The 57114-nt window shown below is 61.2% G+C and carries 51 protein-coding genes, 1 tRNA gene and 1 other RNA gene (2 of these 53 running past the window's edge); 22 read left to right on the top strand and 31 right to left on the bottom strand.

The genetic code is table 11. From position 1 onward, the window contains the following. From BN1133_RS19630 to BN1133_RS08755, 12 genes are all read right to left on the bottom strand, one after another. Positions 1 to 282: the start of an ABC transporter permease gene (locus tag BN1133_RS19630; RefSeq protein WP_197273660.1), read on the bottom strand. The gene continues 489 nt to the left of window position 1, outside the view; 282 of the gene's 771 nt are visible here — the first part of the coding sequence; its start codon is at positions 280 to 282; the stop codon falls past the left edge of the window. A gap of 8 nt (positions 283 to 290) precedes the next feature. Continuing rightward, on the bottom strand, positions 291 to 836 hold the full coding sequence (gene rfbC / locus BN1133_RS08805; protein WP_050666161.1) for a dTDP-4-dehydrorhamnose 3,5-epimerase: 546 nt from the start codon (positions 834 to 836) through the stop codon (positions 291 to 293). A gap of 59 nt (positions 837 to 895) precedes the next feature. Beyond that, positions 896 to 1774 carry a glucose-1-phosphate thymidylyltransferase RfbA gene (gene rfbA / locus BN1133_RS08800; RefSeq protein WP_050666172.1) on the bottom strand — a complete coding sequence of 293 codons (879 nt, stop codon included), beginning with the start codon at positions 1772 to 1774 and terminating at the stop codon, positions 896 to 898. A 35-nt stretch (positions 1775 to 1809) separates the two neighbouring features. Beyond that, a complete protein-coding gene (locus tag BN1133_RS08795; RefSeq protein ID WP_050666160.1) occupies positions 1810 to 2166 on the bottom strand; it encodes a four helix bundle protein in 357 nt (118 codons plus the stop codon). 69 nt (positions 2167 to 2235) lie between these two features. Then, complete coding sequence (gene rfbD / locus BN1133_RS08790; RefSeq protein WP_050666159.1) at positions 2236 to 3123, bottom strand: dTDP-4-dehydrorhamnose reductase; 888 nt, start codon at positions 3121 to 3123, stop codon at positions 2236 to 2238. Beyond that, on the bottom strand, positions 3123 to 4229 hold the full coding sequence (gene rfbB / locus BN1133_RS08785; RefSeq protein ID WP_050666158.1) for a dTDP-glucose 4,6-dehydratase: 1107 nt from the start codon (positions 4227 to 4229) through the stop codon (positions 3123 to 3125). The genes rfbD and rfbB overlap by 1 nt, the downstream gene beginning before the upstream one ends. Positions 4230 to 4786: 557 nt before the next feature. Continuing rightward, positions 4787 to 7663 (bottom strand): aminomethyl-transferring glycine dehydrogenase, encoded by a 2877-nt coding sequence (gene gcvP / locus BN1133_RS08780; RefSeq protein ID WP_050666157.1) that lies wholly within the window; start codon positions 7661 to 7663, stop codon positions 4787 to 4789. Positions 7664 to 7807: 144 nt separating this feature from the next. Further along, entirely contained in the window at positions 7808 to 8197 is a 390-nt protein-coding gene (gcvH, locus tag BN1133_RS08775) for a glycine cleavage system protein GcvH (protein ID WP_050666156.1), read from the bottom strand. 22 nt (positions 8198 to 8219) lie between these two features. Continuing rightward, complete coding sequence (gene gcvT / locus BN1133_RS08770; RefSeq protein ID WP_050666155.1) at positions 8220 to 9317, bottom strand: glycine cleavage system aminomethyltransferase GcvT; 1098 nt, start codon at positions 9315 to 9317, stop codon at positions 8220 to 8222. Positions 9318 to 9674: 357 nt separating this feature from the next. Beyond that, complete coding sequence (locus BN1133_RS08765; protein WP_050666154.1) at positions 9675 to 10892, bottom strand: FAD-dependent 2-octaprenylphenol hydroxylase; 1218 nt, start codon at positions 10890 to 10892, stop codon at positions 9675 to 9677. Between the two features lie 5 nt (positions 10893 to 10897). Then, on the bottom strand, positions 10898 to 12094 hold the full coding sequence (gene ubiH, locus BN1133_RS08760) for a 2-octaprenyl-6-methoxyphenyl hydroxylase (RefSeq protein ID WP_050666153.1): 1197 nt from the start codon (positions 12092 to 12094) through the stop codon (positions 10898 to 10900). Positions 12095 to 12188: 94 nt separating this feature from the next. Further along, entirely contained in the window at positions 12189 to 12758 is a 570-nt protein-coding gene (locus BN1133_RS08755; RefSeq protein ID WP_050666152.1) for a UPF0149 family protein, read from the bottom strand. Between the two features lie 161 nt (positions 12759 to 12919). On the opposite strand from BN1133_RS08755, the gene zapA reads away from it, so the two are divergent. Together zapA and ssrS are read left to right on the top strand one after the other, a co-directional pair. Beyond that, entirely contained in the window at positions 12920 to 13228 is a 309-nt protein-coding gene (gene zapA / locus BN1133_RS08750; RefSeq protein ID WP_050666151.1) for a cell division protein ZapA, read from the top strand. A 19-nt stretch (positions 13229 to 13247) separates the two neighbouring features. After that, positions 13248 to 13431, top strand: a non-coding RNA gene (gene ssrS / locus BN1133_RS19625) — 6S RNA. A 47-nt stretch (positions 13432 to 13478) separates the two neighbouring features. Here the strand turns inward: ssrS and emrD are convergent. Next, positions 13479 to 14672, bottom strand: coding sequence for a multidrug efflux MFS transporter EmrD (gene emrD, locus BN1133_RS08745; protein WP_050666150.1), 1194 nt, complete (start codon positions 14670 to 14672; stop codon positions 13479 to 13481). 382 nt (positions 14673 to 15054) lie between these two features. Between emrD and suhB the strand changes: the two genes are divergently transcribed. The 3 genes from suhB (at position 15055) to aceA (ending at position 19554) form a co-directional block, all read left to right on the top strand. Next, the gene (gene suhB, locus BN1133_RS08740) at positions 15055 to 15858 is read left to right on the top strand and encodes an inositol-1-monophosphatase (RefSeq protein ID WP_050666149.1); all 804 of its coding nucleotides are present in this window, start codon (positions 15055 to 15057) and stop codon (positions 15856 to 15858) included. Positions 15859 to 16562: 704 nt separating this feature from the next. Further along, positions 16563 to 18170, top strand: coding sequence for a malate synthase A (gene aceB / locus BN1133_RS08735; protein ID WP_050666148.1), 1608 nt, complete (start codon positions 16563 to 16565; stop codon positions 18168 to 18170). Between the two features lie 70 nt (positions 18171 to 18240). Beyond that, the gene (aceA, locus tag BN1133_RS08730) at positions 18241 to 19554 is read left to right on the top strand and encodes an isocitrate lyase (RefSeq protein ID WP_050666147.1); all 1314 of its coding nucleotides are present in this window, start codon (positions 18241 to 18243) and stop codon (positions 19552 to 19554) included. Positions 19555 to 19622: 68 nt separating this feature from the next. On the opposite strand, the gene hda is transcribed toward aceA, so the two are convergent. From hda to upp, 3 genes are all read right to left on the bottom strand, one after another. Continuing rightward, entirely contained in the window at positions 19623 to 20327 is a 705-nt protein-coding gene (gene hda / locus BN1133_RS08725; protein ID WP_050666146.1) for a DnaA inactivator Hda, read from the bottom strand. Positions 20328 to 20415: 88 nt separating this feature from the next. Further along, a complete protein-coding gene (locus BN1133_RS08720) occupies positions 20416 to 21435 on the bottom strand; it encodes a DUF2066 domain-containing protein (protein ID WP_227002208.1) in 1020 nt (339 codons plus the stop codon). 137 nt (positions 21436 to 21572) lie between these two features. Beyond that, positions 21573 to 22199 (bottom strand): uracil phosphoribosyltransferase, encoded by a 627-nt coding sequence (upp, locus tag BN1133_RS08715; RefSeq protein ID WP_050666145.1) that lies wholly within the window; start codon positions 22197 to 22199, stop codon positions 21573 to 21575. Between the two features lie 178 nt (positions 22200 to 22377). Between upp and purM the strand changes: the two genes are divergently transcribed. Then, on the top strand, positions 22378 to 23415 hold the full coding sequence (purM, locus tag BN1133_RS08710; RefSeq protein WP_050666144.1) for a phosphoribosylformylglycinamidine cyclo-ligase: 1038 nt from the start codon (positions 22378 to 22380) through the stop codon (positions 23413 to 23415). Then, a complete protein-coding gene (gene purN / locus BN1133_RS08705; protein WP_050666143.1) occupies positions 23412 to 24050 on the top strand; it encodes a phosphoribosylglycinamide formyltransferase in 639 nt (212 codons plus the stop codon). The genes purM and purN overlap by 4 nt, the downstream gene beginning before the upstream one ends. 72 nt (positions 24051 to 24122) lie before the next feature. On the opposite strand, the gene BN1133_RS08700 is transcribed toward purN, so the two are convergent. Beyond that, positions 24123 to 24902: a class II glutamine amidotransferase gene (locus tag BN1133_RS08700; protein ID WP_050666142.1), complete on the bottom strand. Its 780-nt coding sequence runs from the start codon at positions 24900 to 24902 to the stop codon at positions 24123 to 24125. Positions 24903 to 24921: 19 nt separating this feature from the next. After that, on the bottom strand, positions 24922 to 25500 hold the full coding sequence (gene lpcA / locus BN1133_RS08695; RefSeq protein ID WP_050666141.1) for a D-sedoheptulose 7-phosphate isomerase: 579 nt from the start codon (positions 25498 to 25500) through the stop codon (positions 24922 to 24924). Positions 25501 to 25746: 246 nt separating this feature from the next. Here lpcA and fadE point away from each other — a divergent pair, with 246 nt between their 5' ends. Next, positions 25747 to 28203: an acyl-CoA dehydrogenase FadE gene (gene fadE / locus BN1133_RS08690; RefSeq protein ID WP_050666140.1), complete on the top strand. Its 2457-nt coding sequence runs from the start codon at positions 25747 to 25749 to the stop codon at positions 28201 to 28203. Positions 28204 to 28298: 95 nt separating this feature from the next. Here fadE and BN1133_RS08685 read toward each other — a convergent pair whose 3' ends face one another. Together BN1133_RS08685 and dnaQ are read right to left on the bottom strand one after the other, a co-directional pair. Then, positions 28299 to 29555, bottom strand: coding sequence for a TIGR03503 family protein (locus tag BN1133_RS08685; RefSeq protein ID WP_082177961.1), 1257 nt, complete (start codon positions 29553 to 29555; stop codon positions 28299 to 28301). After that, the gene (dnaQ, locus tag BN1133_RS08680; RefSeq protein WP_050666138.1) at positions 29543 to 30280 is read right to left on the bottom strand and encodes a DNA polymerase III subunit epsilon; all 738 of its coding nucleotides are present in this window, start codon (positions 30278 to 30280) and stop codon (positions 29543 to 29545) included. The genes BN1133_RS08685 and dnaQ overlap by 13 nt, the downstream gene beginning before the upstream one ends. 50 nt (positions 30281 to 30330) lie before the next feature. Here dnaQ and rnhA point away from each other — a divergent pair, with 50 nt between their 5' ends. Then, a complete protein-coding gene (gene rnhA / locus BN1133_RS08675) occupies positions 30331 to 30795 on the top strand; it encodes a ribonuclease HI (protein WP_050666137.1) in 465 nt (154 codons plus the stop codon). Here rnhA and BN1133_RS08670 read toward each other — a convergent pair. Further along, complete coding sequence (locus tag BN1133_RS08670) at positions 30783 to 31517, bottom strand: class I SAM-dependent methyltransferase (RefSeq protein ID WP_050666136.1); 735 nt, start codon at positions 31515 to 31517, stop codon at positions 30783 to 30785. The two genes, rnhA and BN1133_RS08670, sit on opposite strands and share 13 nt — an antisense overlap. A gap of 71 nt (positions 31518 to 31588) precedes the next feature. On the opposite strand from BN1133_RS08670, the gene gloB reads away from it, so the two are divergent. Both gloB and BN1133_RS08660 read left to right on the top strand, forming a co-directional pair. Continuing rightward, positions 31589 to 32353, top strand: coding sequence for a hydroxyacylglutathione hydrolase (gene gloB / locus BN1133_RS08665; protein ID WP_050666135.1), 765 nt, complete (start codon positions 31589 to 31591; stop codon positions 32351 to 32353). 71 nt (positions 32354 to 32424) lie between these two features. Beyond that, the gene (locus BN1133_RS08660; RefSeq protein WP_050666134.1) at positions 32425 to 33954 is read left to right on the top strand and encodes a LysM peptidoglycan-binding domain-containing protein; all 1530 of its coding nucleotides are present in this window, start codon (positions 32425 to 32427) and stop codon (positions 33952 to 33954) included. Between the two features lie 47 nt (positions 33955 to 34001). Here the strand turns inward: BN1133_RS08660 and BN1133_RS08655 are convergent, their stop codons facing one another. Beyond that, positions 34002 to 34853 carry an endonuclease/exonuclease/phosphatase family protein gene (locus BN1133_RS08655; protein WP_050666133.1) on the bottom strand — a complete coding sequence of 284 codons (852 nt, stop codon included), beginning with the start codon at positions 34851 to 34853 and terminating at the stop codon, positions 34002 to 34004. 114 nt (positions 34854 to 34967) lie between these two features. Here BN1133_RS08655 and BN1133_RS08650 point away from each other — a divergent pair, with 114 nt between their 5' ends. Beyond that, on the top strand, positions 34968 to 35192 hold the full coding sequence (locus BN1133_RS08650) for a hypothetical protein (protein ID WP_050666132.1): 225 nt from the start codon (positions 34968 to 34970) through the stop codon (positions 35190 to 35192). Here BN1133_RS08650 and yciA read toward each other — a convergent pair. The 5 genes from yciA to BN1133_RS08625 form a co-directional block, all read right to left on the bottom strand. Next, on the bottom strand, positions 35189 to 35590 hold the full coding sequence (gene yciA / locus BN1133_RS08645; protein ID WP_193556660.1) for an acyl-CoA thioester hydrolase YciA: 402 nt from the start codon (positions 35588 to 35590) through the stop codon (positions 35189 to 35191). The genes BN1133_RS08650 and yciA overlap by 4 nt on opposite strands. Before the next feature lie 68 nt (positions 35591 to 35658). Continuing rightward, positions 35659 to 36432, bottom strand: coding sequence for a Rossmann-fold NAD(P)-binding domain-containing protein (locus BN1133_RS08640; protein ID WP_082177960.1), 774 nt, complete (start codon positions 36430 to 36432; stop codon positions 35659 to 35661). Positions 36433 to 36674: 242 nt separating this feature from the next. Continuing rightward, positions 36675 to 37673: a LacI family DNA-binding transcriptional regulator gene (locus BN1133_RS08635; protein WP_050666130.1), complete on the bottom strand. Its 999-nt coding sequence runs from the start codon at positions 37671 to 37673 to the stop codon at positions 36675 to 36677. A 182-nt stretch (positions 37674 to 37855) separates the two neighbouring features. Then, the gene (locus tag BN1133_RS08630) at positions 37856 to 39751 is read right to left on the bottom strand and encodes a transglycosylase SLT domain-containing protein (RefSeq protein ID WP_050666169.1); all 1896 of its coding nucleotides are present in this window, start codon (positions 39749 to 39751) and stop codon (positions 37856 to 37858) included. A gap of 102 nt (positions 39752 to 39853) precedes the next feature. After that, positions 39854 to 42733 (bottom strand): putative bifunctional diguanylate cyclase/phosphodiesterase, encoded by a 2880-nt coding sequence (locus tag BN1133_RS08625; RefSeq protein ID WP_050666129.1) that lies wholly within the window; start codon positions 42731 to 42733, stop codon positions 39854 to 39856. A gap of 374 nt (positions 42734 to 43107) precedes the next feature. Between BN1133_RS08625 and hpf the strand changes: the two genes are divergently transcribed. Continuing rightward, on the top strand, positions 43108 to 43446 hold the full coding sequence (hpf, locus tag BN1133_RS08620) for a ribosome hibernation-promoting factor, HPF/YfiA family (protein WP_050666128.1): 339 nt from the start codon (positions 43108 to 43110) through the stop codon (positions 43444 to 43446). Positions 43447 to 43492: 46 nt separating this feature from the next. Here hpf and BN1133_RS08615 read toward each other — a convergent pair whose 3' ends face one another. Continuing rightward, positions 43493 to 43993, bottom strand: coding sequence for a VC2046/SO_2500 family protein (locus BN1133_RS08615; RefSeq protein ID WP_050666127.1), 501 nt, complete (start codon positions 43991 to 43993; stop codon positions 43493 to 43495). A gap of 116 nt (positions 43994 to 44109) precedes the next feature. Here BN1133_RS08615 and BN1133_RS08610 point away from each other — a divergent pair. Then, a tRNA-Tyr gene (locus tag BN1133_RS08610) sits at positions 44110 to 44194 on the top strand. A gap of 90 nt (positions 44195 to 44284) precedes the next feature. Here the strand turns inward: BN1133_RS08610 and tamB are convergent. Together tamB and tamA are read right to left on the bottom strand one after the other, a co-directional pair. Continuing rightward, on the bottom strand, positions 44285 to 47992 hold the full coding sequence (gene tamB, locus BN1133_RS08605; protein WP_050666126.1) for an autotransporter assembly complex protein TamB: 3708 nt from the start codon (positions 47990 to 47992) through the stop codon (positions 44285 to 44287). After that, positions 47989 to 49698, bottom strand: a complete 1710-nt coding sequence (gene tamA / locus BN1133_RS08600; protein WP_449500900.1) for an autotransporter assembly complex protein TamA — start codon at positions 49696 to 49698, stop codon at positions 47989 to 47991. The genes tamB and tamA overlap by 4 nt, the downstream gene beginning before the upstream one ends. 314 nt (positions 49699 to 50012) lie before the next feature. Between tamA and BN1133_RS08595 the strand changes: the two genes are divergently transcribed. Next, entirely contained in the window at positions 50013 to 50387 is a 375-nt protein-coding gene (locus BN1133_RS08595) for a hypothetical protein (RefSeq protein ID WP_050666125.1), read from the top strand. A 31-nt stretch (positions 50388 to 50418) separates the two neighbouring features. After that, a complete protein-coding gene (locus BN1133_RS08590) occupies positions 50419 to 50697 on the top strand; it encodes a peptidylprolyl isomerase (protein ID WP_050666124.1) in 279 nt (92 codons plus the stop codon). Between the two features lie 16 nt (positions 50698 to 50713). Here BN1133_RS08590 and BN1133_RS08585 read toward each other — a convergent pair whose 3' ends face one another. Continuing rightward, positions 50714 to 51679 carry a quinone oxidoreductase family protein gene (locus BN1133_RS08585; RefSeq protein ID WP_050666123.1) on the bottom strand — a complete coding sequence of 322 codons (966 nt, stop codon included), beginning with the start codon at positions 51677 to 51679 and terminating at the stop codon, positions 50714 to 50716. Between the two features lie 87 nt (positions 51680 to 51766). On the opposite strand from BN1133_RS08585, the gene BN1133_RS08580 reads away from it, so the two are divergent. The 6 genes in view from BN1133_RS08580 to BN1133_RS08555 are tightly spaced (at most 57 nt apart) and all read left to right on the top strand, a layout consistent with a single transcriptional unit that may run on beyond the window. Further along, positions 51767 to 52105, top strand: coding sequence for a winged helix-turn-helix transcriptional regulator (locus tag BN1133_RS08580; RefSeq protein WP_050666122.1), 339 nt, complete (start codon positions 51767 to 51769; stop codon positions 52103 to 52105). A 57-nt stretch (positions 52106 to 52162) separates the two neighbouring features. Beyond that, the gene (locus tag BN1133_RS08575) at positions 52163 to 52840 is read left to right on the top strand and encodes a DUF1499 domain-containing protein (protein WP_050666167.1); all 678 of its coding nucleotides are present in this window, start codon (positions 52163 to 52165) and stop codon (positions 52838 to 52840) included. Positions 52841 to 52855: 15 nt separating this feature from the next. After that, complete coding sequence (locus BN1133_RS08570; RefSeq protein WP_050666121.1) at positions 52856 to 53422, top strand: carboxymuconolactone decarboxylase family protein; 567 nt, start codon at positions 52856 to 52858, stop codon at positions 53420 to 53422. Further along, positions 53419 to 55572 (top strand): FAD-dependent oxidoreductase, encoded by a 2154-nt coding sequence (locus tag BN1133_RS08565; protein WP_050666120.1) that lies wholly within the window; start codon positions 53419 to 53421, stop codon positions 55570 to 55572. Before BN1133_RS08570 ends, BN1133_RS08565 begins: the two co-directional genes overlap by 4 nt. A 14-nt stretch (positions 55573 to 55586) precedes the next feature. Beyond that, a complete protein-coding gene (locus BN1133_RS08560; protein WP_231686252.1) occupies positions 55587 to 56723 on the top strand; it encodes an ABC transporter substrate-binding protein in 1137 nt (378 codons plus the stop codon). Beyond that, a protein-coding gene (locus BN1133_RS08555) for an ABC transporter permease (protein ID WP_050666118.1) crosses the window boundary here: on the top strand, positions 56713 to 57114 show its beginning. The gene runs 1227 nt beyond the window's last position; only the first 402 of its 1629 coding nucleotides appear in the window; the start codon lies at positions 56713 to 56715; its stop codon lies off the right edge, out of view. Before BN1133_RS08560 ends, BN1133_RS08555 begins: the two co-directional genes overlap by 11 nt.

The following is a 57114-nucleotide window of genomic DNA, read 5'->3' as shown; positions in this document are numbered from 1 at the left end:
AATTAAACTAGCATTGTTATTAATCAAGTCTGATGATTTACCTATCATCTCCGTCATAAAAAAATAAGGGGTTAGACCACAAAACAATGCAACAGTATAGTTAAACTCTAACCCATCGACATCCCACCGCGCCTTAAAAACATATTGAAAAACAGCAGAATATAGTGCTAACAACAAAAGAGGGCTCAACACCATCCATGCCGGCCCCAATACACTCCCTTTATATTTTGTTAGCAATTCCCTGCGACTAAACTCAAGCGAAAGCCTTAATAATTGCATCATCAAAAACCTTATTCAAAGCATTCTGCAAATGAAAAATCAACAGCCATTTTATCTTTTTCTGACAAAACAGGAATAATCCCCCCCCAATTAATCTTGATCTCTGTATCATTCCAGAGGATGCTCCTTTCATGCTTAGGAGAGTAATAGTTTGTCGTTTTATATAAAAACTCAGCCACATCAGTCAAGGTCACAAATCCATGAGCAAACCCTTCCGGGATCCACAGCTGTCGCTTGTTTTCTCCAGAAAGGTGAACGCCGACCCATTGCCCGAAGGTCGGGGAGCTTTTACGGATATCGACCGCCACATCAAACACTTCACCAGCTACACAACGAACCAGTTTTCCTTGGGCATGGGGAGGCAATTGATAGTGCAAGCCACGCAATACGTCTTTTGACGATTTGGAGTGATTATCCTGTACAAAGGCAACCGGATATCCTACCGCCTCTTCAAACAACTTGTGGTTGAAACTCTCAAAGAAAAAACCACGCTCATCACCAAATACTTTTGGCTCAAAGATAAGCACGTCAGGGATTGCTGTCTTGATTACATTCATCTGTCTATCCACATTTGATTCAATTTTTATGGGGGGGCATATTCCCCCCTTATATCACATCAGGCTTTGGCAACCATTCTTAGCAAATATTGGCCATACGCATTCTTTGCCAACGGTGCAGCAAGTTCCCGGACCTGGTCGGCAGTAATGAATTTCTGGCGATAGGCGATCTCTTCCGGACAAGCGACTTTCAACCCCTGACGGGTCTCAATGGTCTGAATAAAGTTGCTCGCTTCAATCATGCTCTCGTGGGTACCGGTATCAAGCCAGGCATAACCACGGCCCATCATGGCTACCGATAGATTGCCTTGTTCCAGGTAGATACGGTTCACATCGGTAATTTCCAGCTCACCTCGGGGCGACGGCTTCAGACTCTTGGCGATCTCCACCACGCTGTTGTCATAGAAATAGAGGCCGGTCACCGCATAGTTGCTCTTGGGCTCCAACGGCTTCTCTTCCAAGGAGATAGCGGTGCCCGCCTTATCAAATTCCACCACCCCATAACGCTCAGGGTCATGCACATGGTAGGCAAAGACGGTCGCGCCACTCTCTTTGGCCGCTGCGGCCGCCAACTGTTTCTGCAGGTCGTGCCCGTAGAAGATGTTGTCCCCCAGCACCAGCGCACAGGGGTCTGAACCGATGAACTCTTCACCCAGAATAAAGGCCTGGGCCAACCCGTCCGGACTTGGCTGTACCTTGTATTGCAGGTTCAGGCCCCATTGGCTGCCATCACCCAGCAACTGTTCGAATCTGGGAGTATCTTGCGGTGTGCTGATGATGAGGATGTCACGAATGCCGGCCAGCATCAGGGTGCTCAGCGGGTAGTAGATCATCGGCTTGTCATAAATGGGCAGTAGTTGCTTGCTCACTGCCATGGTGACTGGATAGAGACGGGTGCCGGAACCACCGGCCAGAATAATGCCTTTTCTTTTCGTGATTCGGGATTCGGGATTCGGGATTTGGGATTCGTTGATCATTTAATACTCTCTCTTAAACGTTTTTGCAGTCCGCCAACCAGTGCGTCGACTCGTTGAACTTGCATAATGACTGGACTGTTTTGATCGCAGTAACCTAGCATGATGGCAATGTCGATCTGGGTATCCAATTCTGATAACGACCCACGACTTATTATCACGAAGTGCAGGTACTCTTTGGTTGAACTGCGAGCGCAGCCTTCTGCAATATTCGATGGAATTGAAACTGCTGCCCGGCGCATTTGGCTGGTTAGCCCAAACATCTCTTCACGAGGAAAACTGGCAGTGATGTCGTAGACCATTTTGACCAGCACCATGGCTTGCTGCCACACATCGAGTTGTTTGTGGGTTTTCATCGCTGGCCGTCCTTGGTCGAAATAGTGATTCGGGATTCGATTTACCAATCACGAGTCACGAATCACAAGTCACTTGCCCAGGATCTCGGTCAACATCCGCTCCACGCCGACGGTCCAGTCCGGCAGCACCAGATCGAAGGTGCGCTGGAATTTGCTGGTATCCAGGCGGGAGTTATGAGGGCGTTTGGCCGGGGTCGGGAAGGCGCTGGTCGGCACGGCATTGAGTTGCGTGACCGCCAGTTCAACACCCGCCTCTCTGGCGTTGGCAAACACCAGCTGGGCGTAGTCAAACCAGGTGGTGGTGCCGGAGGCAATCAGATGATACAGCCCGGCGACCTCGGGTTTGCGCTGCGCCACGCGGAGTGCATGGGCGGTGCAATCGGCCAGCAACTCGGCACCGGTCGGGGCGCCAAACTGGTCATTGATGACCGACATTTCGCTGCGCTCTTTACCAAAACGCAGCATGGTCTTGGCGAAGTTGGCGCCACGGGCGGCATAGACCCAGCTTGTGCGGAAGATAAGATGACGAGCGCAGAGAGCAGCCCCCTGTTCCCCGGCAAGCTTGGTCTCACCATAGACGTTGAGAGGAGCCGTCGCATCGGTTTCAACCCAGGGACGTTCGCCACTGCCATCGAATACATAATCGGTGGAGTAGTGTACCAGCCAAGCTCCCAATGCTTCCGCTTCTTTGGCAATTGCTGCCACGCTGGTTGCGTTAAGCAGCTCGGCAAACTCCCGCTCGCTCTCCGCCTTGTCGACTGCGGTATGAGCGGCTGCATTCACGATGACATGAGGCTTCACCAGGCGAACAGTCTCCGCCACGCCGGCCGGGTTGCTGAAGTCACCGCAATAATCGGTGGAGTCGAAGTCGACGGCGGTGATACGGCCCAGTGGGGCGAGCGAGCGCTGCAGCTCCCAGCCGACCTGACCGTTTTTGCCAAACAGCAGAATATGCATCAGGCACGCTCCCCATCGTTCTTTCCAATCGCAGAATAGTGCTGCTCAATCCAGGATTGATAGGCACCACTCTTGACGTTGCCCACCCACTGCTGGTTATCCAGATACCACTGCACCGTCTTGCGGATCCCGGATTCGAAGGTTTCTTGCGGCTGCCAAGCAAGCTCACTGCTCATCTTGGTCGCATCGATGGCATAACGGCGATCGTGGCCAGGGCGATCCGCCACATAGGTGATTTGCTCACGATAAGAGCCTACCTTTGGCACCATCTCGTCCAGCAGATCGCAGATGGTGTGGACCACCTCCAGATTCTGCTTCTCGTTGTGACCGCCGATGTTGTAGGTCTCTCCGACCACGCCGGTGGTCGCCACCTTGTAGAGCGCACGCGCGTGATCTTCCACATAGAGCCAGTCACGGATCTGATCGCCCTTGCCATAGACAGGCAGCGGCTTGCCATCCAGCGCATTAAGGATGACCAGCGGGATCAGCTTCTCGGGGAAGTGGAACGGGCCGTAGTTGTTGGAGCAGTTGGTGACGATGGTCGGCAGGCCGTAAGTACGGCGCCAGGCGCGCACCAGATGGTCACTGGAGGCCTTGGAGGCAGAATAGGGGCTGCTGGGGGCATAGGGGGTAGTTTCGGTAAAGAGCGGCAGTGCCACACCGGGGCCCACTTCATCCGGATGGGGCAGGTCGCCATATACCTCGTCGGTGGAGATGTGATGGAAGCGGAAAGCTGCCTTGCGTACCTCGTTCAGATCATTCCAGTAGGCGCGAGCGGCCTCCAGCAGCATGTAGGTGCCGACGATGTTGGTCTCGATAAAATCCGCCGGGCCTGTAATGGAGCGATCAACGTGGCTCTCGGCCGCCAGGTGCATCACCGCATCCGGCTGGTGCTGGGCAAATACCCGATCCAGCTCGGCGCGATTGCAGATATCCACCTGCTCGAAGGCATAACGATCGCTTGACGATACATCGGCCAGCGATTCGAGGTTACCCGCATAGGTGAGCTTGTCGAGGTTAACCACCGCATCCTGGGTGTCTCGAATGATATGACGAACCACGGCAGAGCCGATAAAGCCGGCGCCGCCGGTGACCAAAATTTTCATGAGTCTCTTTAACCACGTCAGAAGGGTAATAGAAGCGAACATGCAGAGCAGGAGCTAACAGGCTCCTTGCAAAACGACAGGTTCAGTAACCGAAGGAATAAAGTAGGCAGGAAAGGTGCCGACCAAACGAGCGCGAGGCCCAAGAAAGTGGATGAATATCAGGCAATACATTATCAAAAGACAAGGCTACCGCACGTGGGTTACAGCTCCCAACACGCTGCTTTTAACCAATCTCGTGCTCTGTACGTTATCGCTGTGGTTCATTTATCGCTCCCGATAAGTGCCACTCCGGGCCCGTACCGCAGATAAACCTCATGCGGCCAGGGAAGCCTGAAAACGGCAAAATTTTACCATTAATGAGGCGCCGATACCACTCATCGCCTACCTCAATTGAGTCATTCGACGATTAACTGGCCACCACATCGCCCCGTCTTGGCCGATAAACACCGTTGACTGGATTTGATTAGATTCAGCTGTCACCTCATCTGACCATGTCCACACCGCTCCATAAAAAAGAGGGAGGCACACAGGCCTCCCTCCCCTTGGTATCAATCCGATTACGCCTTATAAGCCTCCAGAGGCACGCAGGCACAGAAGAGATTACGATCCCCATAGACATCGTCGATGCGATTGACGCTCGGCCACAGCTTGGCGGCACGCACGGCCTCTGACGGGAAGACCGCCTCGGCGCGGGTATAGGCACGATGCCACTGCTCGTCCATCACGTCGTCCTGAGTGTGCGGGGCCTTGACCAGGGGGTTGTCCTCCAGGCTCCAGCTCCCCGCCTCCACCTTGGCGATCTCGGCACGGATCGCCGTCATCGCCTCGACGAAACGGTCCAGCTCGCACTTGGACTCGGATTCTGTCGGCTCGACCATCAGGGTGCCCGCCACCGGGAAGCTCATGGTCGGCGCATGGAAGCCATAGTCCATCAGGCGCTTGGCCACGTCCATCTCGCTGATCCCGGAGGCTTCTTTGAGCGGGCGGATATCCAGGATGCACTCGTGGGCCACCCGGCCGCTACGACCGGTATAGAGCACAGGGAAGGCGTCGCCGAGCTTCTTGGCCAGGTAGTTGGCGTTGAGAATCGCCACCTGGGTGGATTTCTTGAGCCCCTCGTCCCCCAGCATGGCGATATACATCCAGCTGATGGGCAGTATGCTGGCCGAGCCAAACGGCGCAGCAGACACGGCACCGTTATCGCGACTGGATTTGTCGGTTTTGATCACGCTGTGGCCAGCCACAAACGGTGCCAGGTGCTGCTTGACACCGATGGGGCCCATGCCGGGACCACCACCGCCGTGGGGGATGGCGAAAGTCTTGTGCAGGTTGAGGTGCGACACGTCGGCGCCGATAAAGCCCGGGGCGGTGAGGCCCACCTGCGCGTTCATGTTGGCGCCGTCCAGATAGACCTGACCACCGTACTGGTGCACGATGTCACACACCTCCTTGATGGTCTCTTCGTACACCCCGTGGGTAGAGGGATAGGTCACCATCAGGCAGGAGAGGCGATCCCCCACCTCGGCCGCCTTGGCGCGCAGATCGGCCAGATCCACGTTGCCCGACTTGTCGCAGTCGGTAACGATCACCTTAAGACCCGCCATCTGGGCCGAGGCCGGGTTGGTACCGTGGGCCGAGGCCGGGATGAGGCACACATCGCGATGCCCTTCGCCGCGGGACTCGTGGTACTTCTTGATGGCGAGCAGACCCGCGTACTCCCCCTGGGCGCCGGAGTTGGGCTGCATGCAGACCGCGTCGTAGCCGGTCACCTTCACCAGCCAATCCTCAAGATCTGCCAGCAGCAGCTGGTATCCCTTGGCCTGCTCGAGGGGGGCAAACGGGTGCAACTTGCCAAACTCGGGCCAGGTCACCGGGATCATCTCGGCGGTGGCGTTGAGCTTCATGGTGCAGGAGCCCAAGGAGATCATGGCGTAGTTGAGCGCCAGATCTTTCGCCTCGAGGCGATGGATGTAGCGCAGCATCTCGGTTTCCGAGTGGTACTTGTTGAACACCTCGTGGGTCAACACGGCATCGGTGCGCAGCAGATCCTGCGGGATGGCGTGATGGACCTGAGCCCCCTTGTCGAGGGCCTCGATGTCCAGGCCGTGGCCTGCCCCAAGGAACAGGGTCAGCAGCTCGGCCACGTCACTGCGGGTAGTGGTCTCACCGAGAGAGACGCCCACGGCGCCATCGAGGTCGCGGCGCAGGTTGATGCCCAATCCTTCAGCCTTGGCAATCAAGGCGGCCTTGTCGGCGGTTTTGATGGTGAGGGTGTCAAACCAGGTGTCGTGGACCAGCGTCATGCCCTTGGCTTGCAGCCCCAGGGCCAGAATGGTGGTCAGGCGATGAACCCGTGAAGCGATGGTTTTGAGCCCCACCGGACCATGGTAAACGGCGTAGAAGCTCGCCATGTTGGCCAGCAGCACCTGAGCGGTACAGATGTTGGAGTTGGCCTTCTCGCGGCGGATGTGCTGCTCGCGGGTCTGCATCGCCATGCGCAGGGCAGCCTTGCCACGGGCATCTCTGGAGACGCCGATGATACGGCCGGGCATCGAGCGTTTGTGGGCGTCGCGGGTGGCAAAAAACGCGGCGTGGGGGCCACCGTAGCCCATGGGCACACCGAAGCGCTGGGCCGAGCCCAGCACCACATCGGCGCCCAGCTCGCCCGGGGATTTGAGCAGCAGGAGCGACAGGATGTCGGCGCTGACACAGGCCAGCCCTTTCTGGGCCTGCACGGCGGCAACAAGCGCACGCAGATCGCGCACCTCTCCGGTGCTGCCCGGATACTGGAGCAGGGCACCAAACACCTCTTCGGCGCAGGCCTGCTCGGCCGGGCCGACTACCACGTCAAAACCGAAGTGAGCCGCACGCTCGCGCACCACATCGATCACCTGCGGGTGCACGTCATCGGCGACGAAGAAGAGGTTGGACTTGGACTTGGCGGTGCGTTTGGCCAGCGCCATGGCTTCGGCGGCGGCGGTGGCTTCATCCAGCAGGGAGGCACTCGCCAGGTCCATGCCGGTCAAGTCCAGAGTCATCTGCTGGAAGTTGAGCAGTGCCTCGAGACGGCCCTGAGCCAGCTCAGGCTGATAGGGGGTGTAGGCGGTGTACCAGCCCGGGTTCTCCAGCACATTGCGCAAGATGACATGGGGCACGTGGGTGTCGTGGTAGCCCATACCGATATAGCTCTTGGCTACCTTGTTCTGGTCGGCATAGCCCTTGAGCCTGGCCAGCGCCTCGACCTCGGTCATGGAGGCACCGATGCCAAGCGGACCCGGCCGGCGAATGGCGGCGGGAACCGTCTGCTCAATCAGATCGTCCAGGCTCTCGGCACCGACCTCGGCCAGGAGGGCACGCAGCTCCTCCTCACCCGGGCCCACATGGCGGCGGATAAAATCACTCTTCTGCTCGAGTTCAAACAGCGATTGGGTCATGTCCCTTCTCTTCCTTGTTATCTCTGCCCCCCACGGCCAAAGACCGGGCAGGCATGCACTCATGTTCAATGTGCCGCAAGGCACGGGCGCTAAATTCCACCGGGATGATACAAAGAGGCCCCGCACTGGCAGGGCCTTCGTTCATCAGGCTTCGTCCACCACGCCCTGATAACCATCGGCGTCCAGCAGATTGGCCAGCTCGCCCTCGTCGTCCAGTTTGATGCGAAACAGCCAGCCGGCGCCGTAGGGGTCGGAGTTGACCAGCTCGGGGCTCCCCTCCAGCTCTTCGTTAACGGCCAGGATCTCGCCGCTCACCGGGGAGTAGATGTCAGAGGCGGCCTTGACCGACTCGGCCACGGCGCAGTCGTCACCGGCGCTCACCTGCTTGCCCACCTCGGGCAGGTCGACGAACACCATGTCGCCCAAGAGCTCCTGGGCGTGCTCTGTGATGCCGACCACGGCCTCACCGTTGGCTTCGACACGGATCCACTCGTGGGAGGTGGCATATTTCAGTTCGCTCGGGATATGGCTCATTTTCAGCTTCCTTTATTCTCAGTCAGACGATCTTCTGGCCGTTGCGCACAAAGGCCGGCTTGGTGACGGCGACGGTCACCAGTTTCTTGCGGATCTCCACCTGGGCGGTGGCACCGATGTCGCGGGGGACACGGGCCAGGGCGATGGAGAGGCCCAGGGTCGGGGAAAAGGTACCGGAGGTGATGACGCCTTCACGCGCCTCATCGGCTTCGGTGGTGAAAGTGACCGGCATGCCGGCACGCAGCACTCCCTTCTCTTCCATCACCAGCCCCACCAGCTTGGGCTGATTGGCGGCAACCTTTTGGGACTCGAGCGCGGCGCGGCCGATAAAGGCGCGATCGCTCGGCTCCCAGGCGATGGTCCAGGCCATGTTGGCGGCGAGCGGAGAGACCGACTCGTCCATGTCCTGGCCATAGAGGTTCATGCCCGCCTCCAGGCGCAGGGTATCGCGTGCGCCCAGGCCGCACGGGGCGACGCCCGCATCCAGCAGGGCCTGCCACAGCTCACACGCCTTCTGCTCGGGCACCACGATTTCGTAGCCCTCTTCGCCGGTGTAGCCGGTGGTGGCGATAAAGAGATCCCCCGCCTGCACGCCGAAGAAGGGCTTCATCCCTACCACGGCAGTGCGCTGGGCGGCGCTCAATACGGTGGCCACCTTGAGCTTGGCCTTGGGCCCTTGCACCGCGATCATGGCAAGCTCGGGGCGCTCGGTGGCGGTGACGCCAAAATCGGCTGCGTGATGGGTGATCCAGGCCAGATCCTTCTCCCGGGTCGCCGAGTTGACCACCAGGCGGTAGAAGGTGTCACCGAGGAAATAGACGATGAGATCGTCGATGACGCCGCCATCGGCGGTCAGCATGCCGGTATAGAGGGCCTTGCCAGGCTGGGTCAGTTTGGCCACGTCATTGGCCAGCAGGTGCTGCAGGAAGGGTTTGACCCGCTCGCCGTGCAAATCGACGATGGTCATGTGGGAGACATCGAACATGCCGGCGTCACCACGCACCGCGTGGTGCTCTTCAATCTGGGAGCCGTAGTTGATGGGCATCTCCCAACCGTGGAAGTCGACCATCTTGGCACCGGCTTCCAGATGTTTGGGATGCAGAACGGTTTTCTGGGTCATCTCACTTTTCCTTGCTCTCTGCCCACAGAAGGCTCGCGGGCGGGATGGCCTCTCGACATCGCGAGTCGGGCCGGGTCCTTGAATGAAGCGGATTATAAGCCATGGCAAGATCCGGTAGAACCGCACCTGACTTAAAAAAAACTAATCCGGCAGTCATAACGACACTCCACTCACCGGAAAAAACATAGTGAGAAAACCAGATCTCCCTAGCTTAATGCAACATAAAACACCAGATTTCACTGCTCCGTCACATTTTGAGTAAAAACGTTTGCGTGCCAGCCAATATAAAAGGCTATCGCCGAGAGTACGCCGATAGCCATATCGCATTACTTAAATTTGGTAAAAATGGTGTTTTTATTAGTTTTTTTCATTCGTAAAGGTAGGGGGTAATGCCTCTACCCCCATGGCGGCAAGGATGAAACGCTCCTTGATGGGGACGGCGAGATCGGTCACCAGCAAGCCAACCCCTCGAACCAGCTTCTTTAACGGGTGACGGCCCGCAAACAGCCGCTTGAGCCCCTCCATGGCGGCCAGCATTTGCGCCGCCTCCGCCTTGCGCGCCCGCTCAAACGGGCGCAGGCTCTCGAGCCGACCGATATCGCCCCCGGCGCGCTGTACCGAGAGGATCTGCTCGGCCAGGGCCGCCACATCGAGCAGCCCCAGATTGACCCCCTGCCCTGCCAGAGGGTGTATGGTGTGGGCGGCATCCCCAATCAGGGCCAACCGCTCACGGGCAAAATCGCGAGCAAAGCGAGCGGTGAGCGGTATGGCACTGCGCGCCCCCAGAACCTGACACAGGCCAAGGCGGCCATCGAAGGCGACGGTAAGACGGCGGTTGAAGTCCGCCTCATCGCACTGGGTCAATGCATCGGCCCGCGCCGGGGGCAGAGACCAGACGATGGAGCAGGTGTGCTCGTCCCAGAGCGGCAGGAAGGCGAGCGGCCCGTCCGGGGTGAAGATCTGGCGCGCGACGCCGCCATGGGGATCTTTGGTTTGCACCGTCGCCACCAGGGCGTGATGGCCATAGTCCCAGCTGGTGAGCGGAATATCGGCCTGACGACGCAACCAGGAGTGGGCCCCGTCGGCGGCCACCACTAACCTGGCAGCGAGAGCGCGACCATCCTCGAGCAGCAGCACGGCGCCACTCTCCCCCACCTGCAGCGACGTGGCCCGGACCGGAGTAACAAGAGTGACCCCCGCCGCGCCCTCCAGCGCCTCGAGCAGCGCCAGCTGGATCACCCTGTTTTCGACGATATGACCAAGCGCCGGCTGGCGCAGAGGCGCCGCATCAAACTGGATACGGCCAAAACTGTCTTGCTCCCACACCTCCATACGGGTGTAGGGCTGCAGGCGGCGTGCCTCAATTCCTTGCCAGGCGCCGATCCGGCGCAGCAACTGCTGGCTGGCCAGGCTCAGGGCACTGACCCGATTGTCGGCCACCGGCCCCAGGGTCTGCTCGGGTACGCCCCCCTCTATGATGGCGATACGCAGGCCGCTCCCCTTGAGGGCGCCTGCCAGAGCCAACCCGACCATGCCGCCGCCGTTGATGATGAGATCGAAAGTTTGCATAGGAATTCCTTTCAGTGCGCGGAGGGGGCAGCACCAAAGCCCAGGGTCTGTGCCACCAGGGGACGCTGCATCATGGACAGATGGCCCATCAGGGAAAGCCCCAGATTACGGCCTGCCACCAGGGGGGCATAGTCGTTGGAAAAGAGCTGGGCGAGTGCGCTGGTGAGCCAGATGGTGTCCTGTTGATCCTGACGACGTCGCCCCCAGTAGCGTCGCAGCATCTCGTGATCGCCGGGCAGCTCGCCCCGGCTCAGCCCCTCTTCGAGGGTCAGCACCAGTTGATCGATGTCGCGCATGCCGAGGTTAAAGCCTTGACCCGCAATGGGGTGTAGCAGATGGGCCGCATTGCCGAGCAGCACGGTGCGCTGTCCGATGGGCCAGGGGGCCTGAGTCATGATCAAGGGATAGAGGTGGCGCGGCCCTGTCTGCTCGATGCGTCCGAGGCGCCAGCCAAAGGCCTGTTGCAGACGAGCCAAAAAGGCCGCATCGGGCAGGTCTGCGAGCTCGGGAGCCTCATGGCGCGGCACGCTCCATACCAGGGAGCTGAGTCCACCAGGCAGTGGCAGCAGGGCCAGCGGTCCCCCCTTGGTGAAGCGCTCGAAGGCACGCCCTTGCGGATGCTCGGACGTCTTGACGGTGGCGATCAGTGCACTTTGCTCAAAGTCGTGACGCGTGACGGGGATCTTCAAGGCATCGCGCACAAACGACTGCCCCCCGTCGGCCGCCACCAGAAGACGGGTGGAGAGGGCCCGCCCATCTTCAAGGGTCATGGAGACCGCCTCGACACCGGGCTGCAGATCCACCGGCGTCACCGGGCAGTAGATATCCACATTGTGAGCCCTGGCCAGGGCCTGTTGCAGGGCACGCCCGGTGGTCGTGAGCTCAATCACCTGACCGAGCGCCGACAGCCGGTAATCTTGTGCCGCCATCCTCACCTGCCCAAGATGACCGGCATCGGAGACGTGGATCCGGGTGATAGGCTCGGCCTGTTCGGCCAGCAGGGGCCAGATCCCGTGCCGGCTCAAGGCATCGACGCTACCGGCCGAGAGGGCGATGGCACGGGCATCGAAGGCGGGGTGGTGGGCCACGTCGGGCTCGGTCGCCTCCAGCAGCGCCACCCGTAACGGAAGACGAGAGAGCGCCAGCGCCAGACAGGCGCCGCTCATGCCGCCGCCAACGATGGCGACATCGTAGTGGTTAACTGACATGCAGGGTTCCACGCGGTGGAGAGTAAAAAGATGGGGGCCATGGTAACACAGCCCCCGCCGCCGGGGTGCGAGCCACCCGGCACTTCTCACCGGATCAATGCAGCGTCGGTGCGCTGGCAGGGGTGGAGGGACGCTTGCCACACTCCTCGAAGGCCATCATGACGCCGAGTTTGACGTGCTCGTAAAGCACCAGGAAGGCAGCCTCGTTCTCTTCGTCCTCCTGATCCAGCTCATCCGAGACCTGGGTGATGTTGGCGATATCGCGCACCATCTCCTGCAGCTCCTCGGAGGCCTTACCCAGCTCCTGCTGCACCACCCCAAAACCGGCAAGGAAAGCCTGGGACCACTCCACCAGGGCATCGATACGCTCGTCGAGGGGGGCCTCGTCCGGCGGCAGCATCAGCTCGACCCCTTTCTGAGCCATCAGGGAGGCGATCACCGAGTCGTAGAGGGAGGTCATTGCCTGACGAACCGGACTCGGCAGGCCGAAACCGTCGTTGATGAGATCGTTAAGGTGAGGCAACCAGCTCTTGCCGTCGAGGGGACAACCCCCGCAGATCAGACCGCATACCACGGCATGGGCCTCCACCGCGGTGGCCATCAGATCGTGTTGCTCGAAAAGGGTGACCAGGGTCTCGTAACTTACGCCATTAGCCTCTTTCATCTCGTGTCGCTCAAAGTTGCAGCATATGTGCCCAAGATCCTATCACCCGACCCGCACCAGAGCCAGCAAGGCCTTGAAACTTCACACTATGCGCTATATAGTCCCGCCCAGTTATCCAAGCGGACCCGGGCCCCACGAGGCCAAGTCCAATCGAGGAAGGCATGAGTACAGAGGCCGTTGAAATCGTGATCCTGGGTCGGCCCTACAAGGTCTCCTGTCCGCCGGGACAGCAGGCAGCCTTGCAGGCAGCGGCCACCCAGCTCAACGAGAAGCTGATCGAGCTTCGCCAGCGTTCCCGCGTCTCCAGCAACGAACAGCTGGCCATCATGGCAGCGCTCAATTTCTGCCATGAGCTCTGCCTTGAAAAAGAGAAGAATCACCAATACTCTGAGACCATGGACAAGCGCATCAAGATGCTGCAACGCACCATTGAGGCTGCGCTTATCGAACATGGTCAGGGCGACGACTAAGCGGTCGCGTCCAACGTTTAAATCCCTGGGGTGCTCGTCAGTCGGTTCATGTCCCCGAGCCGATATTCATACCCCAAGGAACCCGGCAACCTGGTTATTTGTGCAAGCTCGGCCCGTACCGAGAAGCCTGCGGCCAGGCCCGGCTTCCGCCTTGAACTCACGGTTCAAGGGCCCAAACCGGCAACGGCACCTCCGGGGTACCAACAAAAAGGCCCGTCATCGCGACGGGCCTTTTCTTTATATATTCCGATCAAGCCATCTGATGCTCGGGAGTGTGACCGCGTCGCATCCAGAGAAAGCTGGCCACAACCACCAGAACCATCAGGGTCATGATGATGCCGAGCGTCAGCTGTCCATGCATGGGGATCCCCGCGGCCAGCAGGGTGACCAGACCGGCCCCCAGGTTCTGCATGCCGCCCAAAATGGCGCCAGCCGTACCGGCCTGGCCCGGGAAGGGCTCGATGGCACAGGTCGTGGCGGTCGGATAGAGAATGCCACTGCCAACAAAGTAGAGCGCAGCCCCGAGCACCAGGGAGGCAGCACTCACCTCACCGAGCAGACCCGGCACCAGTATGGTCAGGCTGCCAATTCCGAGAAAGGCGATGCCAAGGCGCATCAGCTTGCCCATGGTCAAGCGATAGCTCAAACGTGCCGAGAGCCAGGCCCCAAACATGTAACCGGGCAGCGGCAGCACGAAGAGCACGCTGACTGCTTTGGCAGAGAGTTGCAAATCCTTGCCCATGATCACCCCGGCGGCGGCCTCGAAGACAGCCAGACCGGAGAAGGTCGCCATCAGGCACAGCAGATTTCCCTGAAAACGACCATGGCCGAGCACGTGGCGATAGGCCGCCGTTACTCGCTGAGGCTGACGACGCTCGGCGGGCAGGGTCTCGGCAAACCAGAGCATGATGGCAAGCGTGGTGAGGGCGCCGAAGATGAACAAAAACCAGTACCCGGCGCGCCAGTTAACCAGTTCGGTCAGCCAGCCACCGATCATGGGTGCCAGCAGCGGTGAGAAGATCACCCCCATGCTCACCAGGCTGTTGGCCCGGTTGAGCTCGGCGCCGCTGTAGCGATCCCGCATCACGGTACGGCTCATGGCGCCGGCCGCACCGGTACCCAAGCCCTGGATCACGCTTCCCAGCAGCAGGGCATCGAAGGTCGGCACCCACTGGATCACCAGGGTACCGGCCAGAAAGACCATCATGCCGATCACCAGCACGGGGCGGCGGCCCATACGATCGGAGAGAGGACCATAGACAAACTGGGAGAGACCATAGGGAATGAGATAACAGGCCATGACCGCCTGCAAAGCCCCGGGACGGACCATGAAGTCCCGTGCCATCTGGCCAATAGAGGGAACATAAAGGGTCTGGGTCATCTGCCCGACCGCCACCATCAGGATGGTAATAAAATAGAGAGCGTAAAAACCGTTGCGTTGCATAGTGGACCCGAAAAGAGAAAGCCCGGCCATCCCGAAAGCGGGCTGGCTTTAAGTCAGTAAGATGGAATCGGTGCGGAAGCGCCGCAGGAGTCACAGGGTCGGGAGGACCCCAACCGCAGGGCTATATTAGTGACTCAGGTCACACTAGACGAACGAATCTTTATCATCTCAATGCCCTAGTTTTTCTAATGACTGATGAAATGTTCACCACCCCATCTCTCGCGTTTCCCTTGTCGCGCCCTCTGGCTGAAGAAAAAGTAACAATCATGGACCACCTCGTCCCTGGCCCAGGGGCTACGATTTGTTTTGTACTTTGCCCACACTTTTGAGTAGAATGCCGCGTCCTAAATTTCCCCGTTCTTTAACATCCAGTGGTGAGTCTATGCATCCGATGCTGAATATCGCTGTGCGCGCTGCGCGCAACGCCGGTCAAGTTATTGTCAAAGCCTTCTCCCAGCCCGAGAACATCGAGGCTATGCAGAAGGGGAGCAACGATTTCGTGACCAACGTTGATCGTGACGCCGAAGCAGCCATCATTCACACCATCAAGAAATCCTATCCCGAGCACGGCATTATCGGCGAGGAGAGTGGTGAAATCGCCGGTACCAACCCGGATTATCAATGGATCATTGACCCGCTGGATGGCACCACCAACTTCGTCAAGGGTATCCCCCACTTTGCCATCTCCATCGCCCTGCGCGTGAAGGGTCGTACCGAGCAAGCCGTCGTCTACGATCCGATCCGTGACGAGCTGTTTACTGCCACCCGTGGCTCCGGTGCCCAGCTTAACGGTTACCGCATCCGGACCGGCAAGGCCAAGGATCTCTCCGGCACCGTGCTGGCTACCGGCTTCCCGTTCAAGCAGAAGCACCAGATCGAGCCGTACCAGAAGATGTTCCAAGCCCTCTTCATCGAGTGTGCCGATATCCGTCGTGCCGGCTCCGCCGCCCTGGATCTCGCCTACGTGGCCGCCGGCCGTGTCGACGGCTTCTGGGAGATGGGCCTCAAGCCCTGGGATACCGCAGCCGGTGAGCTTTTGGCCAAGGAAGCGGGCGCCATCGTCACCGATTTCGTCGGCGGCCACAACTACGAGCAGTCCGGTAACCTGGTCGTTGGCAATCCGCGCGTCGTCAAAGAGATGCTGGCCCGCATGCGCGAGCACCTGCCGGACAATCTGGCACGTTGATCTCGACAACATTCACTAAAGCCTCCTTCGGGAGGCTTTTTTGTTTCGCCCGGCGCCTGCTCTCGCTTCCCCCGAACCGTCCCTCGCACAAAAAACGACAAAAAACCACCGGATAAATCAACGACAGCAAAATATGCTGTTTAGATCCCCCCACCCTCGGTGATGAACAGAGACCGCTCCTGATACAAACCAACATCATCGCCTTCCCATGCCAACCTCGCCTATCTGCGACCGACAAGGCCGAGACTAACGTCGTAGCAGTTTCAAACAGCTCATAAAATGCTCATGACATCATGGCATTGGCAATCGCACCTCGACTTAAACAGGGCCAGTGCAAGGGGGCCGAATCAAGCTTGGAGTGACCTCGGGATTTATTTTTGCACTCACCCTGATTGGTAATTTAATTACGTAACAGCGATCGCGCACATAGCCTCTCCCCTCTCTCCCCTCCCCCCTCTGGACGATGGGGTCCGTTAAGCATATCCATCTACCTAGAGCAAATACTCACAATTCATTAACCCATTAAAAACAGCCATTTATATAGAAAATGAAAACAAGTGTTTAAAAAAATGTGTTGACGATTTGAACGTTTTTGCGCAACTTAAACAGCGATGAGTCAACACTCGATGGGTACTCATCCAGAACAGGGAACAATTTTGGTCGTAGTGAATTTGTTCAAAATGTAATTTTCAAGGAGTCATCCCATGTCGGCACCGGCCCAAACCCACTGCAGCAGCCGTCTGGTCATCACAGGCCAGATGCGTCCCGAATATGCCCAGATCCTCACCCCGGAGGCGGTGCAGCTGGTGGCCGAACTGGTGGAGCGCTTCGCCCCCCAGCGTGATGAACTACTGGGGCAGCGTATCGCACGCCAGGCGCGCATCGATGCCGGGGAGCTGCCCGATTTTCTGCCCGAGACGGCCCACATCCGCGAGGGCGACTGGACGGTGCGCGGCATCCCCGCCGATCTGCAAGACCGACGCGTCGAGATCACAGGGCCGGTCGATCGCAAGATGATCATCAACGCCCTCAATGCCAACGTAAGAGTCTTCATGGCCGACTTTGAAGACTCTCTGGCTCCGGCCTGGGACAAGGTGATGGAGGGGCAGATCAACCTGCGCGATGCGGTCAACGGCACCATCGACTTCACCAGCCCCGAAGGCAAGGCCTATACCCTGAGTGCCAACCCCGCCGTACTGATCTGCCGGGTGCGCGGCCTGCATCTGCCGGAGAAACACATTACCTTCGACGGCCAGCCCATCCCCGGTGGCCTGCTCGATTTTGCCCTCTACTTCCTGCACAACCACAAGGCGCTGCTGGCCAAGGGCTCGGGACCCTACTTCTACGTGCCCAAGCTGCAGAGCCATCTGGAGGGGCGCTGGTGGAGTGAGGTGTTCGCCTGGACCGAAGACAAGTTCGGCCTGCCCCGCGGCACCATCAAGGCTACCGTGCTGATCGAGACCCTGCCCGCTGTGTTCGAGATGGACGAGCTGCTCTATCAGATGAAGGATCACATCGTCGCGCTCAACTGCGGCCGCTGGGACTACATCTTCAGCTACATCAAGACACTCAAAAATCACCCGGATCGCGTTTTGCCGGATCGCCAGGTGGTGACCATGGACAAGCCGTTCCTGAATGCCTATTCGCGCCTGCTCATCAAGACCTGTCACAAACGCGGCGCCCTAGCCATGGGCGGTATGGCAGCCTTCATCCCGGCCAAGGATCCGGCGGTCAATGAACAGGTGTTTGCCAAGGTCCTGGCAGACAAGCAGCGCGAGGCCGACAACGGCCACGATGGTACCTGGGTGGCGCACCCGGGACTGGCTGACACCGCCATGGGGGTCTTCAACGCCGTCATCCCGGCCGGAGCCAAGAACCAGATCGGTGTACTGCGTGAGCAGGATGCCCCCATCACAGCCGCCGACCTGCTGGCCCCCTGTGAGGGCGAACGCACCGAGGCCGGCATGCGTACCAATATCCGCGTCGCCCTGCAATATCTGGAAGCCTGGATCCAGGGTAACGGCTGCGTGCCCATCTACGGTCTGATGGAAGATGCCGCCACCGCCGAGATCTCGCGCACCTCCATCTGGCAGTGGATCCGCCACGGCAAGACTCTCTCCGACGGTCAGGTGGTGACCAAGGCCCTGTTCCGCCAGATGCTGGCCGAAGAGCAGGAGGTGGTGAAGAGCGAGATCGGTGAGACCCGCTGGCAATCGGGACGCTTCGCCGAGGCGAGCGAGCTGATGGAGCAGATCACCTGCGCCGACACCCTGATCGATTTTCTCACGCTGCCCGGCTACGAGCGGTTGTGAAACCCGGGCCGGTGACGGCCCCCATAACAAGTCAAATGGAAACGTGAAATCAATGAAAGAGGGAACTGATATGGCACTGACCCGTGAACAACAGATCCAGGCTATCGAGAAAGACTGGGCGGAAAATCCCCGCTGGAAAGGGATCAAGCGCGGCTACAGCGCCGAGGATGTGGTGAATCTGCGCGGTAGCATTCAACCGGTCCACACCCTGGCCCAGCGTGGTGCCGACAAGCTGTGGGAGCTGATCCACGGTGGCGCCAAGAAGGGGTATGTGAACTGCCTCGGCGCCCTGACCGGTGGCCAGGCGGTGCAGCAGGCCAAGGCAGGCATCGAGGCAATCTACCTCTCTGGCTGGCAAGTGGCGGCAGACAACAACCTCTCCTCCACCATGTACCCGGACCAGTCCCTCTATCCGGCCAACTCGGTGCCGTCGGTGGTAGAACGCATCAACAACTCCTTCGCCCGTGCCGACCAGATCCAGTGGTCCAGCCAGGTCGGCCCCGACGATGAAGGCTTTATCGACTACTTCCTGCCCATCGTCGCCGACGCCGAGGCCGGTTTTGGCGGCGTACTCAACGCCTTCGAGCTGATGAAGGGGATGATTGAAGCGGGCGCCGCCGGCGTGCACTTCGAAGATCAGCTCGCCTCCGTGAAAAAATGTGGCCACATGGGCGGCAAGGTACTGGTACCGACCCAGGAAGCGGTGCAAAAGCTCATTGCGGCACGTCTGGCAGCCGACGTGTGCGGCACCACCACCCTGGTGATCGCCCGAACCGACGCCAACGCGGCGGATCTGCTGACCACCGATGCCGATCCCTATGATGCGGACTTCCTGACCGGTGAACGCACCGCCGAGGGCTTTTACAAGGTGCGTGCCGGTATCGATCAGGCCATCGCCCGCGGTCTGGCCTATGCTCCCTACGCCGACATGGTGTGGTGTGAAACCGCCAAGCCGGATCTGGACGAGGCACGCAAGTTTGCCGAGGCCATCAAGGCCAAGTTCCCGGACCGCATCCTGGCCTACAACTGCTCCCCGAGCTTTAACTGGAAGAAGAACCTGGACGATGCCACCATCGCCCGCTTCCAGCAGGAGCTCTCTGACATGGGCTACAAGTATCAGTTCATCACGCTCGCGGGTATCCACAACATGTGGTTCAACATGTACCAACTGGCCTACCAGTACGCTCGTGGCGAGGGGATGAAGCACTATGTCGAGATGGTGCAGGAGCCGGAATTTGCCGCCGCCAAGCAGGGCTATACCTTCGTGGCGCACCAGCAGGAGGTCGGCACCGGTTACTTCGACAAGGTGACCACCGTCATCCAGGGCGGCCAATCCTCGGTGACCGCGTTAACGGGCTCTACCGAAGAAGATCAGTTCCATTGATCATCAACGGATAGCAATCAAAAACCCCGGCCTGACGCCGGGGTTTCTTTTGGGCACCATCTGCAAACTTAAAGCTCGAGGATCTCTTTGACAAAGGGGATGGTGAGCTTGCGCTTGGCACGAAACGAGGCGTTGTCGAGCTGGTTGAGGGTCGCCAGCAGGGTACGCATATCCCGCGACAGTCGGTTAAGCAGGAAACGACCCACATCGATGGGGAGTTTGAATCCGCGCAGCTCGGCACGCAGCTGCAGGGCGCTGAGCTTGCCCTCGTCATCGAGCTCATCGAGGTGAAAGTTGACCCCCCAGTCCAGACGCGAGGCGAGATCCAGCAGCTGCAGTCCAATCTTGCGCGGTGCACTGGTGCCGGTGACCACCAGAGAGCCGGGCTGCCCCTTCTCACGCCAGCGGTTATAGAAGTCAAACAGGGCCCGTTCCCATCGCTCGTTACCGGCGATCGCCTCCAGATTGTCGAGACAGACCAGAGGCAGGCTCTCGAGGGCCTCGAGCATGCTGGGATCGAGCCGCTCGAACTGATCGAGGGGTAAATAAGCCGCCGCTGCATCGCGGGCATTGACCTCGGCGCAGGTGGCGTGGAGCAGATGGGAACGACCGGTTCCCTTGGGACCCCAGAAGTAGATAAACGGAGAGCCCTGACCGATGGCTGCATTTTTCAGTGCCGTGATCAGGTGGGCATTGCTGCCGGGGTAGAAACTGACGAAGGTTTCGTCATCCGGTAGTTGAACGGCTAGGGATAGCTGGGCCGGTTGTTTCACTCTTGAGGCTTAAACTGTGTCATTTGCCTTTCAGTGTACCATTGTGTGGCCCGGGAGAGAACCGCCCGGCAAGCCGGGCGGTAAAAGGTCACTGGCCACTCCAGCGGTAGTGCAGGCTGCCGGGCTGGCTGCCAACCTGAGCCAGGCGCGCATCGAGGGAGAGTCCGCGCTCGAGCTCCTTCTGCTCCCCATAGAAGGAGAGGTTGAACGTTGCGCTCTCCATATCCAGCTCGGCCAACTCGACACTGGCAACACTGGCCATGCCCTTGATAAGGCTCTGTACGTTGGCGATGTCGTTCATCTGGCTGAGCCCCTCCACCGTCAGTTGCAACTGGCCACGCTCCCCCGACACCTTGGCGCCGTAGTGCTCTACCAACCAGGCCGAGAGCTGGGTGGTGAGCTGCTCGCTGACTGCCTGCTGGCTGCCACTCAGGCTCCCCTTGGTCAGCTCCGAGAGCTGACCCTCCTTGCTACCATAGAGACCCCACTCCAGAGTCCAGGTCTCATCTTCGGCACTCAACCGCCCCAGCAGCACCATCTCGGCACCATAGCGCTGGCTGGCAGCTGCCACCGGTTCGGCGAAACGCCCCAGCACATCGGTCACCGCGACCGCCGAGCTGTCATCGAGGTCCATGATGGGCAGCACGACAGGTAGCGCCAGCGGGGCTGCACCGCTACGCAGCTCGTTGGCCCAGCCATCTTGAGACTGGTCAGAGACCATGCGCCGCTGGCTGTCGTCGATCACCAGCCAGAGGGCTATCTGGGGACGAACCGCCCCAAGCAGTGGCAGCTTGGCCTGACTGAGAAGCTGATTGACGCGTCCCGGATCCATCTCGGCCACCAGTTGGCGAGCGCTCCCCTCCCCCTGATAGACATAGCGGCGAATATATTCACCCGGTTTGGTAAGGGCGGCGGCGATCTCGGGCTGGGTCAGCACCTCCCGCTTGCCGGTTAGCTTGATAAGCACGGCACCCAATGCTTCGCCCTGGGCTTTGACCATCTCGGTGCTCGCACCGGCACGCCCAAGATAGAGATCCGGGATCTGAACGGCCCAACTGGCGGCAGAGGTTATACACAGCAGCAGGGTAACGAGGGTCTTGTGCATCATGATCGGCAGGCTCTCGATTCAATATTGAGTGGGGCTATGGTAGCGGTAAGGGTCCGCCTCCAGCAAGGCGCCAGGAGATGGCATCCCGAAAAAGCACGAAGCCGGCACAGGGCCGGCTTCGCATGGGACTTTCGATATTACTTGGTGCCGAAGATCTTGTCGCCGGCATCACCGAGACCAGGCACGATATAGCCCTTCTCGTTGAGGCCCTGGTCGATGGCGGCGCAGTAGAGCTCCACATCCGGATGAGCGGCTTCAAGGGCCTTGATCCCCTCGGGGGCGGCTACCAGCACCAACACCTTGATGGACTGGCACCCCTTCTTCTTGAGCAGATCGATGGTGGCGATCATGGAGCCGCCAGTGGCCAGCATGGGATCGACCACCAGCGCCAGACGCTCTTCGATATTGCTGACAATCTTCTCGAAATAGGGGACCGGTTGCAGGGTCTCCTCGTCGCGGTAGATCCCCACCACGCTGACACGGGCACTGGGCATGTGCTCGAGCACACCGTCCATCATGCCAAGACCGGCGCGCAGGATAGGCACGACGGTGACTTTCTTGCCCTTGATCTGATCAATTTCTACTGGCCCGTTCCAACCGTTGATGGTAACCTTCTCGGTTTCGAAGTCAGAAGTCGCCTCGTAGGTGAGCAGACTGCCCACTTCCTTGGCCAGCTCGCGAAAGCGCTTGGTGCTGATCTCCCCTTCGCGCATCAGACCGAGTTTGTGTTTGATAAGCGGGTGTTTGGCTTCTACGACTTTCATTATTATCTCCTGGAACTGCCGCGCAAAAAAATCGCGGAATCATACACCAAATCCCCCTTCTTGTGGAGCTTTTTTGCCGCTTCGCGCGCAAACGATTTCCTTTCTGCTTTTTGGCCCCTGCTGCTAGAATACGCCCCGAATTTTACCCTCCATTATCACCACTTGACGGGGAATACTCGTGACTGACAAAACCTCACTGAGCTACAAGGATGCAGGCGTGGACATCGATGCGGGCAATGCCCTGGTCGATCGTATCAAGGGTGTGGCCAAACGCACACGCCGTCCGGAAGTCCTGGGTGGTCTCGGCGGCTTTGGGGCCTTGTGTCAAATTCCGGCCGGCTACAAGGAGCCTGTGCTGGTCTCCGGAACCGATGGGGTGGGCACCAAACTGCGCCTGGCCATCGATCTGAAGAAACACGACACTGTCGGTATCGATCTGGTGGCTATGTGCGTCAACGATCTCATCGTGCAGGGGGCCGAGCCTCTCTTCTTCCTCGACTACTACGCCACCGGCAAGCTGGATGTGGAGACCGCTGCGGCCGTGGTGACCGGGATCGGTGCTGGCTGTGAGCAATCCGGTTGCGCCCTGGTGGGCGGCGAGACCGCCGAGATGCCTGGCATGTATGAAGGGGAAGATTACGACATCGCCGGCTTCTGCGTGGGCGTGGTGGAAAAGAGCGAGATCATCGATGGCAGCAAGGTCCAGGCCGGGGATGCCCTGATCGCCCTGGCCGCCAGCGGCCCCCACTCCAACGGCTTCTCCCTTATTCGCAAGATCCTTGAGGTCTCCGGTGCCGACGTGCATCAGAAGCTGGGGGAGACCACCCTGGCCAACGCGCTGCTGGAGCCGACCCGCATCTATGTCAAACCCGTGCTCAAGCTGCTCAAGGAGTGCGAGATCCATGCGCTGTCCCACATCACTGGTGGCGGCTTCTGGGAGAACATCCCGCGCGTGCTGCCCGAGCAGACCCAGGCGATCATCGACGAGCAGAGCTGGCAATGGCCGGCGGTGTTCAGCTGGTTGCAAGAGACCGGTAACGTCACCCGTCACGAGATGTATCGCACCTTCAACTGCGGCGTTGGTATGATCATCGCCCTGCCCCAGCACCAGCTCGACAAGGCCCTGACCCTGCTCAAGGCCGAAGGAGAGCAGGCCTGGCACATCGGGCATATCGCCGCCCAGCCCGCCGGCGAGGAGCAGGTTGTCATCCGATGAAACGCATTCTGGTCCTCATCTCCGGCAATGGCAGCAACCTGCAGGCGATCCTCGATGCCTGCCACGCGGGTCGCATCGCCGGCGAAGTGGTGGCCGTGGTGAGCAACAAGGGTGAGGCCTATGGCCTCACCCGTGCCCGTGAGGCGGGGTGTGCCACCGAGGTAGTGGCCGCCGCCGATTTCGCGGACAGGGAGTCCTACGATGCCGCCCTCGGTGAGCTGGTGGCGGGCTACCGTCCCGATCTTATCGTGATGGCCGGATTCATGCGTATCCTTTCACCCGGCTTCATCGCCCGCTTTCGTGGCCGCATGCTCAATATCCACCCCTCCCTGCTGCCCAAGTACCAGGGGCTCCATACTCATCGTCTTGCCATCGAGGCCGGTGAGACCGAGCACGGCGCCAGCGTCCACTTCGTCACCGAAGAGCTCGACGGGGGGCCCGTGGTGCTGCAGGCGCGCGTCCCCATCTTCGAAGACGACAGCGAAGAAGAGGTCGCCGCCCGGGTACAGGTGCAAGAGCACGCCATCTACCCTCTGGTGGTAAGCTGGTTCTGCATGGGACGCCTGGTAATGATGCACGACAAGGCGCTGATGGACGGCGAGCCTCTGGGGCCGGCCGGCTACGCCAGCGAATGAGCATGACCCTGGTGACATCGCCAATATAAAGAGGGAGGCCCTGGCCTCCCTCTTTATTTATGTCTCAGCGGTTTACCCCTGCCCGCCGGCAATCCGCTCGCCGAGGCGAAACAGGTTGTATTCCCCCGGCCCCATCGCCTGCCAGCATTCATTGCCGGTGAGTGGTCGCGTCGCTATCACCGTCACCACGTCGTTGGGCGTGGTCTCGCTCTGAAAGTCGATGGAGACCTCGTCATCGAGCAGGGTCGCCTCTCCAAAGGGGGCGCGCCGGGTCAACCAGTGCAGGTTGTTGGAGCAGAAGGTCATCACGTACTCCCCGTCAGAGAGCAGCATGTTGAAGACCCCAAGCTGACGCAACTGCTGACACAGGGATGCGAGATAGCGAAACATGGCGGGAAAGTTGGCCGGCTGACGACGGTACTTCTGCTCGAGCCGGTCGAGCAGCCAGCAGAACGCATGCTCGCTGTCGGTCTGCCCCACCGGGCGGTGGCGACCGGTTGGCAACCGCTTCCAGCCGGTTAGCTGGCCGTTGTGGGCGAAGGTCCAGTAACGGCCCCACAGCTCCCGGGTGAAGGGGTGGGTATTTTCCAGCGAGACCTTGCCCCGGTTGGCCTGGCGGATGTGGCTCACCACGGCGCAACTCTTGATGGGGTACTCCTGCACCAGGCGCGCGATGTGCGACTCGGCGCTCGGCTGGGGATCCTTGAAGGTGCGAAAACCCCGCCCTTCGTAGAAGGTGATCCCCCAACCGTCACGATGGGGGCCAGTCTTGCCCCCGCGCAGCATCAGGCCACTAAAGCTGAAACAGATGTCGGTCGGAACATTGGCACTCATGCCAAGCAGTTCACACATGGCCTCTCCCACCAGCCAATTACTTGGCCATCTCCTTCTCGACCAGCTGGATCAGGATGTGGATCACCTTGATGTGTACCTCCTGAATGCGATCGGCGTAGCCGAAGTGGGGCACACGGATCTCTACATCGGCCAGGCCGGCCATCTTGCCGCCATCCTTGCCTGTCAGGGCGATCACCTTCATCCCCTTGGCACGGGCGGCCTCGATAGCCTTGATGATGTTACCGGAGTTGCCGCTGGTAGAGATGCCAAGCAGCACGTCGCCGCGGCGACCGACCGCCTCGACATATCGGGAGAAGACGAAGTCGTAACCAAAATCATTGGAGACGCAGGAGAGATGGCTCGGATCCGAGATGGCGATACCGGCATAACCCGGACGGTTCTCCCGATAGCGGCCGGTCAGCTCCTCGGCAAAATGCATGGCGTCACAGTGGGAGCCACCGTTGCCGCAGGAGAGCACCTTGCCCTCCTCCTTGAAAGAGGCGGCCAACAGCTTGGCGGCGGCCTCGATATTCTGGATGTTTTGCTCGTCTGCCAGGAATTTCTGCAGCACGTCGGCCGCTTCGGTCAGTTCACTGCGGATCAGATCTTGGTACATGGTTGCTCTCTTTCAGTCAGCAATAACCGCGTCATTGTCGCACAAGGTTTTGCGCGCGTCGCCCCTTGCAAATCATTCTCAACCGACGATGGTCTCTGTCGATGCGGCCCCCATCACATTCACCAGCCGGGGTTTTGTAAACAACTTGATAATTCGCAACCTATCCATTACAAGATATCTCATGACCAACAGGTCAGACCTCCAGATGAGTCAGTGACTCGTTAACCCTATCGCAAGGAGCATACAATGACTACGGCCCTCACCCTGCTCGGGGTCCTGATCGTCATCGGAGCGCTGGCGTATCGCCGTACTCCTCTCTTGATGTCCACCCTGATCACCTTCGCAGCCCTGCTGGTCGGTAGCCTCTATGGCCACCTTCCCTGGCTGCTCTGGCTGCTGTTTGCCGCGGTGGCGCTTCCCCTCAATCTGGTCGAACTGCGCCGCAGCAACATCTCCAAACCCCTGTTCAAGCTCTACAAGGGGATCATGCCGGAGATGTCGCGCACCGAGAAAGAAGCTATCGAAGCCGGAACTACCTGGTGGGAAGCCGAGCTTTTTGCCGGCGACCCGGACTGGAAGAAGCTGCACCGCATTCCGGCCAACACCCTCAACGCCGAGGAACAAGCCTTCCTGGACGGTCCGGTAGAGACCGTTTGCCGCATGGTCAGCGACTGGGAGGTCACCCATCAGCGCGCCGATCTCTCCCCCGAGGTATGGCAATACCTCAAGGAGAACAAGTTCTTCGCCATGATCATCAAGAAAAAATATGGTGGTCTGGAATTTTCCGCCTATGCCCAGTCCTGCGTACTGCAGAAACTGACCGGTGCCAGCGCCGTGCTCGCCTCCACCGTGGGCGTCCCCAACTCCCTCGGCCCGGGCGAGCTGCTGCAACACTACGGTACCGAGGAGCAAAAGGATTACTACCTGCCTCGCCTGGCTGTGGGCAAGGAGATCCCCTGCTTCGCCCTGACCAGCCCCGAGGCTGGCTCGGATGCGGGCTCCATTCCTGATACCGGCGTCGTCTGCAAAGGCGAGTGGGAAGGCAAAGAAGTGCTCGGCATGCGCCTGACCTGGAACAAGCGCTATATCACGCTGGCTCCCATCGCAACCGTACTGGGCCTGGCCTTCAAGCTGCGAGACCCCGAACATCTGCTGGGGAGTGACGAGGAGCTCGGCATCACCTGCGCCCTCATTCCGACTCACCTGAAAGGGGTTGAGATAGGCCGCCGCCACTTCCCCCTCAATGTACCGTTCCAAAACGGCCCGACCCAGGCCAGGGATCTCTTCGTCCCCCTCGACTTCATCATCGGTGGCCCGGCCATGGCCGGTCAGGGGTGGCGCATGCTGGTCGAGTGTCTGTCGGTCGGTCGCGGCATCACCCTCCCCTCCAACAGCACGGGTGGCGTCAAGATGCTGGCCCTGGCCTCCGGCGCCTACAGCCGGATCCGTCGTCAGTTCAAGCTGCCTATCGGCAAAATGGAGGGGATCGAAGAGCCGCTCGCCCGTATCGGCGGTAACGCCTACATCATGGGAGCGGCCGCCAGTCTGACCGTTGCCGGTATCGATCTGGGCGAAAAACCCTCGGTCATCTCGGCCATCGTCAAGTATCACCTCACCGACCGCGCCCAGAAGTGCATCATCGATGCCATGGATATCCACGGCGGCAAAGGGATCTGCATGGGCCCGAATAACTACCTGGCTCGGGGCTATCAGGGGGCTCCTATCGCCATCACGGTAGAAGGGGCCAACATCCTGACCCGCTCCATGATCATCTATGGGCAAGGGGCCATCCGCTGCCACCCCTACGTGCTGACCGAGATGCTGGCCGCCGCCCATCCCGACCCCGAGCAGGGACTCAAGGACTTCGACAAGGCCATGTTCCGCCATGTGGGATTTGCCATGAGTAACATGGTTCGCAGCCTCTGGTTGGGGCTCACAGGTGGTCGTCTGGCTGGCTCCCCCTTCAAGGATGAAACCCGTCCCTACTACCAGAAGCTGGCACGCCTGTCGGCCAACCTCGCCTTCCTTTCGGACGTGGCCATGGGGACCCTGGGTGGGGAGCTCAAGCGCAAGGAGCGAGTCTCGGCGCGCCTGGGTGATGTGCTGAGCCAGCTCTATCTGGCCTCCGCCGCCCTCAAGCGCTTCGACGACGAGGGGCGTCAGAAGGGGGATCTGCCGCTGCTGCACTGGTCCTTGCAAGATGCCCTGTTCAAGGCCCAGCAGGCCATTGACGAGCTGCTGCGCAACTTCCCGAATCGCTGGATTGGCCGCGCCCTGCGCCTTCTGGTGCTGCCACTCGGTTGCGACATGCACAAGCCGTCTGACAAGCTGGACAACAAGGTCGCCCGCCTGCTGCAAACCCCGAGCGAGAGCCGCAGCCGTCTGGCCAAGGGGCAGTACCTCACCCGCGAGGAGGGCAACCCCTTCGGCCTGCTCGAGCAAGCACTCGATGATGTGCTGGCCGCCGAGCCGTTGTTTGACAAGGTATGCAAGGCCGATGGCATCAAGCGTCCCTTCACCGGGCTGGACAAGGTAGCCGACAGCGGTCTGGCTGCCGGCGTCCTGAGCGAGAGTGAGGCCGATGTGCTGCGCCGCGCCGAGGCAAGCCGGCTCTATACCATCAACGTGGATGACTTCGATCCCATGGAGCTGGCCGCCGACAAGTCTCTCTATCAACCGGCCAGCCTGCATCACGCAGCCTGATCCCGCAATGACAAACACCCTGCCTGGCAGGGTGTTTTTTTATCGGCTCATATGAGAAACAGACGCAAAGAGGGAAGCCAATGCTTCCCTCTTTTTCATTGCTCGGGCTGGTTGAGATCGAGCTCGGAGGCAGGCGCCTTGTTTTGGGCCTCCTGCGCCGCCTGCTGGGCCGCAAGGGCACGCTTGAGGGCTTTGCGCTTTTGCAACAGGATAAAACCGATCCCGCCCCCGAGCCCCATCAAGACGGCCAAACCGCCCAGCAGCCAGATCAGCCAACCGCTGCTCTCCTCGACCGGAGGCGCCTTGGGCTTGACCGCCGCGCTGATGACCGGCTCGGGAGGGGGCGGCGGCGGATAGATGTTGAAACTCTTGGTTGGCAGGGTCAGTCGGAACTCACGCCCGGACAGGGTAGTACCAAACAGGCTCCCCTCGATATGATAGAGCCCGGGAGCGGCCGGTTTCGGGAGCATAACCTCCAAATTTTGGCTGCTGGCCGTACCGTTGAAGGGCAGAGGGTGGCCGGCCGGGTCAATCACTCGCCCGGCAACGGCAATGCTGGTCGGCTCCACTTCATCCTTGTCGATGAGGAAGGTCAACCTGGGCCCCTTGGTTTCGCTCGGCAGTTGCATCTCATAACGAAACGGCATGGGATAGATGAGGATCTCCTGATGGCGAGCCCGGGCAAACACCTCGTTGCCCGTGCTGATCACGGTACGATACTTGCCCGCCGGAGCATCGAACAGCACCTCGGCCGTCATCACCCCATCATGGGGACGCTCATCGAGCCCCTTGCCATCGTCCAAGTAGCTACCTATGACCAGATCCTGTACCGGCTCCCCCTTCATCTCGGCGGTCTGGAAGCTCTGCAGCCGTACCGTCATGCCGAGGGAGGAGAGGTAGTCCTTGTCACGGGTCTGCGCTCCATCGATAAGCAGTCGCCCGGTCACCTTGACGCTCTCCCCCTGATAGAGGCGAAGGGGCAAGGGCTCGGTCTGCAGCTGGATGTTGGTCAGCAGGCGGATCCGGTTTTCAGGATCGAGTTCGGCAATGGCCTGCCAGGGGCCCGGCATCGGATCGCGTACCGTGATGAGATCGGCCTCGGGGGTGACCAGCCAGCCGATCTGTTCCTTGGGATGACGGTTGCTGTAGAGCTTGCTGCCATCGGGTTGTACCAGCACCACCGGAGCCGACCCCTCCCGCTTTTTCAGGATAAAGGTCACCTCGCGTACCCCGTGGTCGATACGAAAGCGGTTCTCAAGGAGCGGCACATCGCTCGCACCATATACGGTTGCCGCACTGAGCTGCCCACACAGGAGCAGCAGCGCAGCGCTCCAGCCTCTCACTGCCGCCACTGACAGCCCCCCCCCTTCTTTTGCACCAGATCCAGCCTCGCCTCATGGGTCGCCAGAACTTCTCCTTCGGCGCGGATCACTCGCAGAGGGGCCCGGTCTGCGGCGAGTCGGCGGATCCCGGTGTCCTGAGCCGCGCTGTCACTCTCGGCCGATTCGGTGGCCAGATTGAGCTTGGTCTGGCCGCCGGTCATCATCAGATAGACGTCGGCGAGGATCTCCGCATCGAGCAAGGCCCCGTGCAGAGTACGGTGTGAGTTGTCGATGCCGTAACGATCGCACAGCACATCCAGGTTGTTACGCTTGCCGGGGAAGAGCTCCCGCGCCATCACCAGGGTATCGGTGACGGTGCAGATATCCGTGGTCTTGAGACCCAACCCCAACTTGTCGAACTCGTAATCCATGAAGCCCACGTCGAAGGGGGCATTGTGGGCGATGAGTTCGGCGCCGCGGATATACTCGATAAAATCGTCAGCAATCTGATCGAAGCGAGGCTTGTCGCGCAGGAAGTCATCGGTGATCCCGTGCACCTGGATCGCTTCGGGATCGACCAGACGATCGGGCTTGATATAGACGTGGAAGTGATTACCGGTGAGCTTGCGGTTGATCACCTCGACGCAGCCGATCTCGATGATACGGTGTCCAAGGTAGTGGGGGCCGCCCCCCATGTTCATACCGGTGGTTTCGGTATCGAGGATTATCTGGCGCTGGGCCTGGGGTATGTTCATCATGGGATCTGTGTCAAACTCGGGTTTTCTCCAAGTTTACCCCAACGCGCATGCTAAAACAGATTGATTTATATACGGATGGTTCCTGCCTCGGCAATCCGGGACCGGGTGGGTACGGCGCCGTCCTCATCTATGGCAAACATCGCAAGGAGCTGTCGGCCGGTTATCGCCTCACTACCAATAACCGCATGGAGCTGATGGCAGCCATCGCTGGGCTGCGCACCCTGAGTGAATCCTGCCAGGTTCGCCTGACCACCGACAGCCAATACGTGAAGCAGGGGATCACCCAGTGGATCACCGGCTGGAAACGCAAGGGATGGCTCACCGCCAACCGGGAACCGGTCAAGAATGTCGATCTGTGGCAGCAACTGGATGCCGAGGTGGCTCGCCATCAGGTGGAGTGGCTCTGGGTTAAGGGGCACTCGGGACACCCGGAAAACGAACGTTGCGACGAGCTGGCCAGAGAGGCCGCATCGGGCCCCTCACTGGCCGATGATACCGGCTACCGCCCCTGACCTTCTGCGACCCTGGCCATCCCCGGGGTGGTCAGGGTTCGGGGCAGATTCCAGCGTTTTTGCACCGGCTGGAGGGGAATGCGCCGCTTGCGGGCGGCGATGACATAGACGGAGGAGAAGGCGCGGCAATAGTCATGCCCCAGGCTCTCCCGCCACCAGCCGACCGAGCTCTTTCGCCCCATCCAGGAGTAACCGAAACGCTCCTCGAACATCACCTCGAACCCCAGCAGTTGCAGCCAGTCGGTCACCCGTCCCGGTGTAAACATGCGCGCCGACCAGGGAAGCTGACGGCGAAACCAGGGGAGCATCTTCCCCACCCCCAACAGGCTCATCGGATTGTAGCCGCTGAGGATGATCCAGCCATCCGGTGTTAACACCCGTTCAACCTCCCGCAGCACCTCATGGGGGTCCTGGCTAAAGTCGAGGGTATGTGCGAGCAGGCAGGCATCGACGCTGCCACAGCGCACCGGCAGTTGCGTCGGCTCTCCCTGCATGGCGAGATCCCGCCCCAGCGGAGCGACTGCGGCCTGATGGCGAATCGTGGAGCAGCGACAGGAGAGCTCAGCACTGAGCGCACCAATCTTGAGAAGGTGGTAACCAAACAGATGGGGACACCAGAGATCGAGACGAGACTGCACCTCGCTGGCAATCCAGTCCCCCAGCGGCAATTCACACCAGCTGGATGGACTCACGATTTGTCGTTCGCTACGGGCCACCTGCATAATAGGGCTCGTTCCGGGTAGGGGAGACACTCCCTTTATATAAGATAGCCAGACCAAAGAGAAGCCATTGCATGTATCAAGTCATCACGGTTCCGGCCTTTTCAGATAACTATATCTGGTTGATTTGCAAAGATAATCATTGTCTAGTTGTCGATCCTGGCTGCGCCGGTCCCGTGCTCGAGCGGATCGCCGTGCTGGGACTGACCCTGGATGCCATCCTCATCACCCATCATCATCAGGATCACTGCGGTGGCGTCACCGAATTGCTTGAGCAGGCCCCCAACGCCAGACTCTATCTACCTCGCCATGAGACGACCCCGGGGCTCGACGGCATACGGGTAGACGAAGGTGATGAGATCCACTGGCACGGTTTGACGCTGCAGGTGATGCATCTGCCGGGACATACCCATGGCCATGTGGCCTACTACGGCGGTGGCATGCTGTTTTGCGGTGACACCCTCTTTAGCGCCGGATGTGGCCGCCTGTTTGAGGGGAGTCCGGAACAGCTCCATCACTCGCTGCAACGTATCGGTGAGCTGCCCGGGCAGACTCGGCTCTATCCAGCCCATGAGTACACCCTGTCCAACCTGAGATTTGCCATCACGGTTGAGCCCGATAATCCGGCGATCGCCGCCGCCCTGCGGGAAGTCAGCAAGCTGCGCCAGCAGGGGGTACCCTCCCTGCCGACGACCCTGCAACGGGAGAAGGAGATCAACGTGTTTCTTCGATGCGAACACGACAGTGTAAAATTTTCTGCGGAAAAACACGTTTATTCACCGTTGGATACACCACAACTTGTCTTCAAAACCCTGCGACAATGGAAGGATGTTTTTTGAGCAAACCTTGATCCGGGGGGGATAGCCGCTTAGTATGTCGGCTGTTTTACCGATTGGATGACCTGAGAGTGATGAAGGTTCGAACGGCCTTGTTGGCAGCCTTGTTTCTAAGTGGCTGCCAAAACCTGAGTAATCAGGATGACCGGGCGCTAACGGCTATCGAGCCGATCAAGTCCCCCCAAGTCAGCAAGAAGACCCACAAACGCTATGCCTCCGGTGTGTGGCTCAACGACGATCAGCTCGAGTCTGTCGCAGGCAGTGACGATCTGTGGGTTCGTATCAGCGAAGATATGCAGCTGGAGGTACCGGATAACGACCGGGTCCGACGACAACGGACCTCCATTCTGCGCAATGAACGTCACATGGCGACCATTGCCAGTCGTGCTGAACCCTACCTCTACCTGATGGTGGAGGAGATCGAACGGCGCGGGCTGCCAATGGAGCTGGTCGTGATACCCATGATCGAGAGCACCTTTGATCCGACAGCACGCTCCCGCAGTAATGCGGTGGGGCTGTGGCAATTTGTCCCCCAGACCGGCCGTAACTTCGGTCTGGCTCACGATCGCTGGTATGACGGGCGCAAAGACGTGGTCGCCTCGACCCGTGCCGCCCTCGACTATCTGGAGTACCTCAACCGCTTCTTCGACGGGGACTGGCTCAACACCATGGCCGCCTACAACGCCGGGGAAGGACGGGTACGTAACGCCATCGTGCGTAACCAGAAGCGTGGGCAGTCAACCGATTACTGGTCTCTGGATCTGCCCCGGGAGACCGAGCAGTACGTGCCCAAGATCCTGGCCATGGCTGATGTCATCAGTAACTCGGAGCGCTACGGTCTCTCCCTGCCCAATCTGGCCAACGAGCCAAAACTGCGTGCCATCGATGTGGGCGGGCAAATCGATATCGCCACCGCCGCCAATCTGGTGGGCATGCGCCAGAGCCAGCTCAAGGAGCTCAATCCTGCACTGGTACGTGGCGTCACCTCGCCCCGAGGTCCCCATAGGATCATGGTACCGGTTGAATACGCCGATTCCCTCGAGCTGGCCCTGGCGGACCTGCCCCGAAACGAGCGTGTCAAAGGTCGCAGCTATCAGGTTGAGCGGGGAGATACCCTCTCCCTCATCGCCAGTCGCCATGGGGTCAGCGTCAGTGAGTTGAAGATGACCAACAATTTGCGCGGTAACAGCCTGCGTGCCGGCCAGACCCTGCACTTGCCGGCTGGGGCCGTCGATAGTGGTCGAACCCTGGCCAGTCGTGAGCCCGTCAGCAAGCGCGCTTCGGCGGTGACCCGATACACGGTCAAGGCCGGAGATACCCTGTGGGAGATCAGCCGCAAGCATGGCGTTCCCCAGAAGTCGCTGATGCAGTGGAATGGTCTGTCGGCCCGCGCCACCCTCAAACCGGGAGCCAAGCTTGTCATCAAGGGGAAATCCGGCAACGGCTCGGTGAGCTATCAGGTTCGCCGTGGGGACTCCCTCTCCTCCATTGCCGCCAAGTTTCAGGTTGCCGTGGTGGATGTGATGCGCTGGAACCAACTCAACAAGCGCAGCTACCTGCAACCCGGCCAGACACTGACCCTGTTTGTCGGTGATAACGGTTAAGGCAATCAATACTGAAAAGAGACCCGCCAGTTGGCGGGTCTCTTTTTTTATTCCTGCGGAGTCAGGCTCTGGGCCTTGAATCGCGCCACGATGGGATTGTGATCCGACGCCTCTGTACCGGGGGCGCTCACCTCCACCAGATCGAGATCACGATAGTAGAGGTGGTCGAGCGGGCGACCAAAGGCGGTGCTACGGGTGTCGGGAACCGGTCTGGCCTCTTTCAGGCTGAGCTCCCCGGCCAAGCCATCGAGCCAACGCTGACGCTTGTCGCTCCAGGTATTGAAGTCCCCCGCCAGAATGACGGGCCCCTGATGACGTCGGACCAATGCCGTCAGCTCGTTGAGCTGCTCCCGGTAACCGGCCATCCCCAGCTCGAAGTTGACCGCATGGAGGTTAACCACCAGCACCCCGTCCGGATCACCATCCAGAGGATAGAGGCTAACCAGTCCAGACTTGGGGATCCTGAAAAAGGGCTCGGGAGAACGAACGCCACAGACGAAAGCCCGGGGGGTTTTGGCCGCCGTCATCACCCCCAGGGAGCTCTGTCCCTGGGTGAAGGCCTGCACCTGCTGCCACTCGAAACCACCGTCTCGTAGCCAGCCGAGCAACTCGGGTGTCGTCTTGCTCTCCTGAAGCAGCACCAGATCCTGCTCCAGGGCGAAACGATCCATGCCGGCGAGCCACTCCTTGCGCTGGCTCTTGTAAAGATTCCAGACCGTCACCCCGAATTCACGGGGAAGCGGGCGATTGGCCAGGGCTACCAGTGGCGGAGCATCACAGCCAGTGCCGGGGACGACCCCTTCGGCCGTCACAAAATAGCCCTGCTGCGGTACCTCAAAGCAACCGACCAGGCCGATAGCCAACAGGGAGGAGCCCAGAATGCGATAACTTTTTTTCATTGAAGAACAACCACCTGTGTCAGCAATGCTACCCCTTAACCCAACTGAAAGGAAAAACAGCTAGGCTCATACTTCGTCTGATGCAACGCAGATCCACCTTGCCGGAGAGCGCCCATGACTCGACATAACCAGTACCGGATCACCTTCTTTGACCGCCATGGGATGAGCAATCAGATCGAGCTGAGCACCCCTTATCTCATCATGCGGGACTCCCAGTGCGATCTCTGTCTGTTCGATCTCGATCACTGTATCGGATCGGAGGAGACGATCGAGCACATGATACGGCAAAAGACCGGGGTTGATGAGGAGATCTCCATCATCAGCGCCAGCCCCCTCTAGTCGTGACGCGGTACCGGGCGCGGCCGACCCTGATCGTCGATGGCCACATAGTTGAAGATCCCCTCGGTCACGCAGTAACGCTGCGCTTCATTCTCCCGCAGCACGGGCTTGACCCACACCTCTAGCTTGATGCGCATCGAGCTGCGGCCGATCCGCTCACAGCGACCATAGCAGCAGACCACATCCCCCACCTTGATGGGATTGTGAAAGGTCATCCCCTCAACCGAAACGGTACAGATCCGTCCTTTCGCCAACTCCTTGGCCAGAATGCCGCCGCCTATGTCCATCTGGGACATGATCCAGCCGCCGAAGATATCGCCGTTGGGGTTGGTATCGGCCGGCATGGCCAGGGTTCTGAGTAGGAGTTCTCCGTCGGGCTGACGTACTGTATCGACCATGCTTACTGCTCTCATAGAATGGATGGGGGGCATGATAGTGATCCCCCCCGCCCTTGGCAAACCGCAATCTACCCCTGCTTGAGCCAGATCATGGGGTCTGGCCAACGATACTCGAACCCCAGCTCCTGACACAGGCGCACACCACTCAGTGGCAGATACTCCCCCTCCGGTGGCTCGAAGCGGGGTGGTGCCAAAGCAAGCGCCCGTGCGGCCTGGCCATAAAATACCTCACGGGTGGGGTGCCCGGGGGCGCTCACGACATACTCTTCTATCCCGCTCGACAACTCGAGCAGCAGCAAGATGGCGTTGACCACATCTTCCTGGTGGACCAGGTTGACGGCTCGCCCACCCCCACTCGACGCTCGCCCTGCCAGAAAACGGCCAGGATGACGCCCGGGACCATAGAGACCGGATGGACGCAGCACGGTGACCGAATCAATGCCACACTGGCGGGCCGCCTGCTCGGCCAGCAGCAGGCGCCGGGCACGCTCCCCCTGCCCGGCCGGAGTCTCCCCCTCTTGCTGCCCCTCGGCATAGACAGAGGTGGCACTGACCAAGAGCAGATGACGGCAGCCCGATGCGCGCGCGCGCGAGGCGATGTCGGCGATCGCCGCAGGGTAATCGGCCACCTTGCCGGGGGGGATCGCCACCACCACCTTCTCGCACTCGGGCAGTGGCCACTCATCACCGACCATAAAGGGATAGGCTTGCAAGCCGGCCTTGCCAAGCTCTATCGCCTTCTCTTGGGAAGTACAGGTGACCGCGACAGCCTCCCCCCGCGACCGCAACACCCTGGCGAGGGGAAGCCCCAGCCAGCCGGCACCAATCACCGCATACCTCATCGTACCTCCGGACAAAAAAAAACGGCCATCCATGATGACCGTCGAAAGTAACGAAGGAAATAGCTGGATTGTCCAGATACTTCCCACAGCGGGAAAATCGGGAGCCAGGCTCCTAATTCGTGAGGCCTATGCTAGAGGTTAGCGACTCAAAAAGCTTTGAAGCCGATCACGTTTGAAAAGGATTTCTGAAAGCGATTTCAAAAAAGTAAAAAAGAAGGGGCCCTGTCAGGCCCCTTCTCCCATCACGCGACCGACTCGCGCACGATGAGCTCGGGCTCAAACTTGCGTGGTAACGCGGGCATGGGGTCGCCTTCGAGCAGTGCCAACGCCAGCTCGGCGGCTCGCTCTCCCATGGCCTCGATGGGATATTTGACCGTCGTCAGCTTGGGGTAGGTGTAGCGGGCATAGGGGATGTCGTCGAAACCAACGACCGAGACCTGTTCCGGGATCCTGAATCCCCGCTCCAGCAGGCAGGAGATAGCCCCGGCCACCATGCCATCGTTGAATCCGAGTACGGCCGTAAAGTCCACTCCACGCTCCAGCAGCTCAGCCATGGCCACATAGCCACCCTGCTCATCGGCGAAGGCCTTGCCGATGAGCGACTCATCCACTGCAATCCCGGCCTTGGCCAGGGTCACGCGATACCCCTCCATCCGCTGACGCCCATCGACGAAGGTGTCATCATCAGAGGTGACGAAGGCGATACGGCTATGTCCCCTGTCGATGAGCAACTGACATGCCGTCTCGATCCCCGCCTGGTTATCGAACCAGACACAGCGATCCTCGGCCCCCGGTATGAGGCGATTGATAAAGATAACCGGGGTGTCCCCTTGCGCCAGCTCGGCCAGCTCCTCGTCCGGCAATGCCTTGCTGTGCAGGATCAAGGCGTCACACTGGCGCTGCAGCAGGGCCTGGATGGCATGGCGCTCACGCAGCTCCTCATGGTTGCCTGACATGACGATGGTGAACTTGTTGGCCTCGTCGACGATACGCTCTACCCCGCGCATCATCTGTGCGAAGAAGGGGCCACCGCAGAGGTCACCCACCAGCAGGCCAATACAGTTTGAACGCTTGCTCACCAGCGCCTGGGCAAAGCTGTTGGGACGGAAATTGAGCTCCTTCATGGCAGCCATGACGGCTTCACGTTTTTCGGGCGCAACCTGGGCCGTATTGTTAATCACACGGGAGACCGTGGAAATAGACACATTGGCCAATCGGGAAACGTCTTTGATCGTTGCCACTCGCACATCCTTTGTTGGGGGATCTGTCACTGTTTCCGGCATTATACCCGCGCCGGTTGCGGTAAACCTTGGTGCTGATCAGCACCAAGGTTACTTATCGTAATAAACTCTTGCGTAGCCTTGGATATTAACCCCTTTGCCCGCCCCTTCCTATCTCTCCCTTCTGGCCGGGAAAAAGGGGGTCAATAGCGGCCGTGCAGCTCCGCATCGCTGAGCAGCTTCAGTGGCTGACGGCGCTTGTGCTCATAGATGAGGTTAAATGAGAGGATGTTCTGCACATAGTTGCGAGTCTCCTTGAAGGGGATCCCCTCAACCCACACGTCCACCGGCTTGCCATCACTCTGGGCCCGCCAGCGAGCCACCCGTCCCGGCCCCGCATTGTACGCCGCCGCCGCAAAGATGCGGTTACCGTCATAGTTATCGAGCAGCCCCTTGAGATAGGCACTGCCCAGGCGCACGTTCACATCCGGATTGAAGAGCTGCTGTTCACTGCGGTAGGGAAAGCCAATCTTGCCTGCCGTGTGCCTGGCCGTAGCCGGCATCAGCTGCATCAGGCCGCGAGCCCCCACCGGAGATTGCGCCAACGGGTACATGGCACTCTCTTGCCGGGAGATGGCATAGAGCAGGGAGCTTGGCATGCCATGCTCACGAGCCACCCTGTCATAGGTCTGCCGCAGCGGCATGGGGAAACGCAGATCGAGGGCATCCCAGGCCTCGGCGCGAATGGTGCCAAGGATGGCCAGATCGTGCCACCCCTGTCCCTCGGCCAGGGCGGAGAGCACCAGCTTCTGCTCGCGCTCGCTGCGATCCACATTGTGCACCCACTCGGAGCGAGCAGCCGTCAGCTCATTCATCGCCTTAAGCTCACGGATCCTGGCCAGGAAAGGCCAGTGACGCACGGCCTGACTCCAGGTGGGCACCTTGGCCGGGTACTCATTTTTCAGGCGATAGGGGGCACCGGCGCGCTGCGCCGCGAGGAAACCGTAGTAACCTCGCATGGCAGCCACCTCGCGGTAGAGCGTCCTGGCCTGCCCCGCCTCTCCGCGTTTCTCCAGGGATCGGGCCAGCCAGTAGCGCCAACGCTCGCTCTGCTGCAGGGCAGGCGGCATCCCCTTGATCCAGCCAGCCAGACGCTGCCAATCTTGCTCCCAGACGGCGAGACGGGCCCGCAGCTCCAGCAGCTCCTCATCACTGGAGGAGCGCATCCAGCCATCGAGCCATGAGCGACGCTCCGTGGAGCGATCCAGCAGCAGTCGGCGAGCGGCGGCCCGCTCTACCGGCTGCATGGCCCCATTGGAAAACCGATAACGCCCCTGATAGACAGCCAGCAGATCCAGTGCCCGGGTCGGCGCCTCATTGGCATAACGGGCCAATCCCAACAACAACACCTCACGACCCTTGGCCGTGTTCGGATAGTTTGCCCCCTGCGTCACCCGGGAAGGACGATCCAGGGTCTCCTGCATCAGCTTGCCATAGGGTTGTTCGCTGCCAAGGGCGACCGACAGATGGCGAATAAGGGCGGGATTTCCGGCCTCGAATGCCAGCGTCATCCGTTTCCAAACCTTGGCCTGGGTGCGCAACCCACGCCCCTGCCAGAGGGCAAAGAGGCCGTCGCAGGCATCCGGACGTGACTCACCACTCATCCAGAGCGATTCTGCCGCCTTGAGGGCCTCATCCCGATGGCCGGTCTGGTATCTGGCCTCGTAATGGAGACAACGCAGCCCGGTGGACTCCGGCAGCTCGGGATAGAAGGTCAGGAAACGGGACCACTGCTGGCTTTGCGCCAGATATTGCAGATAGCTGCGCTCCAGACGGTTCGACTGGGGAGTGTCGGCGTGCTGGCGGATAAAACGGGTCACCTCGGCATAGTCGGCCTGACCGGGACGAAAGGCGAGCCGGTAGTAATCGAGATAAGGCAACAGGGGGTAGTGACTCAGGCGGGCTCTGATCTGGTAAAAGCGCCCCATGTCGTTGGCTCGCACGGCCTCATGGGCCTGGCGATAGAGGGTTTGCTCCGTGGTTTGTGCCAGCAGGGGCACACTCAGGGCACACAGGACAACACCGATAACGGCTCTCAACGGTATCTGCTCCATATGGTACGGCATCCCGCCGCCGCCATGAAAAAGGGTCTTGGGATTATTTTACCCAAGACCCTAATGGATAATGAACAATTTTACGTGTCAGCCTGACACCTGATACTCCATGGCGGGATTGCGTCGCTGGCGCTGTACGTAACGCGCCAGGTTCTCGGCCGGCAAGGGTTTGGAGGCGAGATAGCCCTGATAGAAACAGCATCCCTGGGCCTGCAAAAACTCCAGCTGCTGGCGAGACTCCACGCCTTCTGCCGTGACGTTGAACCCCATGTGCTTGGCCATGGCGAGCACCGCCTCGACGATGGCCATGTTGTCGGCATCACGGGGAATGTCCTGAATGAAGCTGCGATCGATCTTGAGCTCGTCCGCAGGCAGTCGCTTGAGATAGCTCAGGGAGGAGTAACCCGCCCCGAAGTCATCGATGGCAAAGCTGATCCCGAGCCCTTTGAGCTCGCCCATCTTGTTGATGGTATCTTCCGCATGTCCCAGCACCACCGACTCGGTGATCTCCAGGTTGAGGCGCGCCGGATCCATGCCGGTCATGGCGAGTACCTCGTGTACCCGATCGACGAAGTCGGGGGCATGAAACTGCTTGGCACTGACGTTCACCGAGACCTGGGGTAGATGGATTCCCGCCTCCTCCCAGGCCACAAATTGGTGGCATGCCTCGAGCAGCACCCAGTTACCTATGTCGACGATGAGATCCGTCTCCTCGGCGATGGGAACAAACTCCGCCGGGGAGATCATGTTGCGCCCCGGGGGATGCCAGCGCAGCAGCGCCTCGACGCCGATGATCTCGCCTCCTTGCACCATGTGCTGGGGCTGATAGTGAAGCAGCAACTCGTTGTTCTCGAGGGCACTGCGCAGCTCGTTGTTGATCAGCAAACGGCGGTCGGCCTGCCACTGCATGGAGGCATCGAAGAAACGCAGGGTCCGTCGCCCGGCAGATTTGGCCTGATACATGGCAGTGTCGGCCTGCTTGAGCAGATCCTCCACCCCCTGATCCCGGCCCGGGAAGAGGGTCACCCCGACGCTCGCACCGATATGCAGGGATTGTCCGGCGAATGGATAGGGCGCCGAGAGCTCGGCAATCAGGCGCTCGCCCACCAGATCGGCCTGCATCTCGGCCTGGGGAGGACTGGCCGAGAGGCGGGGCAAGAGCAACACAAACTCGTCCCCTCCCAAACGGGCGAGAAAATCACCCTGGCGGGTCAGCCGCTTGAGCCGCTCAGCGACTTCGCGCAGCAACCAGTCACCGGTGGCATGCCCCAGGGAGTCATTGATGGTCTTGAAGTGATCGAGGTCGATAAAGAGCAAGGCACCGATGATGTCGCTGCGCTGCGCCTCGGCAAAGGCACTGGTCAAGGTCTCCTGCAGCTGCCGCCGGTTGGGTAATCCGGTGAGTTCATCGTAATAGGCGAGATCCTGGATCTGCCGCTGGGCAGCCTTGCGATCAGAGATATCTTCGAAGCAGATCACGAAGTGAGTGAGGTGATCCCGCTCATCTTTAACCGGGGTGACGATTTCCCAGTGATGAGTGACGCTGCCATCACGTCGCTGGCGCTGGATCTCTCCCTGCCAACGGTCCAGATGGTCCAGCTCATACCCGAGACCGCCACACCAGATCCCCTCTCCCAGGGTCAACCCCAGCACCTCATCACTCTCGTAACCGGTAAGCTGGCTGAAGGCCTTGTTGACCCGCAAGATGGTAAAGTCAGGATCCGTGATGACGATCCCCTCGTGGGTCTCAAACGCAACGGCAGAGAGGCGAAGCTGCGCCTCGACCTGCAGACGTTCCATCTCGGCGCCAATACGGCTGGAGAGGATCTTGAGCAGGGAGTCCAGATCGGCCACCAACTCCGCATGGAGGCAAGTGAGGGCCAGGTGACCGACCACCACTCCATGACCATCCTGCAGCGGCATCCCGTAGTAATAACGTTCCGCATCGCCGAGCATGCGCTGATGGAGGGAGAGGCCCCCATAGACCCCCTCACAGAGGCTGCCCATCAGCGGGTATTCGGGCCCGGGGTGTTCTCCCACGGCCGAGAGGATGCGCAACTGCTCATGACCATGACGCTCGGCAAGCCAGGCCCCTTCAACCCCCTTGACCTCGAACAGGCGCTCCACCAGGGTGTCGATAAAGGCCATTCCGGTCTTGGCCGAGAGCGCCAATGAGAAACGCTCCAGCAGATCGCTGCGACGCCGCCACTCCTCGGCCTGGCGGGAGATGCGCATCTGCTCGACGGCCCGGCTCATCAACAACATGGCCCCACGCAGCAGAGCCAGCTGCTCCAGAACGAGCGGCGAGTCGGGCGATGACCACTGACACAGCACCATTCCCTGTGGCTCGCCATCGAGCCAGATGGGGATGACCAGCAGGCTCTTCCCGGTCAATAACGGGGCCAGAGGCTGGGCCAATGGATGCCGGTTCGCCTGCTCCAGCACCAGGGGACCGGTCAGCCGAGTCACCGAAAACAGCGCCTCCAAGGTATGACTGGAGAGCCGTTGCCCCGCCAGAAGGCCCCGGCTGTCATAGTGACACCCAAGAGAGTGATCCTGCTCCTCCCCCATCCAGACCGAGCAGCACACCACCCCGAGGGAGGCCTGCAACCAGAGAGTGAAGTGGTGATAGAAAGAGGAGAGGGCCTCGGGCCGTGCGGTCAGATCGCAGGCCAGTTCGACCAGCGCCTGAAACGGCGAGGCAAAGAGATGCTCTGCGGCCAGACCATCCAGGGTCAGCAACCCGACGCATCCAGCCCCATGGGAAACCGGCGAGAGGTTTAAGGAGGCGCTGACTCCGTCACCCAGGTTCCCTCGCCACTGTTCAGAGGCCCCGTGACGACAGACCTTATGCCCCAGACGGGCGAGCAGGGCCGGCTCGGGCAAGCAGCCACGGTGAGCCAATCGCTCCGCCACACGGCGTGGTGACCAGACCCCCTCCTCCTCGCGGCCATCAAAAAACCACATTAGTTGTGCACTCTGCGCACTCATCGAAAACCCCGAAACAAATCGACTGCGCATGGGCACATCCCATCGCGAAACAGGGTATCTGTCCCTGAATGCCTCAGGAGGACACAAAAGCTAGACCGGTAGGAGATGGCCCGAAACGGGGCCGAAAACAGGTGCTGCCAAGGAAGGGACAGATACGACTCGATAATCGACATAGTGCCTGCACGATCCGGCAAGCTCAAGCCCTTTTTCCAAGAGAATCAAGGACGATCACATTTGTTGGCAGCACGGGGCAGCAAGCGGAAAAAATGTGATTCATGTCACATTTTTATAGATCTCATTGGGTAATCTGAAGATGAAGAGACAAGCAAGACGACCCGAAGGGGGGTTATATGAAAGTAGAAATCATCAGCAAAGTCATGGATATCACCCCGGCAATCCGCGAGCGTATCGAATCTCGCTTCGACAAGCTCGAGCGTCTGCAAGTGCCTCTGATCAAGCCCCATGTGGTAGTGGGCAAGGAGGGTCAAACCTTTGTCATCGAAGCCACGGCCAGCATTCCCAGCGGCACCCTGTTTGCTCAGGCAGAGCATCTGGATCTCTATGCCGCCATCACCGATCTGGGCCAGAAACTGGAGCGTCAAATCAACCGCCACACCGAAAAACCCAATGCCCATCGTGGCGCACGCTCCGGCAAGGAGCAGTGCCGCACCGACGTTGTCGATGCGTGATTCAGCCTCATCAGAGACGAGGCGGGGAAACCCGCCTCTTTGTTTTTCAAGCCGCCGCCGGAAAGAGCGCCACCTCACCCTCATGCAGGGTATCCAGGATGGAGAGTAGCAGCGGCGGTTTGGCCTGCAGCGGAGCCAGCTCACTGCTCTCATGGTCCACCGCCCGGCGCGCCCGGGGGGAGAGGTTCTGATACACCTCGGGCTCAATCGGATGGCGTTGCAGCTGCAGTGGTTGGGGGTGTAATGCCAGCGCCAGGCGAATATCACTCATGGTTCCCCCCTGCTGCAAAGCCGCCCCCCATGCGCTGAGATCGCCCCCCCCCTCTGTCACCAGGGGTTGCTCGGGCGGCAGTGCAAACTGCTCCCGCAGTGCACGTGCCTCCCCCTGCGCTGCCACGGGGCGCTGCAACCAGGGAAGCTCATCCACCCGCTCGTCGAGCAAGGAGAGCCAGAGACGAAAGTCGGCCCTGTCTCCATGCTGGAGATCCACATTAAGCCGAGAGCCCAGCAGGCGCTCATCGATCAGGGGATGTACGGAGGGGGACATGGGAACTCCAGACGGATAACCTCTCCTGCTATCGGCACCATCTGGATGAATTTAAGGGCTTTTTTCAAAAAAGACTTCACAAGCCCAAGAGAAGTGGCTACTATGCGCCTCGTTTTGGAGGGGTTCCCGAGCGGCCAAAGGGATCAGACTGTAAATCTGACGGCTCTGCCTTCGAAGGTTCGAATCCTTCTCCCTCCACCATCTTCAGAAAAGCCCGACCTCGTGTCGGGCTTTTTGCTATCCGGTGTTCGCTGCCGTCCACAGAGAGGGGAGCCTGAGCTCCCCTTCCCGTCAGAACTCGAAGCGATAAAAGATATCCACCGCCTGGGCAATGCCGGTCAAGGCCTGCAGGTAGAGGCGCGGCATCAACTCGTAGCGGAGCTTGAACTCGGCAATGGGGCTAAACACCCCCACCCCATACTGCAGTTGCAGGCCCGGCAGCAGATAGGCGGAAAGCGTCACCTGGGTCTCATCGCCACTGCCCGCCGTATCCAGGCTCACATCGCTGAGCCCCAGCGTCTCCCCGATGTCGGAGACCACGCCACCCGCCTGACTCACGGCACCGGCCACCAACAGGCCATTGAAGCCCCCATCCTGGCCCCCGGTCTGCAACCCCTTGCCGCGCAGCAGGTAGGAGAGACGCTCGGACTCCGACATGGCAGGATCCGAGTAGACGCTGATCTTGGGCTTGGTCGCCGGCCCCGTCACCTTGACCCCGACCGTGACATTGTCCTCCACCGTCTCGGGATTGCGGATGGCATTGATATTGAGATAGGGCTGGTCCAGCGGACCGGAGAAGCGGATCTTCCCCTCCTGAATGAGCAGGTTCTGCCCATATGCCTTGAAGCGCCCGTCATTGAGCTGGATCTCACCCCGTGCCGAGAGAGGCTTGCCCTCATCCTGATTCAGACGCAAGTGTCCCGCCAGCTGGGTTCGCAGCCCCATGGCATCGAGCCTGACATCGGGGCCAATGCCGACCTGAACCCGCATCTGGAGCGGCAATGGGGCAGGTGGCGGCAAAGGTGCCCTGTCATCCATCACCACCTGCACATCCGAGGAGAGCCCCACTGCGCTCTCGGGCAGACTCTTGACCAGGATGCGGGCCCAGGGGATCTCCACAGAGCCGGTGATCTCCGTCTTCTCACCCAACGAGATCGCCAGATCCGGCGTGACCCTGACCTTGCCCATGCCCGGGTATTGCGCCTCCAGCCCCTCTCCCTTGATGGTGAGGGAGCCACGCAGCGGCGGTTGGGCCCACTCCACAAAGCCGCCCAGGGTCAGGGGGCCCTTCCCCACCAACACCTTGCCATCGATCTCGGCCCGCTCCCCGTTGACTCGCAGGCGGGTGTCCAGGCCGCTGAGGGTCACCATGTCGGCGTGGGTTTGCACCTCACCGTCACGCAGGCGTAACTCCCCGTAAAGGAGTGGCCTGGCCAGCGTTCCCTCCAGGCGTACCTGGCCTGCCAGCGCGCCCTTGAGCTCACGGACCTCGGGCAGCAGCGGGGCAAAGGCATCGGGATGGAGCTCCCCCAGGGTCACACTCCCCGAGAGCAGGCCCCGCCCCATGGGCTCATCGACCCTTAGCCGGCTCTCCAGCGAGCCGAGCTGACGGGAGGCAAAGTTAAAGGCCAGGCTGGCCTGGCGGGCATCCATCTCGACTCCCAGCACCAGACTCTGATAGGGGGTCTTGAGTCGATCGCTCACCAGGGTCCCCGGGGTGGTGCGTACCGTGGCGCGCACCTCGGGACGACTCCCCTTCCACCCGGCGCGCCCCTCGGCCGAGAGGAGCGCCTGCCACTGGAAGTTATCGGGCAACCAGGGACGAAGCCGGGTGAGATCAAAATCACTTAAGGCAAAGTCCAGACTCCCCTCCGGGGCCGAGAAGCGTCCCTTATCCAGACAGACAGAGGCCTTGCCCGAATCGAGGCAGAGCTCATCCGTCTCGGCACGCATCTGGCGGGTGTCCAGGGACAGGCTCCAGGGATGACGTAACTGCCACCCGTCGAGGGGGGTATCGAGCTCCCACTTGTCCAGACGCCCGCGCCAGAGCGACTGCTGCAGTGAGCCGGAGAGGGCGAGTCGGGTCGAGAGCGGCTTGCCAGCCATGGCCAGGGTCAGGGAGTGGCGGTTCAAGTCCCCTTCCAGCTCGGCCGTGACCTTGCGAAGCCTAAGCCCCTCTTGCCTGACACTGGCGATGGCTGCGGACAACTTGCCGGCGGGTGCCGAACCCAGAGTCAGGTCTCCCCCCAGGCTTAAGGCGCGCATGTCGAGCCCGGCGTAGTAGAGGCGATCACTGCCGAGCGCGATGGCGAGCACAGGTCTGGCCTGATCGCCTGCGACCCGGACACTGCCGGTGAGATTGCCCTTGAGACCGGGATAGAGGCCTGCCAACTCGGGGGCGACAATCGTGGTATCGAGGGCCCAGCGGCCCGGCGTCAAGGCACCGGAGACCTTGAGCGTGTTGGGCCCCGTGGTCAGTTGCAGGGCGGGGATCTGCCACTCCAGTCTGTCATTGCCTTCGAGCCTTCCCTCCAGGGAGAGAGGATATTGATTGAGGCGTCCCCGCACCGCGAGAGAGGGCAGCGCAAGCCGCCACCCCTTGTCATCGAGCCGGAAACGGCTCTCGATCGCCCCCGTCAGCTCCCCCTTGATCTCGGGAACCAGGGCATGGGGATCGAGGCCATTGAAGTGCGCCTTGCCCTGCCACTCAAGCCCCTTGTCCCAGGCAAGCTGGCCATCCACCTTGAGAGTGCCGTTCAAGGCGGCCAGATCCAGCGCCAACTGCTTGAGGCGGTTGAGATCACCCTCTCCTGCCAGCTTGAGGGTGAAGGGGGGCAGGTCACTCCCGTCACCAGCCGTGTCGAGGGCAAAACGATAACCCTCCAGATTTCCCTTGGCCGTGAGCGACCCCTGCTTGAGGCGATAGACCGCCTCCCCCTCGGCCGGCTTGTTGAGCGGCCAGCGCAGGGGAGACCAGTTGAGCCTGGCGTCAAAGGGAAGCCTGGGCTCCAGAGGGGAGAGGTTACCCTTCAAAGTGGCGTTGATCTTGCCCTTGGCTTCCAGGGAGAGGGCCAGTGTGGCCACAGAGCCGCTGGCGACCAGACGCAGCTTCTCACCGGCCAGCTCCTCGAGTAGCCCCTTGCCCAGGGTGCCGTCGAGAGTCAGGCTGAGGGGATAGTCGTCACTGAGAGTGACCTTGCCCGCCACAGAGAGGCTGGCCATGTCGTGCTCCAGGGTAAGCCGCTCTATCTGAACCAGATCATCGACGGCACTCACCTTGAGGGCGGCACGCCCGACTCGCTCCTCCCTCTCACCATCCCGATAGATGAAGTGAGTCAGCGCCAGATTGTCGATCAGCAGGGGAAACGGGAGGTGCACGGCGGGCAGGGTCAGCGCCTCGGCACCACCGCTAGAGGGCGTCCCTCCTGCCGGCGCCGCCTCAGGGGCCGATGCAGTGGGAGAAAGGGCGACGGTGAGTCCATCTACCCTGGGCCCCTGAACGGTGAGCCCATGGCGGGTGAGACGGGCGCCGATCTCGCCCTCCTTGAGGGCCAGGGTCAGGCCGGGAAGGGCGAGATCCAGGCCCTTGATCCGCAAGGTGTCGACCTCGACGCGAAGGGGCAGTGGATGCCAGATGAAGGGCTCATCGTTTTGTGGCTCCGGTGCAGTCTGGCTCTGGGCCACCCGCACCACGGGGGAGTCCACCTCGAGGCGCTTGACCCAGAGTCGCCCCTTGAGCAACTGGCCCAGATCCCACTCCAGCTGGACCCGTCCGATGGCGACATCCACCAGCTCATCCTGCCAGCCCACCCCTTCCAGGGTCCAGCCATAGCCAAGCTGGCCGGCGACCAGCTCTCCCTTGAGCTGGGGCAACTGAGCCCTGGCCTGCTGCCACAACCAGAGGTTACCCGCATGGGTAAAGCCGAGCAGCGAGACGGCGACCAGCAGCAAAAAGAGCAGGGCCAGCAGCCAGAGCAGCCCCTGTTTTATCCAGTTCATAGTTCAGGCCCCAGGGCAAAATGGATTCGCCACGGCTTGTCTTCTTCAGAGATACCGACCGCCACATCGACCCGCACCATGCCGATAGGTGTCACCCAGCGAACACCGACGCCCGTGCCAATCTTCCAGGGTTCGGAGTAGTCGTTGGTGGCCGTCCCTGCGTCGACGAAGAGGGCCCCCAGCCAGCTTTCGTTCACGCGGTAGTTATATTCGATGCTGCCCGCCGAGACATAACGGGCCCCCAGCAGACGGCCCTGGCTGTCTTTGGGAGAGATGGTTTCATAGCCGTAGCCCCGCACCGTCTGATCGCCGCCGGTGAAGAAACGCAGGGATGAGGGCACCTCGGTGAAGCTGTCGCCAATGATGGCCCCCTGCTCGGCACGAAACAGGAAGCGGTGATCATCCCCCAAGGTACGCAACCACTTGGAGCGCCCCCACACCCGCAGGAAGCTGGTATCAGAGCCCCACTCGGTGGCGGATGCCTCCACCAGCAGCTGTTGCCGATCCCCCCAATCGGGCAGGATCCCCCCCCGCAAGCGAAGGCGGGACCAGGAGACCCCGGGCAGCAGCAAGAGGCTGTTACCCACATCCTCACCCTGCTCGTAATCTTCATAGAGCAGGCGCAGATAGACATCCCGGTCCCACCCATCGGGGCGCTTCTTCCAGCGATGCACCCCCACCGTGGTGAGATCGGAGCGGGTATCGTTCATCTGCTCGTGCTTGAAGCCTCCCAACACCGAGTAGTAGTCCTGAAGGGGATTCCCCACCGGGATCTGATAGTCGAGACTCACTTCGGCCTTGGGCTGGGAGATCTTGATGTCACTCTTGAGCTTGTGGCCATGACGGTTGATCCAGGGCTTCTCCCAGCTGGCCGACATGCGCGGCCCCTCGTCGGTGGAATAGCCAAGACCCAACTCCACCTCATGCTTCTCACGGGGGGAGAGGGTTACCTGCATGGGCACGACCCCGTTGCTGGCATCGGCCAGTCGGGGGCGGATATCGGTCTCGCGAAACAGGCCGGTCGAGGAGATATCCTGAGACATCTCGGCCAACGTGATGGCCAGATAGGGCTCACCCGTCTTGATACGGATCAGGGGGCGGATCAGCTTGACCGCCTCCGGGGTTGCCTCGTAGGAGATGGCGCCATAGTGGTAGCGAACGCCGGAGTCATAGACGATGAGGATGTCGGCCGCCTTTTGCTCCGGCATCACCTTCACCTCGCTCTTGGTGATGCGGGCATCGAAATAGCCTCGCGAGAGCCCCAGATTGCCCAGGCTCCCCTTGATGCTCTCGTACTTGCCGTGATGAAAGGGCTCCCCCTCCTTGAGGGGCAGGCTGTCGAGCAGGCGACTGTAGGCCTCATCGTGGGCGGCAGCCCCACGCAGCAAAATATCCAGATGGCGAACCAGAACCGGTTCACCGGGCTTGACTGCGATGCGCACCCGTCCGGCACGCTCCTTGTCCAGAGAGAGCTGGATCTTGGGGGAGTAGTAGCCCACCGCCTGCAACCCCTGGCGTGTCACCTCGCGGATCTTCTCCCGGGCGGCGCGGTATTGGCGCTCCTGATAGGTGGGCAAGCCATTGAGGTAGGCTTCGACGTTATCCTTGGCCTCTCCCTTGAGCCCCTCAACGCGGTAAGTAAGTTGAGCCGCCGCCAGTGTCGGGGCCAACAGGAGCATCGCCAGGGCGCAGATAATTCGTAGCAGGGCCCCTTGGCCCCGCCATCCCTGGTTCCAGTCATGCTGCACCACTGCCACTCCTCACCGTTTCGATTGTTTAGAGACCCTTTTGAGCGCCAGTATCCTAGCACACCCGGCGCGGCAAGAATCTCGTCCTCCCCTCTCTTTTGCCTGATTTTTTAACATGTTGCGGCCATCGAGACCATCTTTGTCGCCACTTGTCGAGGATCTGCCCAACTCACACCTTCGTTTCACTCGTTTGCCCCAATCGATTCATTGCGCTGCCAAGGGGCCGCCAAACCCGCCAGACTCATCACATCCACAACAGGGGGAGCAGCGAAATGAGCGAAAAAGTGGCCGACTATCTGGGTGATCGTCTCGAATTCATGACCTTTTTGGCCAGCATGAGCGCCTTGCTGGCGCTGCTGTGCGGCATGCAGGGGGAGCAGGCCCTCTCCTTTGTGGCGCTGAACCTTCCGGTAGGGCTCGCCCTGCTGCTGGGACTGGCCCTGACCTCCGGCTTGCCGGCTCCGGTGCGCCTGGGCATCACTCCCCTGTGGTTACTGGCCGCAGCCTCTGTTGTGCTGACGCTGGGGGAGAGCTGGGTCGATCCGCTCGCCGTCTGGCTCCTTTATGGCGCCCTCGGCCTCGAGCTTATCTGGCAAGCGCGCGCCCGCGCCGAGCGACAGGCTGACGTGGCACGGGTTTTCCGGTAACCTTGCGGCCCCACCATCCCAAGGAGTCGTTATGAAAACCGCCTGCGCCCTGCACATCCTGGTCAAAACCGAGCGTGAATGCCTGGCACTCAAGGAGAAGCTCGACAAGGGCGCCGACTTCGGCCAGCTGGCCAAACGCCACTCCACCTGCCCCTCGGGCAAGCGGGGCGGCGATCTGGGGGAATTTTTCAAAGGCGACATGGTCAAGGCCTTCGATGACGCCGTCTTCAAAGGAGAGCTGCTCAAGGTATTGGGGCCGGTGCGCACCAAGTTCGGCTTTCACCTGATCAAGGTCCTCTACCGTCGCTAACCCGGCCCCGCGCCGATCACGTCCGGGAGCGCATCAGCACCAACTTGCCCTGTGACTGGCCGCTCTCCAGATGGCGGTGCGCCTCACCAATCTGCTCCGGGCCGTAAAGAGCGCCGATCTGAATCCTTAACCACCCCTCCTCGAGCCCGCCGATCAGTTCCTCATAGGCGGCGCGATTTTGCGCTGTGCTCATCAGGCCACCGTTAAAGAGGTGCAGGGAGGGGGCGGCCATAAAGTGGGCCTGCAGCGCCTCCATCAGACCCGGCGCCCCGGCCTCCTCGGCAAAGCCGTACCAGATGAGGTGACCCTGAGGCGCCAGGCGTGCCACATCCCGAGCCAGGCTCGCGCCACCCACGCCGTTGAAGATATAGTCAAAGCCCCCCTCCTCCAGCGGCTGACGCCGATACTCGACCGCCCTGGCTCCGAGCGCTCTTACCGCCTGCGCCTTGTGCGGCGATCCCGCCATGGCCATCACCTCGATCCCGCGGCGACGCAGAAGCTGAATGAGGATGGACCCCACCCCGCCGGCACCGGCATAAACCAGGGCTTTTCCTCCCCCGGTCACGAACCGGTTAACCAAGCCCCAGGCCGTGCGGCCCGCCATGCCAAGGGACGCAAGCTCGGCCAGCGGTAACCCCTCGGGAGCCGGGGCCAGGGATATCCAGGGCGCGGCCCCTTGCAGGGGGATGGTCACATAGGCGCCGTAACTGCCCGGCGCGGCAAAGACAACCCGCTCACCCACCCTGACGCCGCCGACCCCCTCACCCAGTGCCAGAATCCGTCCCACCCCCTCCATGCCAGGGATGAAGGGCAATGACTCCTCGATGGGAAAGGCCCCCCGGCGAATATAAGTGTCAGCCAGGTTGATGCCCGAGGCCTCCACCTCGACCAGCACTTCACCCGGCGCGGCAACCGGCCGCGGCTGAAGCCCGCCCACCAGCTGCTCTACACCACCAAACGCTCGCAAATAGATAGCATTCATTCGTCTGTTCTCCGCTTGGATTGACCTGCGGGAGCGAGAGTGGCAGAGTTACTTTCTTTTTTAAAGTAGATTCCTTTTGGTAACCAAATGAGAGAACGCAGCGAACAAGCTCACTGTCCGGTCGACGGCCTGCTCCAGATCCTTTTTGCCAAGTGGTCGGCGCACATCATCTGGGTGCTGGGGGCAGAGGGGCCCCAGCGCTTTGGCGAGCTCAAGCGCCGCCTCGACCCCATCTCCACCAAGATATTGACCGAGCGCCTGAGAGAGCTGGAGGCCGCCGCTCTGCTGGCGCGGGAGGTGGTCGCCACCATACCGCCCCAGGTGACCTACTCCATCACACCGCGTGGCCGCGAGTGTCATCGCATCGTCGACGATCTGGTGCGCCTCGCCGCCAGATGGGAGCAGGAAACGGATAAAGAAACTTAACGGGATCATAGGATTAGCGGTATCCTTTAGGGCTTGCACTCGATTCTGGTCGCCATCATGCCATCACATCTGATCCTGCCCCTGCTCGCCTGGAGCCTGCTGTTGGCCGGTCCCCTGCTGACCCGACTCGGCCTCTGGCCCTGGTGGAGCGGGTTTATCAGCTGCGGCGCCTCGGCCCTGATCGCCCTCTTTCTGCTGCTGCGACTCCCCTGGCGTCCCCAGCGTGTGAGCGCCCTGCTCGGCGCCCTTCCCCTGCTCCCCCTGCTCTGGTTTATGGCCCAGGCCCTGCGCCACCCGCTGCAAAACGACGTGGCCACCGATCCCTATTCCCCTCCGCCCCTGCTCTGGGCCGAGCAGCTGCGCGGTGAGGGCGATCTGCCGGTCAATCAGGGGATATTGAAAGCCTTTGCCGACAATCCGGGTCCTCTCTATACCGCCGCCCTGCCCGGCCAGGTTATCGCCGTGGCCGAGACCCTGATGCAGGCGCGCGGCTGGCAGACCCTGCGCACCCCACAAGGGCTACAGGCCGTCGCCACCAGCCCCTGGTTTGGCTTTGTGGACGACATCGCCCTGCGCATCCGGGTGGGACAGGAGACCCGGGTCGACATGCGCTCGGCCTCCCGGGTCGGGCAATCGGATCTCGGGGCGAACCGGGCCCGCATCGTCGCCTTTATGCAGGATCTCGACCGGGAGCTCGCCCGCCATGCCCCTGGCGGCACCACCACACGCCATTGATGTTAAGGGAGTCTCATGCGCATCGAACTGAAACCGGACCGGGAGTATGCCTGGTTTATCAAACCCTTTTTCTGGCTGCAAAAACGCAACTATGGCCAGGTGTTGATCCCCGGCAAATGCTGGGGGCGCTCCCCTCGCCTCTTCGCCGCCGTGGCGACCCTCTACGGGGTGATCAACCGCCGCCGCTCCCCCATTGACCCCGTGCTGCGTTCCCTGGTCACGGTACGGGTCTCCCAGCTCAACTGGTGCCGCTTCTGCGTCGATATCAACGCCATGACCCTGGTGGAGCGGGCCGGCTCGAGCGACAAGGTCGAGGCCCTGGCGAGCTGGCGCGACTCGCCGCTGTTTGACGAACGCGAGCGGGCCGTGCTCGATTACGCCGAGGCGATGACTGGCCTCGATGGTGTCAACGACGATCAGGTGGCGCGGCTGCGCCCCTGGTTTGACGACGACGCCCTGGTCGAGCTCACCGGCCTCATCGCCTTTCAAAACATGTCGGCCAAGTTCAACGCCGCCCTCGACGTGCCAACCCAGGGCTTTTGCCAGCTGCCGGTGCAGCCCGGCTCAGGGGCGCCACGATGAGACGCGGGGTACTGCTCTGCCTGCTGCTCGCCCTGGTGGGCAGTTACTACGCCCTCGATCTGGGGCAGTGGCTCAACCTCGCCAGTCTGCAGCGCCACCAGGCTCAGTGGCAGGCCTGGGTCGACGGGCACTTCCTTCTGGCCGCACTCGGCTTCTTTTTTCTCTATGTGCTGAGCACCGGCCTCTCCCTGCCGGGGGCCACCCTGCTCACCCTGGGGGGCAGCGCCCTGCTCGGGATTGGCTGGGGGCTGCTGCTGGTCTCCCTGGCCAGTACCCTCGGCGCCTCTCTGGCCTTTCTCTCGGCCCGCTATCTGCTGCGCGGCGTAGTGAGCCGCCGCTTCGGCCCACAACTCGAGCGCATCAACGGCGGACTGGAGCGAGATGGCATCTATTACCTTATGACCCTGCGCCTGGTCCCCCTCTTCCCCTTCTTCATGGTCAATCTCTTGATGGGGCTCACCCGCATGCCCCTGACCACCTATGCCTGGGTCAGCCAGCTCGGCATGCTGCCGGCGACCTGCATCTATGTGCTGGCGGGCAGCGAGCTCGCCACCCTGGCCAGTACCGGGGAGGTGCTGTCGCCCGCCCTGATCACCACCCTCTGCCTGCTCGGGCTGCTGCCCTGGCTGGGCAAGTTCATCGCCGCTCGGCTGGCCGAGCGACGCCGTCGGCAACGCTGGCCCAAGCCCAAACACTTTGATTACAACCTGCTGGTGGTGGGCGCCGGTGCCGGGGGGCTGGTCACCAGCTACATCGCCGCCGTGACCGGGGCCCGGGTCGGGCTTATCGAGGCCAGGGCCATGGGGGGGGATTGCCTCAACCACGGCTGTGTCCCCTCCAAGGCGCTGCTGCGCTCGGCCCGCTTCGCCGCCGAGCAGCGCCGCGCCGCCGAGCTTGGCTTCAGCCCTGGCCAGAGCCAGCCCGACTTTGCTGCCGTGATGGAGCGGGTGGCCCGGGTGATCACTGAGGTGGCTCCTCACGACTCCATCGAGCGCTACCAGGGGCTGGGGGTCGAGTGCATCGAGGGGCGGGCACACCTGCGCTCGCCCTGGTCGGTCGAGGTGAACGGGGCCGTGCTGACCGCCCGTCATCTGGTGATCGCCACCGGCGCAAGGCCGCGCGTGCCCCCCATACCCGGGCTTGAGGGGGTAAACTACCTCACCTCCGACACCCTGTGGGATCTTCGCCGCCCGCCGCGCCATCTGATGATCCTGGGAGGCGGCCCCATCGGCTGCGAGCTGGCACAGGCCTTCGCCCTGCTCGGCGTTCCGGTCACCCTGATCGAGCAGGCCGAGCGCCTGCTGCCCCGGGAGGAGCCCGATGCGGCAAGGGTGATCGAAAAGACGCTGCGCAGCTGTGGTGTCGATGTAAAGCTGGCCTGCCAGACTCTGGCCGTGGCGCAAGACGGAGAGGCGATTACCCTGCACCTTCTAAAGGAACAGGATGAACACAGGATCACCGGTGATACCCTGCTGCTGGCCCTGGGGCGCCAGGCCAACGTAACCGGTTTCGGTCTCGAGGCGTTGGGGGTAGAGCTCACCGCCCAGGGCACCATTCGGGTGGATGACTCCCTCGCCACCACTCACCCCTCCATCCTGGCGGTGGGGGATGTCGCAGGACCTTACCAGCTCACCCACGTGGCCGCCCATCAGGGGTGGTATGCCGCCATCAACGCCCTCTTTGGCTCCCTGCGCCGTTTTCGGGTCGATTACCGGGCCATTCCCCAGGTGGTCTACACCGAGCCCCAGCTGGCCCGGGTCGGCCTCACCACAGCGGAGGCGAGTGAGCGCACCATCGGGTTTGAGCGCACCCGCTTCGAGCTGGCCGAGCTTGACCGAGCCATCTGCGACGCCGAGCGGGAGGGGTTTGTGGAGGTACTCACCGCACCGGGCAGCGATCGCCTGCTCGGGGTTACCCTGGTAGGGCCCGAGGCGGGAGAGCGCATCGCCGAGTTTACCCTGGCGATGCAGCACGGGCTCGGCCTTGGCAAGATCCTCGCGACCGTTCACCCCTACCCTACCCGCAGCGAGGGTAACAAGTACGTGGCCGGCCTCTGGCGACAGGCTCGCAAGCCGGGCCTGTTGCTCACCCTGGCCGGACGCTGGCACGCCTGGCGCCGCGGCCCCCTTCCCCCCCATTCGGAGTCTTAAGGATGAGAAAAGAGATGGCCGCCCTGTTGCTGGCCCTGATCACCCTGCCCAGTTGGGCCGATCCACAGCGTCAGTGGCAACAGACCCTGCAGGAGGCCCGCGGCCAGCAGGTCTATCTGCACGCCTGGGGTGGCAGCCCGGAGGTCAATCGCTACCTGGCCTGGAGCGCCGACGAGATCAAGAAGCGCTTCGATATCACCCTGACCCAGGTCAAGGTCGATGACATAGCCCCGAGCGTCGCCTCTCTGCTGGCCCAGAAGCGGGCGGGCAAGGCGCGCGAAGGCACCATGGATCTGCTCTGGGTCAACGGGGAAAATTTTAAGTCGATGAAAGATAACGCCTTGCTCGGCGCCCCCTTCACTGCCGAGCTGCCCAACATGGCGCTGGTCGACGAGGGACTGCCGGTCGAACGGGACTTTACCGTACCGGTTGAGGGGCTGGAGGCCCCCTGGGGCATGGGGCAGCTCAACCTGATGGTCGACAAAGAGCGCGTTCCATCTCCCCCCACCAATGCCGCGGCCCTGCTCGCCTGGGCCCAAACCCATCCCGGGCGCTTCACCTATCCCAAGCCGCCCCAGTTTCACGGCTCGAGCTTCTTAAAGCAGATGCTGCTGGATCTCATCCCCGACCCGGCCCCCCTCTACGGTTCCACCGGGCAGAGCGATGCGGCCCGGGTGACCGCCCCCCTGTGGGCCTTCCTCGATGCCTTGCACCCTCGCCTCTGGCGCGCCGGCAAGCTTTTTCCCACCGGCGCCGCCGAGAGCCGCCAACTGCTCGATGACGGCGAGCTGGACATGGCCCTGAGCTTCAACCCCCAAGAGGCCGCCTATGGCGTGCTAAGCGGCAATCTGCCCGAGGGGGTCGAAGCCGTGGTGATGCAAAAGGGGGCGCTCACCAACGCTCACTTCCTCGCCATCCCCTTCAACGCCCGCGCACGCGCGGGGGCCAAAGTGGTGGTCAACTTCCTGCTCAGCCCGGAGGCTCAGGCCCGTAAGGCCGATCCCACCATCTGGGGTGACCCCGGCGTGCTGCGCCCCGAGGCGCTGCCCAAGGGCACACTGCCGGCCCTGCGCTTTGCCGCCCAGGCCGAGCCACACCCCAGCTGGCAGCTCTATCTCGAGCGGGAGTGGGCCCGTCGCTATGGCCAGTGAGCGCCTGCGCCCCCTGGCCCTCATCACCACCCTGCTGCTGCTCGGCCTGCCCCTGTTGGCAGGTCTGGGGGCCCTGCTTTCTGCCCTGCGGGATGGGGCCGGCTGGTCGGCCCTGCTGGCCGCCCCCGGGCTTGCCACCTCGCTGCTACTGACCCTGGGGGTCTCCCTGGGGTCGACCCTGTTCACCCTGCTGCTCACCTTCGCCCTGCTGGCCCATGGCTGGGAGAGCCCCCCTTTGCGCCGCCTCGAGCGGTGGCTCTCCCCCCTGTTGGCCCTGCCCCACGTGGCCTTCGCGGTGGGACTCGCCTTTCTCGTTGCCCCCTCGGGCTGGCTGCTGCGCCTGCCCGCCCAGCTGCTCGGATGGAGCCTTCCGCCAGACTGGCAGACCCTG

This window comes from Aeromonas schubertii (assembly GCF_000820105.1).
Classification (GTDB): Bacteria; Pseudomonadota; Gammaproteobacteria; order Enterobacterales; family Aeromonadaceae; genus Aeromonas; species Aeromonas schubertii.
Note: the sequence above shows the minus strand (reverse complement) of the source record. Positions and strands in the feature narration are given on the sequence as shown.

What these genes read in the sequence shown, in the direction of transcription:
- rfbC (WP_050666161.1), bottom strand. Translation starts at nt 836, where the DNA reads ATGAATGTAATCAAGACAGCAATCCCTGACGTGCTTATCTTTGAGCCA.
- BN1133_RS08795 (WP_050666160.1), bottom strand. Translation starts at nt 2,166, where the DNA reads ATGAAAACCCACAAACAACTCGATGTGTGGCAGCAAGCCATGGTGCTG.
- rfbD (WP_050666159.1), bottom strand. Translation starts at nt 3,123, where the DNA reads ATGCATATTCTGCTGTTTGGCAAAAACGGTCAGGTCGGCTGGGAGCTG.
- rfbB (WP_050666158.1), bottom strand. Translation starts at nt 4,229, where the DNA reads ATGAAAATTTTGGTCACCGGCGGCGCCGGCTTTATCGGCTCTGCCGTG.
- gcvP (WP_050666157.1), bottom strand. Translation starts at nt 7,663, where the DNA reads ATGACCCAATCGCTGTTTGAACTCGAGCAGAAGAGTGATTTTATCCGC.
- gcvH (WP_050666156.1), bottom strand. Translation starts at nt 8,197, where the DNA reads ATGAGCCATATCCCGAGCGAACTGAAATATGCCACCTCCCACGAGTGG.
- gcvT (WP_050666155.1), bottom strand. Translation starts at nt 9,317, where the DNA reads ATGACCCAGAAAACCGTTCTGCATCCCAAACATCTGGAAGCCGGTGCC.
- ubiH (WP_050666153.1), bottom strand. Translation starts at nt 12,094, where the DNA reads ATGTCAGTTAACCACTACGATGTCGCCATCGTTGGCGGCGGCATGAGC.
- BN1133_RS08755 (WP_050666152.1), bottom strand. Translation starts at nt 12,758, where the DNA reads ATGAAAGAGGCTAATGGCGTAAGTTACGAGACCCTGGTCACCCTTTTC.
- zapA (WP_050666151.1), top strand. Translation starts at nt 12,920, where the DNA reads ATGAGTACAGAGGCCGTTGAAATCGTGATCCTGGGTCGGCCCTACAAG.
- emrD (WP_050666150.1), bottom strand. Translation starts at nt 14,672, where the DNA reads ATGCAACGCAACGGTTTTTACGCTCTCTATTTTATTACCATCCTGATG.
- suhB (WP_050666149.1), top strand. Translation starts at nt 15,055, where the DNA reads ATGCATCCGATGCTGAATATCGCTGTGCGCGCTGCGCGCAACGCCGGT.
- aceB (WP_050666148.1), top strand. Translation starts at nt 16,563, where the DNA reads ATGTCGGCACCGGCCCAAACCCACTGCAGCAGCCGTCTGGTCATCACA.
- aceA (WP_050666147.1), top strand. Translation starts at nt 18,241, where the DNA reads ATGGCACTGACCCGTGAACAACAGATCCAGGCTATCGAGAAAGACTGG.
- BN1133_RS08720 (WP_227002208.1), bottom strand. Translation starts at nt 21,435, where the DNA reads ATGATGCACAAGACCCTCGTTACCCTGCTGCTGTGTATAACCTCTGCC.
- upp (WP_050666145.1), bottom strand. Translation starts at nt 22,199, where the DNA reads ATGAAAGTCGTAGAAGCCAAACACCCGCTTATCAAACACAAACTCGGT.
- purN (WP_050666143.1), top strand. Translation starts at nt 23,412, where the DNA reads ATGAAACGCATTCTGGTCCTCATCTCCGGCAATGGCAGCAACCTGCAG.
- BN1133_RS08700 (WP_050666142.1), bottom strand. Translation starts at nt 24,902, where the DNA reads ATGTGTGAACTGCTTGGCATGAGTGCCAATGTTCCGACCGACATCTGT.
- lpcA (WP_050666141.1), bottom strand. Translation starts at nt 25,500, where the DNA reads ATGTACCAAGATCTGATCCGCAGTGAACTGACCGAAGCGGCCGACGTG.
- fadE (WP_050666140.1), top strand. Translation starts at nt 25,747, where the DNA reads ATGACTACGGCCCTCACCCTGCTCGGGGTCCTGATCGTCATCGGAGCG.
- dnaQ (WP_050666138.1), bottom strand. Translation starts at nt 30,280, where the DNA reads ATGAACATACCCCAGGCCCAGCGCCAGATAATCCTCGATACCGAAACC.
- rnhA (WP_050666137.1), top strand. Translation starts at nt 30,331, where the DNA reads ATGCTAAAACAGATTGATTTATATACGGATGGTTCCTGCCTCGGCAAT.
- BN1133_RS08670 (WP_050666136.1), bottom strand. Translation starts at nt 31,517, where the DNA reads ATGCAGGTGGCCCGTAGCGAACGACAAATCGTGAGTCCATCCAGCTGG.
- gloB (WP_050666135.1), top strand. Translation starts at nt 31,589, where the DNA reads ATGTATCAAGTCATCACGGTTCCGGCCTTTTCAGATAACTATATCTGG.
- BN1133_RS08660 (WP_050666134.1), top strand. Translation starts at nt 32,425, where the DNA reads ATGAAGGTTCGAACGGCCTTGTTGGCAGCCTTGTTTCTAAGTGGCTGC.
- BN1133_RS08655 (WP_050666133.1), bottom strand. Translation starts at nt 34,853, where the DNA reads ATGAAAAAAAGTTATCGCATTCTGGGCTCCTCCCTGTTGGCTATCGGC.
- BN1133_RS08650 (WP_050666132.1), top strand. Translation starts at nt 34,968, where the DNA reads ATGACTCGACATAACCAGTACCGGATCACCTTCTTTGACCGCCATGGG.
- yciA (WP_193556660.1), bottom strand. Translation starts at nt 35,590, where the DNA reads ATGGTCGATACAGTACGTCAGCCCGACGGAGAACTCCTACTCAGAACC.
- BN1133_RS08640 (WP_082177960.1), bottom strand. Translation starts at nt 36,432, where the DNA reads ATGAGGTATGCGGTGATTGGTGCCGGCTGGCTGGGGCTTCCCCTCGCC.
- BN1133_RS08625 (WP_050666129.1), bottom strand. Translation starts at nt 42,733, where the DNA reads ATGTGGTTTTTTGATGGCCGCGAGGAGGAGGGGGTCTGGTCACCACGC.
- hpf (WP_050666128.1), top strand. Translation starts at nt 43,108, where the DNA reads ATGAAAGTAGAAATCATCAGCAAAGTCATGGATATCACCCCGGCAATC.
- BN1133_RS08615 (WP_050666127.1), bottom strand. Translation starts at nt 43,993, where the DNA reads ATGTCCCCCTCCGTACATCCCCTGATCGATGAGCGCCTGCTGGGCTCT.
- tamB (WP_050666126.1), bottom strand. Translation starts at nt 47,992, where the DNA reads ATGAACTGGATAAAACAGGGGCTGCTCTGGCTGCTGGCCCTGCTCTTT.
- BN1133_RS08595 (WP_050666125.1), top strand. Translation starts at nt 50,013, where the DNA reads ATGAGCGAAAAAGTGGCCGACTATCTGGGTGATCGTCTCGAATTCATG.
- BN1133_RS08590 (WP_050666124.1), top strand. Translation starts at nt 50,419, where the DNA reads ATGAAAACCGCCTGCGCCCTGCACATCCTGGTCAAAACCGAGCGTGAA.
- BN1133_RS08585 (WP_050666123.1), bottom strand. Translation starts at nt 51,679, where the DNA reads ATGAATGCTATCTATTTGCGAGCGTTTGGTGGTGTAGAGCAGCTGGTG.
- BN1133_RS08580 (WP_050666122.1), top strand. Translation starts at nt 51,767, where the DNA reads ATGAGAGAACGCAGCGAACAAGCTCACTGTCCGGTCGACGGCCTGCTC.
- BN1133_RS08575 (WP_050666167.1), top strand. Translation starts at nt 52,163, where the DNA reads ATGCCATCACATCTGATCCTGCCCCTGCTCGCCTGGAGCCTGCTGTTG.
- BN1133_RS08570 (WP_050666121.1), top strand. Translation starts at nt 52,856, where the DNA reads ATGCGCATCGAACTGAAACCGGACCGGGAGTATGCCTGGTTTATCAAA.
- BN1133_RS08565 (WP_050666120.1), top strand. Translation starts at nt 53,419, where the DNA reads ATGAGACGCGGGGTACTGCTCTGCCTGCTGCTCGCCCTGGTGGGCAGT.
- BN1133_RS08560 (WP_231686252.1), top strand. Translation starts at nt 55,587, where the DNA reads ATGGCCGCCCTGTTGCTGGCCCTGATCACCCTGCCCAGTTGGGCCGAT.